General features: G+C 65.1%; 49 protein-coding genes (1 of these 49 running past the window's edge). 22 read left to right on the top strand and 27 right to left on the bottom strand.

Annotated features, from left to right (window positions below):
- The 3 genes in view from C404_RS33215 to C404_RS33205 are tightly spaced (at most 53 nt apart) and all read right to left on the bottom strand, a layout consistent with a single transcriptional unit that may run on beyond the window.
- A protein-coding gene (locus C404_RS33215) for an amino acid ABC transporter permease (RefSeq protein ID WP_031328771.1) crosses the window boundary here: on the bottom strand, positions 1-442 show its 5' portion. The gene continues 320 nt to the left of window position 1, outside the view; 442 of the gene's 762 nt are visible here — the first part of the coding sequence; its start codon is at positions 440-442; its stop codon lies off the left edge, out of view.
- Positions 439-1152 carry an amino acid ABC transporter permease gene (locus C404_RS33210; protein ID WP_080981235.1) on the bottom strand — a complete coding sequence of 238 codons (714 nt, stop codon included), beginning with the start codon at positions 1150-1152 and terminating at the stop codon, positions 439-441. The genes C404_RS33215 and C404_RS33210 overlap by 4 nt, the downstream gene beginning before the upstream one ends.
- Positions 1153-1205: 53 nt before the next feature.
- Entirely contained in the window at positions 1206-2093 is an 888-nt protein-coding gene (locus tag C404_RS33205; protein WP_031328770.1) for an ABC transporter substrate-binding protein, read from the bottom strand.
- A gap of 326 nt (positions 2094-2419) precedes the next feature.
- Between C404_RS33205 and C404_RS33200 the strand changes: the two genes are divergently transcribed.
- Together C404_RS33200 and C404_RS33195 are read left to right on the top strand one after the other, a co-directional pair.
- Positions 2420-4075 (top strand): GGDEF domain-containing protein, encoded by a 1656-nt coding sequence (locus C404_RS33200; protein ID WP_031328769.1) that lies wholly within the window; start codon positions 2420-2422, stop codon positions 4073-4075.
- 131 nt (positions 4076-4206) lie between these two features.
- A complete protein-coding gene (locus C404_RS33195) occupies positions 4207-4704 on the top strand; it encodes an acyl-CoA thioesterase (protein WP_021193000.1) in 498 nt (165 codons plus the stop codon).
- Positions 4705-4725: 21 nt separating this feature from the next.
- Here the strand turns inward: C404_RS33195 and C404_RS33190 are convergent, their stop codons facing one another.
- The 7 genes from C404_RS33190 to treS all read right to left on the bottom strand — a co-directional run bounded on the left by C404_RS33190 (position 4726) and on the right by treS (position 17296).
- A complete protein-coding gene (locus C404_RS33190; protein ID WP_021192999.1) occupies positions 4726-6117 on the bottom strand; it encodes a sensor histidine kinase in 1392 nt (463 codons plus the stop codon).
- Positions 6118-6307: 190 nt separating this feature from the next.
- The gene (locus C404_RS33185; RefSeq protein WP_021192998.1) at positions 6308-7060 is read right to left on the bottom strand and encodes a class I SAM-dependent methyltransferase; all 753 of its coding nucleotides are present in this window, start codon (positions 7058-7060) and stop codon (positions 6308-6310) included.
- 125 nt (positions 7061-7185) lie between these two features.
- Complete coding sequence (locus C404_RS33180; RefSeq protein ID WP_021192997.1) at positions 7186-8115, bottom strand: amidohydrolase family protein; 930 nt, start codon at positions 8113-8115, stop codon at positions 7186-7188.
- Between the two features lie 65 nt (positions 8116-8180).
- The gene (locus C404_RS33175; RefSeq protein ID WP_021192996.1) at positions 8181-9428 is read right to left on the bottom strand and encodes an MFS transporter; all 1248 of its coding nucleotides are present in this window, start codon (positions 9426-9428) and stop codon (positions 8181-8183) included.
- Positions 9429-9554: 126 nt separating this feature from the next.
- The gene (malQ, locus tag C404_RS33170; RefSeq protein WP_021192995.1) at positions 9555-11849 is read right to left on the bottom strand and encodes a 4-alpha-glucanotransferase; all 2295 of its coding nucleotides are present in this window, start codon (positions 11847-11849) and stop codon (positions 9555-9557) included.
- A gap of 9 nt (positions 11850-11858) precedes the next feature.
- Positions 11859-13808 (bottom strand): malto-oligosyltrehalose trehalohydrolase, encoded by a 1950-nt coding sequence (gene treZ, locus C404_RS33165; protein ID WP_021192994.1) that lies wholly within the window; start codon positions 13806-13808, stop codon positions 11859-11861.
- A complete protein-coding gene (gene treS / locus C404_RS33160) occupies positions 13805-17296 on the bottom strand; it encodes a maltose alpha-D-glucosyltransferase (protein ID WP_021192993.1) in 3492 nt (1163 codons plus the stop codon). Before treS ends, treZ begins: the two co-directional genes overlap by 4 nt.
- Before the next feature lie 390 nt (positions 17297-17686).
- On the opposite strand from treS, the gene ahpC reads away from it, so the two are divergent.
- Entirely contained in the window at positions 17687-18250 is a 564-nt protein-coding gene (gene ahpC / locus C404_RS33155) for an alkyl hydroperoxide reductase subunit C (RefSeq protein ID WP_021192992.1), read from the top strand.
- A 136-nt stretch (positions 18251-18386) separates the two neighbouring features.
- A complete protein-coding gene (ahpF, locus tag C404_RS33150; protein WP_021192991.1) occupies positions 18387-19961 on the top strand; it encodes an alkyl hydroperoxide reductase subunit F in 1575 nt (524 codons plus the stop codon).
- 63 nt (positions 19962-20024) lie between these two features.
- Here the strand turns inward: ahpF and C404_RS33145 are convergent, their stop codons facing one another.
- Positions 20025-20912, bottom strand: coding sequence for a LysR family transcriptional regulator (locus tag C404_RS33145; protein ID WP_021192990.1), 888 nt, complete (start codon positions 20910-20912; stop codon positions 20025-20027).
- A gap of 99 nt (positions 20913-21011) precedes the next feature.
- On the opposite strand from C404_RS33145, the gene C404_RS33140 reads away from it, so the two are divergent.
- The 7 genes from C404_RS33140 to C404_RS33120 all read left to right on the top strand — a co-directional run bounded on the left by C404_RS33140 (position 21012) and on the right by C404_RS33120 (position 25178).
- Positions 21012-21692: an ankyrin repeat domain-containing protein gene (locus tag C404_RS33140; protein ID WP_021192989.1), complete on the top strand. Its 681-nt coding sequence runs from the start codon at positions 21012-21014 to the stop codon at positions 21690-21692.
- Positions 21693-21724: 32 nt separating this feature from the next.
- Positions 21725-22180: a nucleoside deaminase gene (locus tag C404_RS33135; RefSeq protein WP_021192988.1), complete on the top strand. Its 456-nt coding sequence runs from the start codon at positions 21725-21727 to the stop codon at positions 22178-22180.
- Positions 22177-23091, top strand: coding sequence for an MFS transporter (locus tag C404_RS33130; protein ID WP_052027464.1), 915 nt, complete (start codon positions 22177-22179; stop codon positions 23089-23091). Before C404_RS33135 ends, C404_RS33130 begins: the two co-directional genes overlap by 4 nt.
- Entirely contained in the window at positions 23019-23279 is a 261-nt protein-coding gene (locus tag C404_RS59045) for a helix-turn-helix transcriptional regulator (protein WP_080981233.1), read from the top strand. Before C404_RS33130 ends, C404_RS59045 begins: the two co-directional genes overlap by 73 nt.
- A gap of 191 nt (positions 23280-23470) precedes the next feature.
- Positions 23471-23965: a hypothetical protein gene (locus tag C404_RS0129485; RefSeq protein WP_052027463.1), complete on the top strand. Its 495-nt coding sequence runs from the start codon at positions 23471-23473 to the stop codon at positions 23963-23965.
- 410 nt (positions 23966-24375) lie between these two features.
- The gene (gene fur, locus C404_RS33125) at positions 24376-24834 is read left to right on the top strand and encodes a ferric iron uptake transcriptional regulator (RefSeq protein WP_021192987.1); all 459 of its coding nucleotides are present in this window, start codon (positions 24376-24378) and stop codon (positions 24832-24834) included.
- 98 nt (positions 24835-24932) lie between these two features.
- Positions 24933-25178 (top strand): hypothetical protein, encoded by a 246-nt coding sequence (locus tag C404_RS33120; protein WP_021192986.1) that lies wholly within the window; start codon positions 24933-24935, stop codon positions 25176-25178.
- Between the two features lie 19 nt (positions 25179-25197).
- Here C404_RS33120 and C404_RS33115 read toward each other — a convergent pair whose 3' ends face one another.
- The 5 genes from C404_RS33115 to C404_RS33095 all read right to left on the bottom strand — a co-directional run bounded on the left by C404_RS33115 (position 25198) and on the right by C404_RS33095 (position 31254).
- Complete coding sequence (locus C404_RS33115) at positions 25198-25503, bottom strand: hypothetical protein (RefSeq protein ID WP_021192985.1); 306 nt, start codon at positions 25501-25503, stop codon at positions 25198-25200.
- A 387-nt stretch (positions 25504-25890) separates the two neighbouring features.
- Positions 25891-26211, bottom strand: a complete 321-nt coding sequence (locus C404_RS59040) for a DUF6587 family protein (RefSeq protein WP_064496328.1) — start codon at positions 26209-26211, stop codon at positions 25891-25893.
- Positions 26208-28073, bottom strand: a complete 1866-nt coding sequence (feoB, locus tag C404_RS33105; protein ID WP_037010939.1) for a ferrous iron transport protein B — start codon at positions 28071-28073, stop codon at positions 26208-26210. Before feoB ends, C404_RS59040 begins: the two co-directional genes overlap by 4 nt.
- Before the next feature lie 47 nt (positions 28074-28120).
- Positions 28121-28432, bottom strand: a complete 312-nt coding sequence (locus C404_RS33100; protein ID WP_031328763.1) for a FeoA family protein — start codon at positions 28430-28432, stop codon at positions 28121-28123.
- A 359-nt stretch (positions 28433-28791) separates the two neighbouring features.
- Positions 28792-31254 (bottom strand): sensor domain-containing diguanylate cyclase, encoded by a 2463-nt coding sequence (locus C404_RS33095; RefSeq protein WP_052027462.1) that lies wholly within the window; start codon positions 31252-31254, stop codon positions 28792-28794.
- A gap of 276 nt (positions 31255-31530) precedes the next feature.
- Between C404_RS33095 and C404_RS33090 the strand changes: the two genes are divergently transcribed.
- Complete coding sequence (locus tag C404_RS33090) at positions 31531-35082, top strand: EAL domain-containing protein (protein ID WP_031328761.1); 3552 nt, start codon at positions 31531-31533, stop codon at positions 35080-35082.
- Positions 35083-35122: 40 nt separating this feature from the next.
- Here C404_RS33090 and C404_RS33085 read toward each other — a convergent pair whose 3' ends face one another.
- Positions 35123-36712 (bottom strand): methyl-accepting chemotaxis protein, encoded by a 1590-nt coding sequence (locus C404_RS33085; protein WP_021192979.1) that lies wholly within the window; start codon positions 36710-36712, stop codon positions 35123-35125.
- Between the two features lie 240 nt (positions 36713-36952).
- Here C404_RS33085 and C404_RS33080 point away from each other — a divergent pair, with 240 nt between their 5' ends.
- A complete protein-coding gene (locus C404_RS33080; protein WP_021192978.1) occupies positions 36953-37183 on the top strand; it encodes a hypothetical protein in 231 nt (76 codons plus the stop codon).
- 30 nt (positions 37184-37213) lie between these two features.
- On the opposite strand, the gene C404_RS33075 is transcribed toward C404_RS33080, so the two are convergent.
- From C404_RS33075 to C404_RS33065, 3 genes are all read right to left on the bottom strand, one after another.
- A complete protein-coding gene (locus C404_RS33075) occupies positions 37214-38038 on the bottom strand; it encodes a siderophore-interacting protein (protein ID WP_021192977.1) in 825 nt (274 codons plus the stop codon).
- Positions 38039-38123: 85 nt separating this feature from the next.
- Positions 38124-38804 carry a PadR family transcriptional regulator gene (locus tag C404_RS33070; RefSeq protein ID WP_021192976.1) on the bottom strand — a complete coding sequence of 227 codons (681 nt, stop codon included), beginning with the start codon at positions 38802-38804 and terminating at the stop codon, positions 38124-38126.
- A gap of 110 nt (positions 38805-38914) precedes the next feature.
- A complete protein-coding gene (locus C404_RS33065; protein WP_021192975.1) occupies positions 38915-39427 on the bottom strand; it encodes a MarR family winged helix-turn-helix transcriptional regulator in 513 nt (170 codons plus the stop codon).
- 88 nt (positions 39428-39515) lie between these two features.
- On the opposite strand from C404_RS33065, the gene C404_RS33060 reads away from it, so the two are divergent.
- From C404_RS33060 to C404_RS33050, 3 genes are read left to right on the top strand one after another with little or no spacing between them, the layout of a single operon-like run.
- A complete protein-coding gene (locus C404_RS33060; RefSeq protein ID WP_021192974.1) occupies positions 39516-40019 on the top strand; it encodes a carboxymuconolactone decarboxylase family protein in 504 nt (167 codons plus the stop codon).
- On the top strand, positions 40016-40465 hold the full coding sequence (locus C404_RS33055) for a GNAT family N-acetyltransferase (RefSeq protein ID WP_021192973.1): 450 nt from the start codon (positions 40016-40018) through the stop codon (positions 40463-40465). The genes C404_RS33060 and C404_RS33055 overlap by 4 nt, the downstream gene beginning before the upstream one ends.
- On the top strand, positions 40462-41088 hold the full coding sequence (locus C404_RS33050) for an FMN-dependent NADH-azoreductase (protein WP_021192972.1): 627 nt from the start codon (positions 40462-40464) through the stop codon (positions 41086-41088). Before C404_RS33055 ends, C404_RS33050 begins: the two co-directional genes overlap by 4 nt.
- Before the next feature lie 54 nt (positions 41089-41142).
- Here the strand turns inward: C404_RS33050 and C404_RS59035 are convergent, their stop codons facing one another.
- The 4 genes from C404_RS59035 to C404_RS33035 all read right to left on the bottom strand — a co-directional run bounded on the left by C404_RS59035 (position 41143) and on the right by C404_RS33035 (position 44393).
- Complete coding sequence (locus C404_RS59035) at positions 41143-41493, bottom strand: YXWGXW repeat-containing protein (protein WP_235180612.1); 351 nt, start codon at positions 41491-41493, stop codon at positions 41143-41145.
- 78 nt (positions 41494-41571) lie between these two features.
- Positions 41572-42219 carry a pyroglutamyl-peptidase I gene (gene pcp, locus C404_RS33045; RefSeq protein WP_021192971.1) on the bottom strand — a complete coding sequence of 216 codons (648 nt, stop codon included), beginning with the start codon at positions 42217-42219 and terminating at the stop codon, positions 41572-41574.
- 78 nt (positions 42220-42297) lie between these two features.
- Positions 42298-42717, bottom strand: a complete 420-nt coding sequence (locus C404_RS33040; protein WP_021192970.1) for a MarR family winged helix-turn-helix transcriptional regulator — start codon at positions 42715-42717, stop codon at positions 42298-42300.
- Between the two features lie 68 nt (positions 42718-42785).
- Positions 42786-44393, bottom strand: coding sequence for a hypothetical protein (locus C404_RS33035; protein WP_021192969.1), 1608 nt, complete (start codon positions 44391-44393; stop codon positions 42786-42788).
- A 186-nt stretch (positions 44394-44579) separates the two neighbouring features.
- Between C404_RS33035 and blaOXA the strand changes: the two genes are divergently transcribed.
- Positions 44580-45395 carry an OXA-60 family carbapenem-hydrolyzing class D beta-lactamase gene (blaOXA, locus tag C404_RS33030; RefSeq protein ID WP_021192968.1) on the top strand — a complete coding sequence of 272 codons (816 nt, stop codon included), beginning with the start codon at positions 44580-44582 and terminating at the stop codon, positions 45393-45395.
- A gap of 244 nt (positions 45396-45639) precedes the next feature.
- Positions 45640-46059: a hypothetical protein gene (locus tag C404_RS33025; protein WP_232317446.1), complete on the top strand. Its 420-nt coding sequence runs from the start codon at positions 45640-45642 to the stop codon at positions 46057-46059.
- 41 nt (positions 46060-46100) lie between these two features.
- Here the strand turns inward: C404_RS33025 and C404_RS33020 are convergent, their stop codons facing one another.
- Positions 46101-47738 (bottom strand): glucan biosynthesis protein, encoded by a 1638-nt coding sequence (locus C404_RS33020; RefSeq protein WP_031328759.1) that lies wholly within the window; start codon positions 47736-47738, stop codon positions 46101-46103.
- Between the two features lie 148 nt (positions 47739-47886).
- On the opposite strand from C404_RS33020, the gene C404_RS33015 reads away from it, so the two are divergent.
- Both C404_RS33015 and C404_RS33010 read left to right on the top strand, forming a co-directional pair.
- Positions 47887-48222 carry a hypothetical protein gene (locus tag C404_RS33015; protein WP_021192965.1) on the top strand — a complete coding sequence of 112 codons (336 nt, stop codon included), beginning with the start codon at positions 47887-47889 and terminating at the stop codon, positions 48220-48222.
- A 117-nt stretch (positions 48223-48339) separates the two neighbouring features.
- Positions 48340-49518 (top strand): serine hydrolase domain-containing protein, encoded by a 1179-nt coding sequence (locus C404_RS33010; RefSeq protein ID WP_031328758.1) that lies wholly within the window; start codon positions 48340-48342, stop codon positions 49516-49518.
- Positions 49519-49530: 12 nt separating this feature from the next.
- Here C404_RS33010 and C404_RS33005 read toward each other — a convergent pair whose 3' ends face one another.
- Together C404_RS33005 and C404_RS33000 are read right to left on the bottom strand one after the other, a co-directional pair.
- Positions 49531-50001, bottom strand: a complete 471-nt coding sequence (locus tag C404_RS33005) for a cyanophycin metabolism-associated DUF1854 family protein (protein WP_021192963.1) — start codon at positions 49999-50001, stop codon at positions 49531-49533.
- Between the two features lie 33 nt (positions 50002-50034).
- Complete coding sequence (locus C404_RS33000; RefSeq protein ID WP_031328757.1) at positions 50035-52341, bottom strand: cyanophycin metabolism-associated ABC transporter; 2307 nt, start codon at positions 52339-52341, stop codon at positions 50035-50037.
- Between the two features lie 289 nt (positions 52342-52630).
- Here C404_RS33000 and cphA (C404_RS32995) point away from each other — a divergent pair, with 289 nt between their 5' ends.
- A complete protein-coding gene (cphA, locus tag C404_RS32995) occupies positions 52631-55291 on the top strand; it encodes a cyanophycin synthetase (RefSeq protein WP_021192961.1) in 2661 nt (886 codons plus the stop codon).
- Positions 55292-55328: 37 nt separating this feature from the next.
- A partial coding sequence (gene cphA, locus C404_RS32990) for a cyanophycin synthetase (RefSeq protein WP_021192960.1) occupies positions 55329-57671 on the top strand: 2343 nt, incomplete at its 3' end.

Raw genomic sequence — 57671 nt, 5'->3', positions numbered from 1 at the left:
TCAGCAGTGCTTGCGTGGGCCGCATGCCCAGCGCCAGCGCCGCATTGCGCTGTCCGGCGCCCACCGCGCGCAGGCCCGCCTCCATGCTTTGCGCGATGTAGGCAGCACCCACGGCAGCCAGCGCGGTGACCACGGTGGCCGTTTCCGGCACGGCCACGCCCAGCGCCATCGGGATCAGGAAGTACGCCCAGAACATCAGCATCAGCACGGGTATGGCACGCAGTGTTGCCAACATGCCGCGCAGGGCGCGCGCCAGCCAGCGCAGGTTCGGCATGGCTTCCAGGCGATCCAGTAACACTGCACAGCCAACGCCCACCACTGTTGCGGCCACGCAGGCCAGCAGCGCCATCCACACGGTGAGTGCGGCCCCCGACAGTGGCCCGTTCGGATACGGGCCGACCAGCAGATACCGCAGGTGCAGGAGGATGGCTTCCGCCGTCATGCCGCGGCTCCAATCGGCCCAGCCGCCGAAGCGGCCACCCACCCCAGTCGCCGCAGCACCAGCGGCGCTGCCCACTGCAGCAGCAGGATCACCACCGCATACAGCACGGTTGCCACAGCAAAGGCCTGGAAGGCGAGCAGCGTGTCGGTTTCGACCTGCCGCGCGCTGTAGGAGAGTTCTGCCAGCCCGATGCCCATGGCCAGCGAGGTGTTCTTGATGGTGTTGGCGCATTGCCCCAGCAACGGCAGCGCCGATACGCGCAGCGCCTGCGGCAGCACCACGCGCAAAAAGGCCGCACGCGGTGTGAAGCCGAGCGACAAGGCAGCCTCACGCTGGCCGCGCGGCACCGCCCGGATGCCGGCGCGCAGTTCTTCCGAGAAGAAGGCACCGGCATACAGCGCAATGCCAAATGCCGCCGCCAGGAATTCAAACGACGGTGCCGGCAGCCGCCAGCCACCCAGTGCGATGCCGTTCCAGCCCGTAATGGCGCCGACCACGTTCTCCCCCAGCAACTGCGCGGCCCCGAAATACCAGAAGAACAGCTGCACCAGCAGCGGCGTCTTGCGCAGAAAGCCAACCAGCCCGCGCGCCGGTACGGTCAGCCACGGTTGGCTGCTGGCGCGCAGTGCGGTCAGCAGCAGGCCAAGCGCCAGGCCACCGGCAATGGCGGCAGCCGACACCAGCAGCGTCATTCCAAAGCCCTCCAGCATCCAGCCGAGGTAACGCGGCGGCAGGGGCTGGAGGAATGCCGGCAGGCTCAAGCTCACTTGGTACTGCCAATCACGAAGTCACGCGGCAGCGGTGCGGTGCTCTTCGGGCCGAACCAGCGGTCATAGATGCGGGCGGCGGTGCCGTCTTTTTCCAGGCCCTGCAGGATCTGGTCGACCGTGGCGGTGAGTTGCGCCTCGCCCTTGGGCACGCCCACGCCCATGTATTCTCGCGTCAGCACGAACGGCGAGATCTCCAGTTCGCTGCGATTGGGCAGCGTGGCCAGCAGCGCGCCGAGCTTGGCGCCGTCCTGCGCGAACGCCTGGATGGCACCGCTGCGCAGCGCCGTCAGTGCCAGGGGGGAGTCGTCATAGGCAATCACGCGGGCGTTGGGGTAACCCTCGCGCAGCGTGGTTTCCTGCGTGGTGCCCTTGTCCACACCCAGGCGGATGCCATCCTTCTTCAGATCATCCGGCTGCTTGAGGAAGCCCTTCTTGGCAATGAACTGCAGGCCGCTCGCAAAGTACGGCGTGCTGAAGTCGATCTGCTTCTTGCGCTCGTCGGTAATCGTGAAGTTGGCGGCAATCAGGTCGACCTTGCCCGAGGTGAGCAGCGGCACGCGGTTGGCCGGGTTGGTGGCGCGCAGCTCCAGCTTCACGCCCAGCTTCTTGGCGATTTCCTGTGCGTAGTCGACATCCAGGCCGACCGGCTGGCCGGTCTTGGCATCGGCATAACCGAACGGCGGGTTGGCATCGAACACGCCCACGCGCAGCACGCCGGCCTTCTTGATGTCGTCCAGGCGATCAGCCCGGGCGGCCGGCGCGTGCAACACCGCCACCGCCAGCGCAGCCCCGATGACCACGCCTGCTGCCTGACGTGACGATTTGGCCAACCCCTGTGCCAACCCCTGCAACGAAAAACGCCCCGTAAATTCTGTTTGCATGACGACCCCTGAAGATTTTGAGGGGCCCAGCGTACGGTGGATGCTGCACCGCGCAAACGAATTCGTTGGCAGATCGATATGCGCGCTGCCCCGTTGTGGGGCAAGCGGCCCCATACGGTGCTTCAGTTTTCACATTTACCGCCGATAGCGCTTGACAGGTGATCGAGCGTGCACCAGGCGTTTACCCATCACAGCGGCGCAGCCGATACACTGGCAAAAAAGAAAAACAGGCACAAACAGACGGGGGAGTTCAACGTGGATCAACCGGCTGGCGACAACCTCCGCCAGCATTCTCTCGGGCATTGTGGATGCTGGGAGCGCGGATCATGCTGATCGCCGCGCTGGCCTGTGCCGCCCTTGTTTCCATAGCGTTGATCGGCCTGTCATGGCCACGCCGCGACGATGCGGAAGTCTCCGCCTTCATGCTGTTGGCGCTGGGCACGGCATTGTGGAGCGGTGCGCGGCTGATGGAGGTGGTCACCTTCGACATGCCCGTGCGCGTGGGCTGGGCCAAGGTGGCTTACCTCGGGATCATGATGGTGCCGGCCGCCTGGCTGCGCCTGGTGCTTGGCCTCACGCGGCCCGAGCTGAATGCGTTGCCCGTCGTGCGCGTGGGCTGGGTGGTCGCGCTGCTGGTGGCCGCGGCCTTCCTGGGGCTGGTTGCCACCAACGAACTGCATCACCTGGTCTGGCTTGATGCGCGCTTTGTCGTCATTGACGGCGTGCAGCGGGCGGTTTTCGCCCATGGGCCGGTGTTCTGGGTTGGCACGGCTTACAACTACGTGTTGTTGGCGATGAGCCTGGTGCTGCTGACGCTGCCAGCCAGCGAAACCGTCAACGCGCTGTATGCCCACGCCGCCACGCGTACGCAGGTGCGGCTGGCGCTTGTGGGCGGGCAATTGCTGCCGCTGGTGGCCCATCTGGCCTATCTGCAACGCTGGACCACGGCCCTGGGCGGTGACCTTACACCCGCCACCTTCGCCATCAGCACCGCGCTACTCGGCTGGATCGTCTTACGCCCGCGCTTGCGCGATACCGCCGCCTACGCGCGCGGCAAGATCATCGAGGCCATGCGCGATGGCTGTATCGTATTGGCGCGTGATGGAACCATCGCCAGCATCAACGCTGCAGCGCGCTACCTGCTGCCGACCGCGCGGCTGCACGCATTGCCACCCGATGTGCTGAACGTGCCCAGCATCCTGCGCGAGTTTGAGCGTACGCGGCTGCCCAATCGCCACCAGGTCTGGCTGCATGACACGGGCCGCACGCTGGAGATCACGCTCGAAGGATTGATTGACGCGCGTGGCAGGCATACCGGCGTGTTCCTGTTGTTGCGCGACGTGACCGTCGAGCAGTTGCAGCGTGCCGGCATGGCCAGTGCGCAAGATGCGCTGCGTGGCGAGTTGCAACGTACGCAGGCCAAGCTCAGCCTGCTCGAGAACGACGTCAACCGTGACTCGCTCACGCATCTGTTCAACCGTCGCTTTTTCGAGACGCAGGCGCCGCGCCTGCTTGACCACGCGCGCCGCGACAGTCGCCCTGTCACGCTTGCGCTGTTCGACATCGATTGCTTCAAGCAATACAACGACACCTACGGCCACCTGCAGGGCGACGACTGCCTGCGCATGGTGGCCGACACGCTGGGCATGGCCTGCCGCCACCCCGACGATTTCATCGCCCGCGTGGGCGGCGAGGAATTCATCGCCATGCTGTTCGACCTCAGCCTCGACGACGCGCGCAGTGCCGTGGCGCGCGTGGTGGCCACGGTGGCCGAGCGGGCGCGTCCACATGCGGCTTCCGTCGTGGCGCCGTATGTCACGCTGTCAGCCGGCGCGGTAACGGTAACGCCGGATGGTGAGCGCCTGGACGCGCTGTTCGAGCACGCGGATACGGCGCTCTATGAAGCCAAGCGCAACGGGCGGAATACGCTGCGCTTTCATCATGCTGCGCCGGGGTTGCGCAGTGTTGTGGGTGGGGAATGAGCAGGTCATTCGTAGGGCTACAACACGGGCCTGTTACCAACTGATACCGGCATCGGAAGAATGAACGCATGTGTGGGAATGCCGCACATGCGCGGCTGCCGCCAGCAGCCATTTCATTCTTGGAGTATGTAATGCCGACAGGCCAAACCATTGACGCAGTTGTCGATCACTACCTGCGCAGTGCCGACGCGCCCGAATCGACTGCTGCGCAGCAGACCTTCCAACACGCCTTCGATGTTTACTTGAAGGATTCCAACGCCTACGCCAACACGTATTTCGCACGCTACTTCGAGTGGCAAGGCGTGGTGCGCGAACGCTGGTTTCACGAATGCATCGACGCAGAGCTGCTCATGAGCGGCCGCGTCATCTTCGTGACCAAGCTGGCGCATCAGGAATTCGTTGAGGAGACATTCCCGTTCCAACGGGTGGAGTGCCACCTGAATACATTCCGCGTACAACCATGCTCGTTTTACATGGTGTTCCGGTTTGTTTCAGGCGGGCGGCTGGTCTCGCTGGGGTATCAGCAGGTGGTGTGCGCCAATGCCGAACGTGCGATCCAGCGTTTGCCGGAACACGTGCGCTTGCGCGTGAAGGCCTACGAGCTGGACGCGCTGCCGCAACTGGCATAGCAACGCAGACGTTCTTGAAGGCTAAATAGCAGGAGGTTGGGGAAACCGCATGGAGAACAGCGTGTATTCCCCAACCACGGATTCGCAATGAATGCGGCCACCAAAGGCCTGCATGACGCGGCGGCAGAAGGTCAAGCCCACGCCAGAGCCCTTGCCCACGTGCTTGGTGGAAAAGAAGGGATCGAAGATGCGGCGCTGTACGCTGGGCGGAATGCCTGTTGCGCTGTCGCGCACGGCGAGCACATAGCTGTCGCCTTCCTGGCGGGCGGTGATTTCGATCTGGCCCTTGCGGGCGATCTGAATGGCGTGCAGCGCGTTCTTCAGCAGGTTGAACAGCACATACATCAGCAACGTATCGGAACCCAGGAAGCGCCAGTCGGCGTTGAATTCCTGCACATGTACGCGTTCACGCTCGCCGGCTTGAAACGGGTATTGCGCGACAGCCATCTCCACGCATTCGCGCAGGGAGTGCGCGGCGAAGGTACGTCGGTCCAGCCGCTCCAGTGTGACGGAAGCCAGTGCCATTTCGATCACGCTGTGTGCGGACGCCACTTCGGAGCTGATGGCCCCGGCTAGTTTTGACACCCGCTCCAGCATGGCTGGGTGCGCTGGTGGTTGGCACAGGCCGTTGTCGATGGCGAGTTGATAGCCGCGATACAGGTCAGGCCAGGCACGAGCAATCTCGGCGGCCTGCAGGCGGATGGTGGTCAGTGGGGTGCGCACTTCATGCGCAACCGTGGCGGCCAGTGCGTAGGGTCGCATCAGATCAAACTTGACGACGCCCACCGCAATGATGCCCAGCGCCACCGCCACCGCCAGCGGCAGCACGCCCGGCGGGTAGAAGGCGGCGCCATAGTTGACCGCGTAGTCCACAGCCGAGAGCGAAATCAGGCCGACGCCAAACAGGCATGTCAGCAACCGTTTGCGCTTCTCGGCCGTGGCATGTTGCTGGCCGAGGTAGAGCAGCCACATGCCGCGACTGACGAGCACGGTGGTCTCCACAATGTGTACGACCTCCAGCGGCCCCGCTTTTGGATAGAAGCCGAAGTGGAAGTGCTGAACACCGTCGATTACCAGGTTGGTGGTCATCAGCAACGCAATCAACGCGGCATCCAGCGCATAGGCACCGATAAGCCAGCGCTGCTCGTTTGGGCTTTCCGCCACCTCTACCGCAAAGTGGTACAGCATGGTCGGCATGACGAGGATGGCGATCCAGCCGAGCTTGGCCAGTACTTGCGCTGTACCAATATCGTGGGTCTGGAAGAGAAATGCCCAGATGCCCTGCCAAAGGCAGGTGAGCACCGTCATACCGAAGAACGCGATGCTCGCGCGCGTGCGCCCGCGCGTGGTCAGCACGTAGGCGCCGTAAAACAAAAACAGCGACGAGACGAAGGCGGGGAAAAGGGCGTACATGTGGGTCGGAAGCCGGCGCAACGTGCCGGGTACCACTACCGACACGGGCTGTCGGCGACCCTCAAGAGTACTGTCTTTCTCTGCCTCCGCGTACGGGTTCCGATATCACATCTTTTTTATTCTGGCTTAAACGAAATCCTAAAAAGGGCGCCTTGCAAGGACCCCCCTCCAACGGATGGAACAAAAGGTACTAGACCGCTTCGATCATCATCGCGTCGATGGCAAACGAATGGTCAGGTGCCACGGCAAAGTACTGGCGGGCTTCGTCGGCGGCGTGGTCGAACAGGTCGCGGATGGCATCGGCGCGCACCTGCGGCGTGCGGATGCGGGCAATCCACGTATCAAAGGACATCGTCAGCTTCCAGGTGCGCGGCGTGCCCGGTTGGAAGCCGGCATCGGTCAGCATGGCCTGCCATTCGGAGACACGGTAGTCGCGCACGTGTGACGCATCGCGCAGTACCTCGGCGGTCTGCAGCAGTGTGTCGAGCAGCGGGGTTTCCGGCGCAACGATGTCGACGATGACGAGCTTGCCGCCGGGTTTGAGCACGCGGCGCGCCTCGGCCAACCCGGCGCGTACGTCGTACCAATGGTGAGCGGAGAAGCGTGTGGCGACGATGTCGAATGCGCCGTCGTCGAAAGGCAGGGTTTCTGCGCGGGCCGCTTGCGTATGCAGTTGCTTGAGACCACGCTTGGCCGCTTCAGCCGCCACCACGGCCAGCATGTCTTCCGACAGGTCGACGGCCACCAGGGCCGCCACATGCGGCGCCATGGCAAAGCTCACATGCCCGCCGCCGCAGCCCAGGTCGAGCACCTTGGCATGCGGCATCGACTGCGCCAGCGCGGCCAGCGCTTCCAGGTCCGCGCCCTGGGCATGTACGGCGCTGGTCAGATAGGCATGGGCCACCTGGCCGAACTGCTGGTCGACGAGTCGATGCTGCTGCATGGCTGCTCCTGTGTTCTTGTGAGGACGAGGAGCGGCCAGTGTAGGAGCGTGGCCCGTGCGGCGAAATTCGCGATTGGCGAAATGGGGTATCGCGCGAGCGCTCTGAGGGTATCGCGAGGGCCCTCTTAGACGAAGCGGAATAGCTTCGCGGGCGTGTCGACCAGGACCTGCTTGCGATCTGCCGCGTTGGGCAACAGCACGTCAACAAAGACCCACATCTTGTCGTAGGTGATGCGCGATTCGTATTGCGTGTGCGGCCAGTCGCTGCCCCAGACCAGACGGTCCAGGCCGAGCGAATCCTTCAGGCGCGGCATGGCGGCAACGGCGATGGCTTCACCGCGGCCATTGTCGCCATTACCGCCGTTACGGTAAGCCCCCGAAATCTTTACCCACACGCGGCGCGTGCGGCCGGCGGCGAGCAACGCGCCAAAGCCAGGGTCGTCCACGCCCAGGGTGGGTTCGGGGCGGCCGAAGTGGTCGACCACCACGTTCACCTGCGCCTCCAGCAACACCGGCAGCAGCGTGGGCAGACGGCGGGCTTCCACATGCAACTCGACATGCCAGTCGAGTGCATGCAGATGCGCCAACGCGGCTTGCCATGCGGGTGATGTCAACTGTGGGTCCGGTGCGCCGATCAGGTTCAGGCGGATGCCGACGATGCCCTCGGTGCTCATCTGCGCGAGCAGGGTTTCGGGCGCGGACGGGTCGATGACGGCCACGCCACGCAGGCGCTGTGGTGCCTGCTTGAGCGCGGCCAGCAGGTAGCTGTTGTCGGTGCCCAGAAAGCTCGGCTGGATCAGCACGCCGTTCGACAGGCCGTGCGCGTCGAGTTGCGCGAGGTAGGCCGACAGCGGCGCGTCATAGCCCGGCGCATAGCGGCGCGCATTGGCCAACGGCAGGCCGCGCTCGAACACGTGGGCGTGCGTATCGATGCCGGTGATGCGGGCGGCATTCGTTGTGGAGGCCGTACGCGTGCCGGTGGTGGCGCATCCGGCGAGGGCAGTGGAACCTAGCATGGCAAGCAACCCGGTGTTGAAGGCACGGCGAGTGGGCATGGGGTCTCCTGGTGGCGACGGATGAAGAGCGTCGGGCACATGGTGTTGTTCCGGAAGATCAGGGCTTAGGCTGTCACGGCGGCGAGATCGCGGCCGCGTGTTTCGGGCAGCATCAGCACGGCCACGGCGACGATGGCGTACGCGATGGCCGCATCTATGCCGATGGCCGTGCCGAGCGACATCGACGCACTCATCTTGCCCACCAGCACCGGGAAGGCGGCAGACACTACACGGCCAAAGTTGTAGCAAAAGCCCACGCCCGTGCCGCGCACGCCATGCGGATACAGCTCGTTGAACAGCGCCCCCATGCTGGCCGGAATGCCGGCGGCAAAGAAGCCCAGCGGAAAGCCCAGCACCAACATCGCGCCGTCAGACAGCGGCACCAGCAGGTACACCAGCACGGTGACCACGCAGCAGCACGAGAACAGCAGGATGTTGCCGCGCCGGCCGATCACGTCCAGCAGCCAGGCGCTGGCGACACAGCCGCACCAGAACGCGAAGATGATCACCGCCAGGTAGCCACCCGTGCCGAGCACAGACAGGTGGCGCTCCGTCTTCAGATACGTCGGCAGCCATGTCATCAGCGCGTAGTAGCCACCATGCGCACCCACGCCCAGCAGGCCGCCAATCAGCGTCATGCGCAGCACCTGTGGGCGGAAGATGTCGAGCAGCGGGAAGCGCGAGACCGGCATGGCATTGGCACTCGCTTCCGGCTTGGCCGCCGGCACGGGTTCCTGCACACCCCGGCGGATGTAGATGATGAGCAGCGCCGGCAACAGGCCTGCGGCAAACATCACGCGCCAGGCAAGGTCCGGTTCGATGAAGGAATACGTGAGCGCGTACAGCAGCACGGCCGCACCCCAACCCACGGCCCATGCGCTTTGCACGGTACCCATGGCCTTGCCGCGGTGGCTGGCGCGAATGCTCTCGGCCATCAGCACGGCGCCTGCTGCCCATTCCCCGCCAAAGCCGAAGCCCTGGATGGCCTTGAGCACCAGGAACTGCTCGAAGTTCTGCGCAAACGCCGAGACGAATGTTGCGATGGAAAACCACAACACCGTGATCTGCAGCGTGCGTACGCGGCCGAAGCGGTCGGTCAGCGCACCGGCAATCCAGCCGCCCAGCGCGGAGGCCACCAGCGTGACGCCCGACACCAGCCCGGCCTCGGTCTTGTCGATGTGCCACGCCGCGATGATGGTGGGAATGACGAGGCTGAACATCTGCACGTCGAGCGCATCGAGCGCCCAGCCGCCAAAGCACGCCCAGAAGGTGCGCTTCTCCCCTTTTGAAATCTCTTTGAACCAGCCGAACATGCGGTCTCCTCCGGGTGACGTGGGCGATGTACTGAAAAGCACATTGCTCTAGTCATCTATATGAATAGAGGAATTCTAGGGCCGGCAATGAGGCGACGCAGTTGGTGTTAACCCGTGCGGAAAGCGTTAGGCGATGTTGTTGCCGGCGCGAACCAGCGCCGTCAGGAGGGTTTGCACGGTGGGGCTATTCAGCACCGTATCTGCGTGCCCCGGCTGCCGGCGGCGCCAGTTGGGATGCGTATGGACGGTGCCGGGCAGGTTCGGTTGCTCCGCCAGGCCGAGCAGGTCTTCCATCGGCACGATGGTGAGCGGTAGCGGCGCGGCGGCGGTATAGGCCGTGGCGGCCGTCGCGAAATCGTCGGCGGTGGCGTCGAGTGCGATGTCGGCATCAGCATCTACATCGGCTGGACCCGCCGTGCTGGCGCGCTCCAGCGCCAACTTCAACGTGGTGATGTGCAAGGGCGGTGGATTGCCGGATTGTTCGAGCGCGTGGTTGTGGTGTGCGAAGGCTTCCACCAGGGCATGCCGATCGGCCATGCGCTGCGCGTGCGCCTGGGCTTCGTCCATGCCGGCAGGCAGCAGACCGAGCTTGCCTTGCCAGCGCAGATCGTTGCCGACCCACCAGCCGGCCAGCGTGGACAGATCGTGCGTGCTGGTCATCGCCACGGAGGTGCGCGCCCAGTCTTGCGGTGGCCGGAACGGTTGCCCGGGCACTTCCTCCTCGCGCTCGAACCAGAGGATGCGCATGCCGAGCAGGCCGCTCTCGGCCAGTTGCCCGCGCAGCCCGCCCGGCACGGTGCCGAGGTCTTCGCCGATAACGATGCAGCGGTTGCGCCACGATTCCAGCGCAATCAGCCGCAGCAGATCCTGCAACGGGTAGCGCAGGTACACACCGTCCAGCGCGGGAGCACCGTCCGGAATCACCCACAGCCGCACCAGCCCGAGCACGTGGTCGATGCGCACGCCGCCGGGTGTGGACATGACCGCGCGCAGCATTTCGATGAAGGCCCGCAATCCCTCCCGACCCTGCGAGCGCATGGCGCGTGGGCTGAAGGTCGTCAGGCCCCAGTTTTGCCCCTGCGTGTTGAAGAGATCGGGCGGCGCGCCTACCGTTACGCCAATCAGCACGTCCTGCTGCCGGCTCCAGACATGGCTGCCCGCGCTGTCGGTGCCGATGGCCAGATCGGCGATCAGGCCGATGGCCATGCCGGCGTCTTCTGCAGTGCGCTGCGCAGCGGCCAACTGGCGCGCGGCTGCCCATTGCAGAAACAGGTGGAAGCGCACGGCATCTGCATGGTCGCGGGCGAATGTGTGCACCGCCGGATTGGATGGCGACTGATACGCCGCGGGCCATTGCTTCCAATGCCAGGTCTGCGGATCGTGCTCGCGCATGTGGGCGTCGAGCGCTTCGCAATGTGCGTGGTCGAGCAGGCGCTGGCCGCGCGCGGTGCAAAAGGCTTGGAAGTCTTCGTGTAGGCGGCGGGCGGATGCATCGCCTGCGGCGACCTGTTGCTGCATCTGCTGGTGCAATGCGTGCAGCACTGTCAGCCGTGCTGTGGTACTCGCGGGCCAGTCGATCAGCGTGGCGGCTTCCGTGCGCGCATGGATGTCGGTCAGGCCGCAATCCGCCACCGCCTGTCGCACGGCGTGTTCACCAAACAACGCAGCGGGGTCGATCATCATTGCGTTGAGAAACAATCGGCTCGATGGCGAATACGGCGAGTAGCGATGTGGGTCTGCACTGAACATGGCGTGCACCGGGCTCAGGGCCAGTGCATCGGCACCGTGTTGTGCGAGGCTGCGCGCCAGCGTGCCCGCGTTTGCGTAGCTGCCCAGCCCGGCGGAAAGCGAGGCCAAAGCGCCGGGGGCCCGCAGGCCATAGAGCTGCGCCGAACTGCCCCACAGGCGTGCGTCGGGCGCTCGCTCACGCGCTGTCAGCGCATCGGCCACGGCATAGCAGCGCGGTGGCGCAATCGCGAGTGTGGCGTCGATGCTGCTGCCTGCCCCGGTGTCGATGCGCAATCGGTGATAACCGGCTGTAGGTATCGGCGCCAACTGCAGCGCGGCGTGGTCGGCGCCGACGGTACCTTCGACCGTGCCGCCGCCATTTTCGTAATCCACGCGATAGGGCCGCCCCGCCAACACGGCCAATTGGCGCGGCGCAGTCTCCAGCATGATGGGTTGGCCGACCACGCCGGTGATCAGCCCGGGCACGGTCAGGTTGTCGGCTTCGGCCTGCAGATGCGCGTGGCTGTCCGCAACCTCTGCCGCAGTGGAGGCCGGCAGGCCCAGGCAGCCCAGCACAGTGCGCAGTACGTCGTCGCTCACGTGCATGGCGCGGCCGGCAGCGTCGTTCCACGCGATCTGCAGGCCAGCCTGCTGGGCAAGCGCATGCAGGGTGTTGTCGGGCACGTGGTTCATCGTGACGGCTCAGTCAGCAGGTAACGTCAGCAGCGCGATACAGGCGTGCGCGGGCACGTGATGCGTGGCCAGCGTGGCGGCGGCACCATCGCGCGATTCATAGAGCAGGTCAGAGGGATTGCCCGCCAATGCAGTCGGCACGGATACCGGCTGCGCCCCCAGGTTGACGGCGAGTGTCAGTACGCTGCCGTCGCCCAGTCGCCAGCGCGCCAGTGCGCCCGTGGTGCCAAGCGGCACGGCATCCAGCGCGCGTGCGCCCACCAGGCGCGGCACGATCTGCGCCTGGCGCAGTGCCAGCAGCCGGTGGGTGCGGTTGAGCCAGGCGAGGTGCTCGGGGTTGGTGAGCTCGGCCTCGCCGGGCCAGGACGCCTGGTAGGTGCGCTCGTCGTTCGGGTCGGGAATGCGCTCGCGCTTGAGCGGATCGGCAAACGCCGAGAACCGGCCGAACTCGCGCCGCCGGCCCTCGCGCACTGCATCGGCCAGTGCACCGTGGTGACTGGTGAAGTAGTGGAACGGCCGCAGGCTGCCCCACTCCTCGCCCATGAACAGCAGGGGGATCTGCGGGCACAGCAGCAGCAGCGCTTGCGCGGCGTGCAGGGCTTCCGGGTGGGCGAGGCGCGTGAGGCGTTCACCGAGCGGCCGGTTGCCGACCTGATCGTGGTTCTGCAGATACAGCACGAAGGCCGTGGGCGGCAGGGTGCCGCTGGGCTCGCCGCGCGGTGCGCCGTTGTGCAGCGGAGAGGGCTCGCCCTGATAGCAGAAGCCTTCCTGCAGCACGCGCGCAAGGCGCTTGGCCGGCGCATCGGCGTAGGCCGCGTAATACGCTTCGTGCTCGCCCGTGAGCAAGGCGTGCAGCGCGTGGTGGCCGTCGTCGTTCCACTGGGCTTCGAACGCGCCCGCCGTGGCCGCTGCATGATCAGCCGGTCCGGCGGCCAACGTTGTGGCCCCCCGCAGCAGCGAGGCGGCGTTGTTCTCGTTCTCCAGCACAAGGTGCACATAGCGCCCCGGCTCGACCGCCTGGCGTACACGCGCTGCCAGCTCGCCCAGCCAGTCGCGCTCACCAATCGCTTGCACGGCGTCCAGGCGCAGGCCATCGAAGCGATATTCCATCAACCACATCAGCGCGTTCTGGATGAAGAACTCGCGCACGACCGGCTCGCGAAAATCGAACGCGGCGCCCCACGGCGTGTGCGTGCCTTCGTGGAAGAAGCGGCGCGCGTAGTGGGCCAGGTAGTTACCGTCGGGGCCGAAGTGGTTGTAGACCACATCCAGAAAGACCATCAGCCCGAGGCCATGCGCGGTGTCGATCAGCGCCTTGAGTTCGTCGGGCGAGCCGTAGCTGGCGTCTGGCGCAAACGGCAGCACGCCGTCGTACCCCCAGTTGCGCGCACCCGGAAACTCTGCCAGCGGCATCAGTTCAATGGCGGTGACGCCCAGGCGCGCCAGCTCGGGCAGCCGTGCACGTACGCCGCGAAATCCACCCATCGCACCTCCCATCGCGCCGACGTGCAGTTCGTACAGCACGGTCTCGTGCCACGGCCGGCCTTGCCAGTCGGCGTGGCGCCATAGGTAGCGTGCGGGGTCGACCACCAGGCTGGGGCCATAGAGGTCCTGCCACTGCGCACGTGCAGCCGGGTCAGGCACGGTGAGGGTCACACCGTTGCGGTCGGTTACGCGGTATCGGTAGCCCAAGCCGGCGCCGATGGGGGCGATGGCTGCGTACCAGCCGTCGGGCTCCGCGTCCATGCGGATGGTGTTGCCGCCGTTGCCGCCGTTGCGCTCGTGGCCAGCGTCGATTTCGACCCACGCTTCGGTGGCGTCCGGCGCCCACAGGCGGAAGCGCGTGCGCTCCGGCCCGAGGCACGTCGCGCCAAACGGCAGGTCATGCGTGAAGCACGCCGCATGCTGCGTGGCGTGCAGGGGATGTGACGTGGGGGTGGGTACAGCAGCTGCAGTCATAACGTGGATTCCGGGCTGTCGTCGACGGGGCTGACGGTGGAGAGCGCTGCGGGCTCGGGTTCTACGCCAAGCAGGCGCCGTGCCGCACGCACAAGGCCCGCCAGCGGAACCGGCAGCCAGGCCGGCCGGCTGGCGGTGTCCGCATCAAGGTGGCGGGCTGCGTCTTCCAGCAGGAACAGGTTGAGCAGTTCCGGGTGGATCGGGCAGCCGCCGGCATTGGCATAGGTCTGCAGGAAGTGCGCCGCAGCCGCCGCACGAAAGCGTTCGAGCAGTTGATCGCGACGCTCCTGCACCGGCCCCGTCACGTGCTCGGGGCCTTGCCGCATGGCCTCGGCCACATCGTCCAGCGAATGCAGCAGGCTGGCCACGTCGCGCAGCGGGCTGTCCTTGCGGCGTCGCACCTCGACTGGCAATGCCGGGTTGCCACCAAAGTTGATCAGGAATGCGTCGCCCTGTGAGACGAGTACCTCATCGAGGTGGAAATCTCCATGCAGGCGCGACAGCGTTGCGCCCAGCCCGGCCTGGGCCGATGCGCTGATGGCCGCGGGCAGGGCGTCACGTTGCAACAGCAGCCACTCGGCGGGTTCGTGCGGTGCGTGGGCGTCTTGCCATGCTTCCACGTGGTTCAGCGCTTGCGTGACTTGTTCGCGCACGCGTGCTGACCAGTTGCGCACATCGTCGGTGTCAGCCAGGCGCGTGCCGAAGCGTGGGTCATCGCTCGGTTGCGCCAGCAATGCATGCAGCTCGCCCAGGCGTGTGCCGATGGCGCCGATCTGTGCCAGATAACTCGCTAGCGCTTCGTTGGTATCGGTGCGCGATTCTGATGCGGCGATCGGCGCGACCTCGCCGTCGCCCGAGGCCACGGCTTCCGCCTGCACGGCCAACTCGTCGATGGTGCGGCGCAGATAGTCGAGCGCCCAGTTCCAGGCATTGCCCTGGTTGGGCACGTAGCGCTGCAGCACTGCCAGCGTGGCCGGTTCACCCACCGGGCCGGCATGCGTGATCTCGCCGATCAGTGCGGCGGTGTTGGCGTAGCCGGCGCGCGTGAGGTGGCGCGTCATTTCCGCTTCGGGGTGCATGCCCGAGTGGACGCGGCGCATCAGCTTGATCATCACCGCATCATCAATCACCAGTACGCTGTACGACTGCTCAGGCGCCAGCCACTGCACGGGTGCGTCGGGCGCCAATGGCAAGCGAGCTTCGGGCGCGGTGGATGTGGCGGCGTCGGCAACGCCGGGCTCCGGCAGGAAATGCACCGCGCCGTCACTGGCTTGCAGCGTGGCGCCGCGCACGAGATTGGCGAGCAGCGCACGGGCGAAGGTTTCCGTGGTGAAGGCGTCGGTCAGGTAGCCGACGTGGCGGCCGCGGCGCACGCGGGCGAGTGCCAGTTGCACCGGCAGCGCGGGCAGGGTGGTGGACTCCCACGCGATCGACAGCGGCAGCAGATAGCGCTCGATGCGTTCTACGCCATCTGCGTCGCACAGCGTGACAACCACTTCGTTGAAGAACACCTCCGGCCGTGTCGCGCCCTCCAGCGGCCGGTTGGTGGACGAAGCATCCACAGGTACCGCCGCACCCCAGGCGAAGCGGGCACTGCGGAGTACATCCTTGCTATGCAGCCCATCTCTCTCGTGCAGCGCGCTGTCGCGGTCGGCAAACCAGCGACGCATGGGCAGGTAGGTGGGCAGCACCTCACGTTCGATCGACTGGCGATGCGTTTCACGCTGACGCGTGTCGGACAGCGTATCCAGCCCCGAGCGCAAGACCAGTGTGATGAACTCCGGCAACTGCTCGGCAGCCGGTTGCGCCCAACTCGGGCCGGGTTCGTTCTCGCGCAGCTCCAGCCAGAAGAAGGCATAGGGCTGCAGCGTCAGCAGATACGGCAGTTGCCCCACAGGCGGGAACGCCGTGCCGCCAATCAGCTCGATCGGCACGCGCTGCGCGTAGTTCGACAGATCCAGCTCAACCGCCTGCGAAGCGCGGGAAAGATTCGCCACGCACAGCATGGGTGGTTCATCTTCCAGTGCACGGATGTAGGCCAGCACCTTGCGGTTGGACGGCTGCAGAAAGTGGATGCTGCCGCGCCCAAACACCCGATGCTGCTTGCGTGTGGCCAGCAGGCGCCGCGTCCAGTTGAGCAGCGAGTGCGCATCGCGGCTCTGCGCCTCCACGTTCACCGATTCATAGCCGTACAGCGAGCCCATGATGGCCGGCAGCACGAGCTGTTCAGGGTCGGCGCGCGAGAAGCCGCCGTTGCGGTCGGGCGACCACTGCATGGGCGTGCGCACGCCATCGCGGTCGCCCAGGTGGATGTTGTCGCCCATGCCGATCTCGTCGCCGTAGTACATGACGGGCGTGCCGGGCATCGAGAACAGCAGGCTGTTCATCAGCTCAACGCGGCGGCGGTCGCGCTCCAGCAGCGGCGCGAGGCGACGGCGGATGCCGAGGTTCAGGCGCGCGCGGCGGTCGCTGGCGTAGACCTCCCACAGGTAATCGCGCTCGGCGTCGGTCACCATCTCCAGCGTCAGCTCGTCGTGGTTGCGCAGGAAGATCGCCCATTGGCAGGTGTTGGGCACTTCCGGTGTCTGCCGCATGATGTCGGTGATCGGGAAGCGGTCTTCGCGCGCGATCGCCATGTACATGCGCGGCATCAGCGGAAAGTGGAAGGCCATGTGGCACTCGTCGCCGGCGCCGAAGTATTCCTGCGTGTCTTCGGGCCACTGGTTGGCCTCGGCCAGCAACAGGCGGTTCTTGAATTCGGCATCCATGGCCGCGCGCAGCTTGCGCAATACGGCGTGCGTTTCGGGCAGGTTTTCGTTGGAGGTGCCTTCGCGCTCCACCAGGTAGGGCACCGCGTCCAGCCGCAGGCCGTCCACGCCCAGATTCAGCCAGAACTTCATCACGCCGATCACGGCCTTGAGCACGCGCGGGTTGTCGAAGTTGAGATCGGGCTGGTGGGAATAGAAGCGATGCCAGTAGTAGGCGTTGGCCACCGGGTCCCACGTCCAGTTGGAGGGCTCGCTGTCGATGAAGATGATGCGCGTGCCAGCGTATTTCTTGTCGTGGTCTGACCACACGTAGAAGTCGCGCAGCGCCGAGCCCGGCTTGGCCCGCCGGGCGCGCTGGAACCACGGGTGCTGATCCGACGTGTGGTTGATGACCAGTTCGGTAATGACGCGCAGGCCACGCGCATGCGCCTCGGTAATGAAGCGGCGCACGTCGGCCATGGAGCCGTAGTCGGGGTGAACGCCGCGGTACTCGGCGATGTCGTAGCCGTCATCGCGCCGCGGTGAGGGATAGAACGGCAGCAGCCAGATGACGTCCACGCCCAGCTCGGCAATGTAGTCGAGCCTGGAAATCAGGCCGGGGAAGTCACCGATGCCGTCGTTGTCCGAATCGCAGAACGACTTGACGTGCAACTGGTAGATGACGGCGTCCTTGTACCAGAGCGGGTCATCCACCAGCAGCGCGGTCGGGTTGCGCGTCATGACAGGAGATCCTCCATGAGCCGGCGCTGCACCAGACGGTGAACGTGCATGAGCGAGCGTTCCACCGGAGGCGTGATGCGGTCGGCGCGCGGCGGGTTGGCGAATTCATGTCCTGCGCAAATGCCGTGCCTGCAGGGCTGCAGTCGCGCGTGGCTTGCAAGACCCGCAGATTCCGTTGAGCTGGCGTAGGTGGTGGCTCGCCCCCCAGGGGGTGCCGTGCGCAGCTTGCTCGCAGGTTTGTAATTTTGGGCGAAAGTGCGCCCAGCAAGCTGTCACCGCATCGGTGTATAATAGTATTTAGTAATCGAATTGATCGTATCAATCAATTTGTACAATATGACGGGTCACGATACGATCACTCCCGTCGTCAACCCAACCAACCCAACCACTATGTCGCTGATCAATACTCAAGTTCAACCGTTCAAGGCCGAAGCTTTCCACAACGGCAAGTTCATCACCGTTACGGAAGAGTCGCTCAAGGGCAAGTGGTCCGTGCTGATTTTCATGCCGGCCGCGTTCACGTTCAACTGCCCGACCGAAGTGGAAGACGCTGCTGACAACTACGCAGAATTCCAGAAGGCTGGCGCTGAGGTCTACATCGTCACGACCGACACGCACTTCTCGCACAAGGTGTGGCACGAAACGTCGCCGGCCGTGGGCAAGGCACAGTTCCCGCTGGTGGGCGACCCCACGCACGCACTGACCAACGCTTTCGGCGTGCACATCCCCGAAGAAGGCTTGGCTCTGCGCGGCACGTTCGTGATCGACCCGCAAGGCACGATCAAGACGCTGGAAGTGCACGACAACGCCATCGCCCGTGACGTGAAGGAAACCCTGCGCAAGCTCAAGGCTGCCCAGTTCGTCGCCAACAACCCGGGCAACGTGTGCCCGGCCAAGTGGAACGAAGGCGCCAAGACTATCAAGCCGTCGCTGGACCTGGTCGGCAAGATCTAAGTTGTAAAGGCTGTTGCTGCAGAAATGCAGCGAGAAAAACGGCCGGCACTGCCGGCCGTTTGCTTAAGGGCAGCGACGTGTGTCGCGCCCTCTGATTTGTCCCGTTGTGGACTCAAAACGAATAAAGGAAGTCGTCATGCTGGATGCTGATGTCAAGGCCCAACTGAAGGCCTACCTCGAACGCCTCGTGCAGCCCATTGAGCTGGTCGCCAACGTCGATGACAGCGAGGGCTCCCGCGACATGATGGACCTGCTGCGTGATGTGGCCGAGCAGTCCAGCATGATTGTGCTGACCGAACAACGTGACGCGGCTGAGCGTGCGCCGTCGTTCCTGATCCGCCGCACCGGCTCTGATGTGAGCGTGCGTTTTGCCGCGATCCCGACCGGCCACGAGTTCACCTCGCTGGTGCTGGCGCTGCTGCAAGTGGGTGGCTATGCCCCCAAGCTTGAAGCCGACGTCATCGAACAGATTCGCAATATCGAAGGGGATTTCCGCTTCGAGACCTACATGTCGCTCACGTGCCAGAACTGCCCGGACGTGGTCCAGGCGCTGAACGTGATGTCCGTGATCAACCCGCGCATCCAGCACGTCGCCATTGACGGCGGCATGTACCAGGACGAAATCGAGCAGCGCAAGATCATGGCGGTGCCGACGGTGTTCCTGAACGGTGAAACCTTCGGCACGGGCCGCATGGGCGTGGAAGAGATCCTCGCCAAGATCGACACCGGCGCCGCAGCGCGTGACGCTGAAAAGCTCGCCGCCAAGGAGCCGTATGAAGTGCTGATCGTGGGCGGTGGCCCTGCTGGCGCGGCTGCAGCCGTGTACGCAGCACGCAAGGGTGTGCGCACCGGCGTGGTGGCCGAGCGCTTTGGTGGTCAGGTGCTGGACACGTTGGCCATCGAGAACTTCATCTCCGTGTCTGAAACCGAAGGGCCGAAGTTTGCCGCCGCGCTGGAGCAGCACGTGCGCCAGTACGAGGTCGACATCATGAACGCGCAGCGCGCGGTCAAGCTCACGCCGGCTGATGCGCCGGGCGGCTTTGCCGAGGTGACGCTGGCCAACGGTGCGGTGCTCAAGAGCCGCTCGATCATCCTGTCGACTGGTGCACGCTGGCGCAATGTGAACGTGCCCGGCGAGCAGGAATACAAGAACAAGGGCGTGGCGTACTGCCCGCACTGCGATGGCCCGCTGTTCAAGGGCAAGCGCGTGGCCGTGATTGGCGGTGGTAATTCTGGTGTGGAAGCCGCCATCGACCTGGCGGGTCTGGTCAGCCACGTCACGCTGCTGGAGTTTGCTGAAGAACTGAAGGCAGACGCCGTGCTGGTGCGCAAGCTGAAGAGCCTGCCGAACGCGACCATCGTCACCAACGCGCAGACCAGCGAGATCACCGGCAACGGCGAGAAGGTGAACGGCCTGCGCTACAAGGATCGCGTGGGCGGCGTCGAGCACGAGATCGCGCTGGAAGGCGTGTTCGTGCAGATCGGCCTGGTGCCCAACACCGAGTGGCTGGATGGCGCGGTGGAGCGCAACCGCTTCGGCGAGATCGTTGTCGATGCGCGCGGCCAGACCAGCGCGGAAGGCGTGTTCGCTGCAGGCGATGCGACCACCACGCCGTACAAGCAGATCATCATCGCAACAGGTGATGGTGCCAAGGCTGCGCTGTCGGCGTTCGATCATCTGATCCGCGTGCCGTTGGCTGAAGCTGCCTGAAGCTGAACGGAGGCGTACCAAGCCGGACCTTGCGATGAGCGGGTCCGGCTTTTTCTTTGGTGTTCAGCCCGCGGCGGACTGCAGCGCTTGCGCGCGCTCGCTGCACATCTCCACCAGGCGATCACGCAACACGCGCCCCGCGCTGTCGAGGTCGGGCCGCGCAAAGAGCGCCAGTTCCAGCCCGCCGATCTCCGGAAAACCATCGGCAGCGCTAAGCACGCGATGCCCGGCCTGCATGCAACTGGCCGGCAGCAGGCTCACGCCCAACCCCGCGCTGACCGCCGCGCACAGGCTTGCCAGGCTCGGGCTCGAATACGTGATGCGCCACGCTTGGCCGAGCGATTCCAGCGCGTGCAGCATCTCCTGCCGATACAGCGCGCCCACCGGAAACACCACCAGCGGCAGCGCGGGCTGCGTTGGCCCGAGCGGCAGCGTGTGTGGCCGCTCGGCACTGTCGATCCAGCAAACCGGTTCCGCCCAGCGCGCATGGCAGTCGCTGTCGGTGCCCCATTGTTTGACCAGCAGCATGTCCAGATCGCCGTTGCGGTACAGCCGCAAGAGGTGGTGGGAGAGGCCGCTTTCGACTTCCAGCCGCAGCCGTGGGCGCTCGCGCGCAAAGCTGGCGATGAGCGGCATCAACGCGCCGCTGCCGAGATCTTCCGGCACGCCCAGGCGCAGCACGCCCTCGGTGTGTTCAGGGCTGAGCGCCTCGCTGGCCTCACCAGCCAGGCGTAGCAGCCGGCGCGCATAGCCGAGCAGGCGGTCGCCTTCTTCGGTGGGCAGCACCTGCCGCTGGCTGCGATCGAGCAGGCGGCAGTTCAGTTGCTGCTCCAGCCGCAGGATCTGTTGGCTCACCGTCGATTGCGTGAGGTGCAGGTGCTCCGCCGCCCGTGTGAAGTTGCCGGTGTCGACCACCGTGACGAAGCTGCGCAGCAAGATCAGATCAATCATTTGGTAATCCACTGATGTGCATTCAATCATTTAATTTGAACATACATCAGCGCGCAACCATAATCGGCCGGTTATTCCGATTGCCAGGAGGGAGCCGAGATGGCGTTGCGTGTCTGGAAGCGCTGGATGGTGACGATGTGTGCCGCTGGTGTTACAGCAGGTGCTACAACGGGGTGCGTTGCAGCCGGTGAGCCGGCGTGGCTGCTCAATGCTGCAGCCAAGGGCGAGACAGCAAAGGTGGCCGAGCAACTCAAGCAGGGCGTGCCCGTGGATGTGCGTGATGGCGGCGACAACACGCCGTTGCTGCTCGCCACGCAAGGCAATCACGTCGATACCGCCCGTGCACTGATTGATGCCGGCGCCGATGTCAACGCTCAGAACAAGCGCCTCGACAGCGCCTATCTGCTGGCCGGTGCAGAAGGGCGCTTGGACATCTTGCGCATGACGCTCAGCCATGGCGCCAACCTCAAGAGCACCAACCGCTACGGCGGCACAGCCTTGATCCCGGCCTGCGAGCGTGGCCACGTGGAAGTCGTCAAGACGCTGATCGACGCCGGTGTCGACGTGAACCACGTCAACAACCTCGGCTGGACAGGGCTGCTCGAAGCCATCCTGCTGAGCGACGGCGGGCCGCGTCACCAGCAGATCGTCCGCCTGCTGATCGACCACGGTGCTGACGTCAATCTTGCCGACAGCATGGGCGTGACGCCGCTGCAGCATGCGCGCGAGCGCGGCCAGAAGGCGATTGCCGACATGCTCGTCGCTGCCGGCGCCCGCTAACTCCCCTTTTCCAAGAGATTCAGGAGATCACGATGTCCGATGAACAGTACATGCGCGAGGCGGTTGAGCTGGCCCGTGCCAACATCAACGCCGGCGGCGCGCCGTTTGGTGCCGTGCTGGTGCGCGACGGCAAGATCGTCGCCCGTGCCGTCAACGAGGTGCATGCCACCAACGACCCCACCGCCCATGCCGAGATGCAGGCCATCCGCCAGGCCAGCCACGCGCTGGCCACACCGGACATGCGCGGCGCCGTCATGTACGCCAGCGGCCATCCGTGCCCGATGTGCTTTGCCGCCATGCATCGCTGTGGCATCCGCGCCGCGTACTTTGCGTATTCGAACGAAGACGGCGAGCCGTTCGGTATGTCCACCGCCGCCATCTACGAGGAGCTCAAGCGTGAGCCGCAAGCGCGCGCGCTGCAGATGCGTGCACTGCGGCCGACGGGCGAGCAGGGCTTGTACGAAGCGTGGCAGGCACACCAATCGTGACCGAGGCAACTGCTCAGCACGCTGCATCGGCTGCATCCACTGCAACGCCTGCGCGCGCCGATGCCGGCTGGATCGGCGTGCTGGTCGTGATTGCGCTCGGCCTGAACTTGCGCCCCATCCTCACGACGATCGGCCCGCTGCTGGCGGAGATTCGCGCAGGCACGGGCCTCGGCCTGCAGGGCGTGTCAATGCTGACCGTGATTCAGGTGCTGTGCATGGGCAGCATCGCGTTGTTCATCCCGTGGCTGGCGCGTTGGATGGCCGAGCACCGCGGCGTCGTGTGCAGCCTGTTGGCAATTGCAGGAGCGTGCTTGTGGCGGTTGTGGGCCGAGCACGGCGCCGCACTGATCGCCAGCGCCGCGCTGGCCGGCACGGGTGTTGCGATCATCCAGGGCTTGGCGCCAGGCATCATCAAGCGTTGGTTTCCGCAGCGTGTGCCGTTCACGCTGGGTTTGTATTCCGCGTCGCTCATGGCGGGCGGCGGCATGGCGGCCACGCTCAGCCCGCGCATTGCACACGCAGCCGACTGGCACGTGGGCCTTGGCATCTGGGTGTTGCCAGCGCTGGCCGCGCTGGTGTTGTGGGTGACTGCCCGCCCGCGCGAGGCACTGCCAACCACGCAGCACGGGCCCGTGCTCAACTTTTTCGGCAATCGGCGCGCGTGGCTGCTGGCGTTCTACTTTGGGGCAACCAACGCTGGCTACACCAGCATGATTGCGTGGCTGCGCCAGTACGGATTCCGGCTGCGAGATTTCACGGGAGCATCCAATGGCTTTAATGCTGCCATTGTGACTCAAAACCCACTGACATCAAAGAGCCTGCTCATCACTATGCGGGCATGTCAGCGGCCCGTAACCAACACAACCGACCGAATGCCCGCCAGCTTCTGGCGGACAGCATGCGTCGGTTGAGAGCGGAACACGGGTGGACACAAGAAGAACTCGCGCATCGATCGGGCCTGGATCGCTCTTTTCTGGCCCATGTAGAGCGGTGCGCACGCAATGTGTCGCTAGACGTTATCGAACGCATAGCCGCTGCATTCGAACGTCCCATTGCTGATCTCTTTCTTCGGGAAGACAACAGCGCAGACAGCCATTGAGCCTCTGGCCACTGGCGATACCAGACCTGCCACAAAGCCATGCTGGGCTACGAGGTGGATTGGCTTCGCACCGCCTGCTCGGCTTTACTAGGCCTCACTCTGGCCAGGAAAAACCTTTCAAAGCACCAATCAATGTCCATGGCTACGTCCATGTACTGTGCGCGTCCATACCCCCCAACTAATCCGTACCGATGTTCTATCGCCAACTCGGCTGGAGCGCGCAGGATGCCGGCGGCCTCATCGGCGTGATGACGATCTTCCAGGTGATCGGGGCGTTCGGGGCGCCGTTGCTCGCGCGGCGGCAACCGGATCGCCGCCCGTGGCTGGCGGCCATGTTGCTGGCGCAGTTGATGGGCATGACCGGTCTGCTGCTCGCTCCGCAAAGCGGGACGCTGCTCTGGGTCGCGCTGATCGGCTGCGGCCTGGGCTCCATGTTCTCGCTGTGCCTGACGCTTACGCTGGACCATCTGTCCGATGCACGCGCCGCAGGCTATCTGGCGGCATTCGTGCAGGGCATTGGTTTCATCATCACAGGGATCATTCCTTACGCAGTGGGCTTGCTGCGCGAAGCGACCGGCGGATTCCAGGTGCCATGGCTGATGCTGATCGCTATCGTGATCGTCTCCGTGGCCACGACGCTACGCTTTGCGCCAGCCGGCTACGCGCAGGCTATCGGGCGCCTCTAGCCCGTTTTTCAGCCCATCCTTCCCAAGGGTTTTCGGCGACTTTCAAAAAAGTCCTTGTAATGCGAATCATTCGCATTTATAGTTTGTCCATCGACAGCGCTGCAGCCGATGGACAAGCCACCAAGCGCAACCTGTCGAACCGAATTCCGCTGTGCGTGTGCCGGCCGTTGAATGCCGGCGCCCCAGCAACCGATCTTTTGTGGGGACCGCTCTGACACACAGAGCGTTTGGCAGTAGCAAGCCGCCCGACAGTCGGGAAAGCACTCAGACCCCGCTTTCCCGACTGCGACTTTCCCGGGCCGCCAGCCATGCCGTCTTTTTTCGGAACCCCCGTCTGCACGATTGCGACGCCGCTTCCGGCCCTGCTGCGCTGTCTACGCTGACCTCCTAGCCTTACGCCCCCGAACGCCATGCCAAACTCGACCGACCTGCGCCGTGCTGGGCTCAAAGCCACGTCACCGCGCGTCAAGATTCTGGAAATCCTTGCTGCCGGCACGGACCACGGCCGTCACCTGAGTGCGGAAGACGTCTATCGTCAGCTACTGACGTCGGACCTCGACGTCGGCATCTCGACGGTCTACCGCGTGCTCAACCAACTGGTGGATGCCAGTGTGCTGCTGCGTCATACGTTCGAGGCCGGCCATGCGGTGTATGAGATCAACGAGGGTGCACACCACGATCACCTGATCTGCATGTCGTGCGGCCGGGTGGAAGAGTTTCACGACGATGCCATCGAGGCCCGTCAGGAGCGTGTGGCAAGTGAGCGCGGCTTTGTGCTGCGCGATCACGCGCTGGCGCTGTATGGCGTGTGCCCTGCATGCCAGGCCAAAGCAGGTGCGCCGTTGGCTTCGGAGCGCGCTTCACATTGATGTGATCCCGTAACGCCTGGAAACATCATCGGCGGGATCGTGGCGAAACTCATCCGCTGCCGTGGGTTCCAACACATCGTGTTACCCAGGAGATGCCGATGCAACGCCGTCTGAAGTCCGAAGATGAACTCAAGACCCTGCTGGCCCGCTGTGTTCAGCAGCATCCGGAATGCGCCAATTGCGAACTGCGCACCATGTGCATTCACCGGCCCGATCACACCGGCTGCAACTGGAGCGCCGAATTCGATTTCCCAAGCGATGACGACGCGGCCGCCATTCGCGGCCTCTCGGTCGCCAAGCGTCTGCTGACGCGGGCGCGCACCCAGTACAACGTCGCGTCGTAACGCTCAGGTGTGGGCGTCGTCAGCCCTTCGCCTGTCGGGCGATGCGCTCGAGCAGTGCGCGGGCGCTTTCGCCGTGGCCCTGCTGCGCCAGCAGGCGCGCATTCAGCACGAGATTTTCCAGCACCAGTTTAGCAATGCTCGCCGTAAGCGAGACGATCACCTCGTCCTGGCTGAAGTGGGCATCTTCCATTTGCGTGAGTTGGCGCGAGACCAGCTTGCAGACCAGGTCGCGCAGCATCTGCTCGTCAAAGGGCAGGTTGGCGAAATCCACCGGGTCTTCCTTCTCGACTTCCGCAATCAACTGGACCAGCAGTTCTTCGGTCATGACGCGTCCCCCGTTCAGGTATAGGGCCTGTCATCCAATAAAACGTGCGCGCGCAAGGGGAATTTGGGTCGTAGGGCTAGGCGCGGACGGCGCTGCTTAGCCAGCTAAGCAAGCCGGCCGCAACAACGCCATGCGGCCCAAATCCCCCTTGCCCTTTGGGTTGACCCTGCATTTTCCAAAATTCGGGGGCCATCTACTTTGTCGGGCGCCTTGCAAAGGGAATGACCCTTTGCGGCGACGCCCTTCGCGTATCTGGCCCCGGCTCGGGTCAACGCGCGCACGTTTTATTGGATGACAGGCCCTAAACCAGTCTACGCCTGCATCCCGCAAAAATAAAACGGGCCCGCATGATGCGAGCCCGTTGGTGTTGTGACGTTGCGTCGGCGGTTATTTGCGGCGCATGAAGTGGATGGGTTGCTCAACCGCAGCAGCGGATGACGATTCGCTCGATGCACAGCCGCTGCAACCACTGCCGCATGCGCTGCCCGAGAGCGGATCGGAGTGGCATGACGGCGATGCTCCCGGCGTAAGCAAGCGTTGCCCGAAAGCACGCATCCAGTCCGGTCGCGAGGGCCGATCACACCAGCCGGCCACGCGCGCCACTGTGCGGGCACGCATGGTCGGTGCATAGCGACCGGTAATCGACAGCGCGCTCATCGCCACGACTGTGGCGACGACGCCGGTTTCGACAACGTGGTACAGGCTCATGTCAGCACCCGTGCGATCTGGTAGGTGGCGAAGGCGGCCAGGTAGGCCAGCGCGAAGAGGTAAGCGGCCGTACCAGCCATCACCTTCCACGAGTTGGTCTCGCGGCGGATGGTGGCCAGCGTCGAGATGCATTGCGGCGCGTACACGTACCACGCCAGGAAGGCCAGTGCCGTGGCCAGCGACCATTGCTGGGCGATGATCGGCGCCAGCTGCGCAGCCGCATCCTCATGCGTGGCCGACAGCGAGTACACCGTTGCCAGCGCACCCACGGCCACTTCGCGCGCGGCCATGCCAGGAATCAGCGCAACACACATCTGCCACGTGAAGCCGATCGGCGCGAACACAACTTCCAGCGCGCGGCCGATCATGCCGGCAAAGCTGTAATCGATGGCCGGCAGGGTGGCGTTGGCGGGCGGCGACGGGAACGTCGACAAGAACCACAGCACCACCATCATCTTCAGGATGACCGTGCCGATGCGGCGCAGGAAGATACGCGCGCGCTCGACCAGGCCAACGATGAGGTTACGCACGCTGGGCAGTCGATACGATGGCAGCTCGAGAATGAGCGGGTGCTCGTTGCGATCGCGCTTGAGGTACTTGAGCACGTAGGCCACGACCAGCGCCGACACGATGCCGGCCATGTACAGCCCGAACAGCACCAGCCCCTGCAGGTTGAACACGCCCCACACCTGCCGCACCGGAATGAACGCGCCAATCAGCAGCGCATACACCGGCAGCCGTGCCGAACACGTCATCAGCGGTGCCACAAGAATCGTCACCAGCCGGTCGCGCGGGTCCTGAATCGTGCGCGTGGCCATCACGCCGGGAATCGCGCAGGCAAAGCTGGAGAGCAGTGGGATGAACGAGCGCCCCGACAATCCGGCGCCCGCCATCAGCCGGTCAAGCAGGAAGGCCGCGCGCGGCAGGTAACCGGATTCTTCCAGCGAGAGGATGAAGAGGAAGAGGATCAGGATCTGCGGCAGGAACACCAGCACGCTGCCCGTGCCCGCGATGATGCCGTTGACCAGCAGACTCTTGAGCATGCCGTCGGGCATGACCGTGCCGACCCACACGCCCACGGCTTCCACGGCGCCCTGGATACCGTCCATGAGTGGCTGCGCCCAGGAGAACACGGCCTGGAACATGAAGAACATCAGCACGGCCAGCAGCAGCAGGCCCAGCACCGGATGCAGCACGATGCGGTCGAGCCGGTCATCCAGCTCGGCGGTGCTGCGCGGCATGGTGACGGCAGCGTCGAGCAGGCGTTTGACCTCTGTATGCGGGTCGGCGTCGGCAGGCAGGCCCACCGGCACGGCCGGCAGTTGCTCGTGATCGATATGGGCGACAAGGTCGGCCGCGCCATTGCGCTTGATGGCCACGGTCTGCACCACGGGCATGCCCAGTGCGGCTTCCAGCTTGGCGCGGTCGATGCGGATGCCGCGCCGTTCGGCAGCATCCACCATGTTCAATGCCAGCACCATCGGCAGGCCCAGTCGCTGCAGTTCGAGCACGAAGCGCAGGTGCAGGCGCAGGTTGGTGGCGTCCACCACGCAGATGAGCATGTCGGGGCGCGGTTCGCCACGGAACGTGCCCAGGCAGATATCGCGCGTGATGGCTTCGTCGGGGCTGGTGGCGACCAGGCTGTAGGCGCCGGGCAAGTCCAGGATCTGCACGTGCCGGCCTGACGGTGCGGTGAAGCGGCCTTCCTTGCGCTCGACCGTCACACCCGCATAGTTGGCCACCTTCTGGCGGCTGCCGGTCAGCAGGTTGAACAACGCGGTTTTGCCGCAATTGGGGTTGCCGACCAGGGCAACGCGCAATGCTGGCGAGGAAGAGGAGGCGGGAGAGGCGTGCATCTGCATGAAGACCGGATAAGCGGGGCCGGAAAGTGTCGGCAGCGGGCGACGGGCTACGCCGCCTCGCGTACCTGCGCGGGCGGGGCCGCCTCGGTGGCGGCAATCGCCTCAGCGGCGGGTTGCTTGGCCGCTTCAGCGCGCAGGCGAACGCGGGCAGCCTCCTGACGGCGCAGCGCAAAGCGCGTGAAACCAACCTGCACGACCAGCGGATCACCGCCGAACGGGCCTACGGCCACCACGCGCACCACTTCGCCCGTGACGAACCCGAGTTCGCGCAGGCGTTGGCTGATGGGATCGGCGGGCTCACGGTCTTCAACGTGATCCACCACCGCCGTCGCCCGGCGGGAAAGCTCGGAAAGCCGCATCGTGCCTAGTCGCTCACTTGCTGAGTGCGTTGATTACTACGTAAATGCGAATCGTTTTCATTATATCGCAACATCAAGCGTGAGGGGCTGCGGCACCGGGTCGCCGCGATGGTTATTTTGGACGAGGGATTCACGCGGGGGAGGGGCGTTGCGCCGAAGGCACAAAAAGGCAGGGTGCGCGTAAAACCGCTACTGGTGCTGGGTTTTTGCCAAATTACCCTATCCTGGGTATTGGCCGGGCGGGGGTCATTGCCTATCCTTCAAGTGCGCTGAACTTCCCCGTTCAAAGCGTATTCTTGAAGCCACCGGATACCGCTATCCGGTGGTTTTTTCTTTGGTGCCTGCCGAGTGTAGGGTATTCAGTCGCTGGCGATCGCGCCGCGGCCTTCGTTCTTGGCGCGGTAGCAAGCGGCGTCCGCACGTGCCAGGAAGGCGCTGACGTCGGCATCGTCTGCATGCAATTCAACCACCCCCTGTGAGAGCGCAATCTCTGCCCGTGCACCGGCGGCCAGCAGTGGCTGACGGGCCAGCGTCGCGCGGATGCGGTCGGCAAACGTAACGGCAGCCTGCATGTCGCAGTTGGGCAGGATGACCGCGAACTCGTCGCCGCCCAGGCGGGCCACGTAGTCTTGCGTGCGGGTGTTCTGCACGACCAGCTCGGCCACGCCGCGCAGCACGTCGTCGCCGGCGGCATGGCCATAGCGGTCGTTGATGGTCTTGAAGCCATCCAGGTCGATCATGATGAGGGCCAGCGGCGCACGCGTGACTGGGTTGCCGCCACGATGCGCTTCGACCTGCGCGCGCAAGGTCGCATCAAAGCCGCGGCGGTTCAGCAGCCCGGTCAGCACGTCGTGCGTGGCATCCCAGGCGATACGTTGCACGGTTTCTCGCGTGGCCGACACATCGCGCAGCACCAGGACACCGCTGCCCGATGTGCCTGGCAGCGGGCCCCATGACAACTCCACATCGTGCCGGCGCCCGTCGGCGCGTTCCAGCCGCAGGTTGCCCGAGAGCGTGCCGCCCGAGCGCAGCAGCTGCGTGGGGATGACACGCCTGCCGCTGTCGTGCTCCATCAGGTGCAGCAGGCGGTTGATCGATTGGCCGACCGCGCGCGCGGGGTGTGTGCCAACGAGCGTTTCAATGGCGCGGCTGGCGTGGGTGACGATGCCATCGCCGTCGATCGTGAGCAGCGGCTCCTGAATGGCATCGAGCACCAGCAGCGCGGCGCGGACCTCCTGTTCGAGCGCCTCCTTCGCGCGTTGCTCGCGCGTGCTGTCGACCACGGCGACGATCCACCCGGCCAGCGGCGCACCGGCGCCACCGATGGGCCGCGCCGTCAGCAGCACCGCGCCAATAGCGGCACCTTGCCCGGTGGCAATCACCACCGGCTGATCCGCCAGTGCCAGCGGTGCACGCGGCAGATGGGCAAGCGCGGTGGCCACGGCCCGCGCGGCAGGTGGAACCGGGTCGCCCTCCTTGGCCTGCAATGCCAGGCTGATGGCCTGCGCACTCGCGCCCAGCAGCCGTTCGAAACGCACGTTGGCAAACGGCACCGCCAGCGCGCGATCCAGAAACGCCAGCCCGACCGGGGCCTGCTCGGCTAGCGCACGGAAGAAGGCGACGTCCTGCTCGCTGATCTCCAGCGCCTGTTCCCAATACTTGGCAAGGTGGCCGACACGCACAGCCAGCGCACCTACCTCGGTGGTCGGGTCAAACGTGGAGACCTGCGGGTCTGCCAGCTCGCCCAGGCGCGTGAGCGGGCCGGGCGGGTGGGCATCGTGCAAGGGTGGGCGGCCGGAAGTGGGCGCGACCGGGTGGATCGGCAGGCCGCCTTCCACCTCGTGGCGCAGGCGCTCCAGCGGGCTGACCGCGCGCTCGATCCAGAACCAGGCAAACAGCAGGCAGACGGCGCCGAAGGCAATGCCGGCCGCGATGAGCGTGCGCGCCGTACGTGCCGCGCCCGCGTAGGCTTCCTGCACCGGCCACCAGACGCCCACGCTCCAGGGCACGGCGTTCAGCCGGCGATAGCCGACGATGACGGGAGCCTGCCCCGGCGGGGTGAATTCAGCGCCCTGGCTCCAGCCCTGCGCGAGCGCGCGCGCCGAAGTGGGCAGGGCGGCCAGATCCGGTGCTTGCTGCAACAGGCGCGAGCGATCCGGTGCGACGATGTATTTGCCCCCTTCCGACACCACCACCAGACGTCCGGTGCGCCCCATCCGGACGGCTTCCAGATCGGCGAGCATTGGATTGCGCGATAGCTCGATCGATCCGATCACCAGCCCCGCAAAGCTGCCGTCATTGCTGTGCAGCGGTGCCGCAAACGAGGCCACCGGGCGCTTGCCCGCCGGCGCCAGGAACGGCTCCGGTATGTAGAGCCGACGCGTGTCGCGCACGGTCTGGAAGATGGGGTGGTCGGCCATGTTGTCGCCGCGCCGTTCAGGCAGCGCCGGTGCGTCGGCCAGGAGGGTGCCGTCGGCACCGACCACCAGTACGTTGTCGAAAGCGCCGCGCAAGTCGGCATGCGTGTCGAGCCAGGTTTGGCCGTCGGCAGGCTTGTGCAGGTTGCTGGCGCCCTCGGTGGCGGCGGAGAGGCGGTCGATGATGCTGGCCAGCCGCGCGTCGATCGGGCGGGCCGCCTGCGATATTGCCTGGTCCAGGCGGCTGTCGATCTCCTGCCGGGTGTCGTCGTATACCGTGGAGACGGCCACCGCAATCAACCCCGCAAACGGTACCAGCGCGGCAAACACCACGCCCGGCAGTAGGCGGAACAACAGGCGGCGTGGGGCGGTGCCTACGGGGCGAAATTCGGGCGTATTTGGCATGTGGCCGGATTTTAGAGCGAGTCGGCCCCGTGGAAACCCCGAAACGTCAACAAAGCTACCTAGATTGCAACAGTTGCGTACACAGTTTCCACAAGTTGCGTGCGATAGGAATTGCAAGCAAAATGCTTGCGCACTGCGTCAGCCGTCAGCCGGCACGATGCCGCAACTGCATCGTGTGCCTTGGCGTACGGCCTCTGAGCCGCATGTCGTGCCGTCACTGAGGTGCAGCCGCAGAGTGCATCCGCTCTCCACACCAAGGCTCTACCGGTCATTCAAGTGCCGAAGCACGCTTTTTTTCCCACCACGCTGCGCGGCCGTTTGCTTGCACTGGCTGCGGTGGCCGCCTTGCCGGCCATTGTTGTGGCGATTGCCGGCGTGGCGCTCTACCGTGACCGGCTCAACGATCATCTTGCCCAGCGCCTGACCCACGAGACCGAGTCCGCCGCCGCGCGCGTCGGGATGGTGCTGTCCAATGCCAACGAGCTGCTCTCCGTGCTGGTGGCCGACGATTCGGCACTGCGCATGGACCAGCAGGAATGCAGCCGCTTCGTCAACCGCGTCTTCCACAACCAGAACGAGCTTTCCAACCTCGGCGTGATTGACGCGCACGGCAAGCTGGTGTGCACGCCCGATCCGGCCAGTCTCGGTATCGACGTGTCGGATCGTGAATATGTGCACGAGGTCCTGGCGACCGGTCAGCCGGCACTGTCGACCTTCGTCATTGGGAGGGCGTCCAACCAGGCCGTGATCGTTTCTGCGCGGCCGGTGGTGGCCGTCGACGGCGCCATCCGGGGCGTGGCCTATGCGGCCGTGCGGCAGAGTGCCCTGATTGCGGCAGCCTCCGGTGGTATGCCGGGTGCGCCGGTCTACCTGATCGACGCGTCCGGCAACGTGCTGTCGATCAACGCCACGATGACGCCCGGGCAGGCACCCACGATTGCAAAGGGAACGCTCGTGGCGATGGCTGGCCAGCAGCCGGGCGACCCCATATTGGTGGACGACACCGATGGCGTGAGGCGTGCCTATGCCGCCATGGTGGTGCCGCATGCTGCCGCCGGGCGCCTGCGCATCGTGCGAGGGGTGGACGCGACCGACATCATTCGCCAGCAGCGCGACATCGCGCTGGCCGGCGGCGGTGCCATCCTGTTGATGATCGTGCTGTTGCTGGCGCTGATTCAGATAGCGATGCGGCGGCTGGTGCTGCCGCGCGTCGATGCGCTGGTGGATGCGGCGCGCCACTACGCTGCGGGTGATTTCTCCGCGCGCGTGGTCGAGCAGGGCACCACGCGTGATGAGCTGTCGTTGCTCGAACGCACGTTCAACGAGATGCGCGCGGCTATCCAGCGGCACGACGCCACTGTCCATCGCCTGACCGAGCGTTTCCAACGTGTGGCACGTGCCACCAACGACTGGATTTTCGACTGGGATATCGCCACCGGAGAATCCTGGGCCAATGCCAGCCTGCACCGGCTGCTGGGCAGCGACGCGCTGCTGGGCCCCGGCGAGGACTACGGCATGGGTGGCGGCACCTCGCGCACGCTGACTTTCCACCAGTTCGTGCATCCCGACGATGTCGATGCGTTCGGCCAGCAGCTGCGTGCGGTGCTGCATTCAGACCGGGGTAGCTGGCACAGCGTGTGCCGTGTCATCGACGCCAACCGCGCCACGCGCACGGTAGAGATCCGCGCCAGCATCTATCGCGGCAATGATGGCCGGGCCGTGCGCATGGTCGGTGGCGTGAGCGATATCTCGCAGCGCTCGGCCATGGAGCAGGAACTCCGCGCGAGCGAAGCCAACCTGCGCGTGGCCGAACAGATTGCGCAACTCGGCAGCTGGCGCTGGGACGTGTTGCGAGACTCCACCACGTGGTCTTCTGGCATGTACGTGCTGACCGGTGTGCCGGCGGGGGCGCCGCCCACGTTTGCGCAGCAATCGCAGTTCTTCACGGCCGACAGCTTCAACCGCCTGCGCGAAGCCGCCAGCCATGCCGTGACCGAAGGCGAACCCTATTCGCTGGAACTGGAGATGATCCGACGCGACGGCGAGCATCGGTGGGTGCTCTCGCGCGGCAACATTGAACGCAACGAGCGTGACGAGGTCGTGGCGCTCTTCGGCACCATGCAGGACATCACCGAGCGCCGTGAATCCGACGAACAGTTGCGCCTGCTGCGCCGTGTGGTGGAGTCCGTGCCATCGGGCATTGCCGTGGCCGATGCGCAGCAGCCCGACATGCCGCTGGTCTACGTGAACCCCGGCTTCGAGCGCATGACCGGCTACCGCGCCGATGAGGTGCTGGGCCGCAACTGCCGCTTCCTGCATTCCTCCGAGCCGGGGCAGCCGGCGCTGAACGAAGTGCGTACCGCCCTGCGGGACGCCAGTGAGATTCGCGTACTGCTGCGCAATTTCCGCAAGGATGGCCACCCGTTCCTGAACAACTTCTTGCTTTCGCCCGTACGCGATGCCAAGGGCGCGGTCACGCACTACGTCGGCATCCAGGACGATGTGACCGAGCAGGAGATGACGCGCGCGCGCCTGGCGCAGCACGCCACGGTCGACCCGCTCACCGGTCTGCCCAATCGCACGCTGCTGGCCGACCGTGTGCAGCAGTCGGTGGAGATGGCCGCGCGCCAGCGCAGCCGCTTCTATGTGGCGCTGGTCAATATCGACCGCTTCAAGGTCATCAACGACAGCCTGGGGCATCTGCTGGGCGACGAGGTGCTGCGCCGTGTGGCCGAGCGCCTGCGTGACGCGGCCGACACGGTGGATACCGTGGCGCGCTTTGGCGGCGACGTGTTTGCGCTGGTGATCTCCCATGCGGGCTCGCACGGCGTCGATTTCGGCTTCGACCTCTTTGCCGAGGCCATCCGCGTGGAAGGACATGAAGTGTTCGTGACGGCGAGCATTGGCGTGGCGGAGTACCCCACACACGGCTCGGATGCCGACACCCTCATCCGTCATGCCGAGATGGCGATGTACTACGCCAAGCAGAACGGCCGCAACCGGCTGGAGTTCTTCGCGCCCGAGATGGATATCGGCGTGTCGTACCGGTTGAACCTGGAACACCAGATCCGGGCCGCGCTGGAGCAGGGCCAGTTCCGCCTGCTGTATCAACCGCAGATCGACACCCAGACCGGCCGCGTGTGCGGGCTGGAAGCACTGATCCGCTGGATTCACCCGACGCGCGGGCTGTTGCCGCCGGCAGCGTTCATTCCGGTGGCCGAAGAGAGTGGGCTGATTGTCGATATCGGCAACTGGGTGCTGGCCGAGGCTGCGCAGCAGCGCGCGGATTGGCATGCGCGCGGCTTGGCCGACGACCTGACGATTGCCGTGAACGTGTCGCCGCTGCAGTTCAAGCGCGGCACCGTGCTGCCGACGCTGCTCAAACTGCAGCGCCAATACGGCCTCGGCTCGGGCTTCCTGGAGCTGGAAGTGACCGAGTCGATGCTGATGGAAGGTACCGAGCGCACCATCGAAGACCTGACCGCCATCCGTCAGCTTGGCGTGCGTATCGCCATTGATGATTTCGGTACGGGGTATTCGAGCCTGGCGTATCTGAAGCGCCTGCCGATCGACCTCATCAAGATCGACCGCGCCTTCGTCAAGGACATTGACCGCGACTCCAATGACGCGGCCATCTGCACCACGGTGGTGGTGCTGGCCCACAACCTGGGCGTGAAGGTCTGCGCGGAAGGGGTGGAAGACGCCGCGCAGGCCGTATTCCTCACATCGCACCAGTGCGACGTGCTGCAGGGTTACTACTTCAGCGAGCCACTGCTGCCCGATGCCGTGGCCGCGCTGCTGGAACGCGACGGGCGCTTTACCATCTAGGGCCTGGGACAGGTGCACGCAAGGTGCGCCTGCCCTGCTGTCACGCGCGGAACACCGCCACCGCGTGCTTCAGATCTTCCGACTGCCGCGCCAGCACCGAGGCGGCTGCTGCGGCTTCTTCCACCAGCGTGGCGTTCTGCTGCGTCACCCCATCGAGCTGTGAGACCGAGGCGTTGATCTGCGCAATGCCGCTGCTTTGCTCGCGCGAGCTGGCCGAGATTTCCGACATGAGCTGCGTGACGGTCTGCACGGACTGCACGATCTGCGTCATGGTGGCGCCGGCCTGGTGCACCAGCGCCACGCCATCGCGCACGGATTGATCCGACGCGCGAATGATCTCCTTGCTCTGGGCAGCAGCCTGCGCGCTGCGTTGTGCGAGGCTGCGCACCTCACCGGCCACGACGGCAAAGCCGCGGCCTTCCTCGCCGGCACGGGCGGCTTCCACCGCGGCGTTGAGCGCGAGGATGTTGGTCTGGAAGGCGATGCTTTCGATGGTGGCGATGATCTCGGTCACGCGCTGGCTGTCGGCGCGGATGGCGTCCATGGTCTGCACGACGCGCTGCACGACTTGCCCGCCGTCGGCTGCGATGTGGGATGCCTGTTCGGCCAGTGTGCTGGCTTCGCGCGCGTGATCGGCATTCTGCGCAACCATGGACGTGAGCTCTTCCATGCTTGACGCAGTTTCTTCCAGCGCGGCGGCCTGCTGCTCGGTGCGGGCCGACAGGTCATGGTTGCCGGCGGAAATCTGCAGCGTGCTGTGCGCGACGTTGGTGGCGCCATCCTGGATGTCGCGCACGATGGACGACAGGCTCGCGCGCATGGTGCCCATGGCGCGCATCACTTCGCCCAGCTCATCGTTGGAGCGGACTTCCACGGCCGTGGTCAGGTCACCCGCGGCCAGGCGCGTGGCCAGCGTGGCCGCTTCTTCCAGCGGGCGGATCAGCGTGCGCGCCAGCAGCACGCCAGACATCGTCGCCAACCCCGCGCAGCCCACACCAGTGAGCCACAGCCAGTCTCGGCTGAGTACCAGCCACGTTTTGTCGTGCAGGTCCGCTGCTTCCAATGCGATGTGCGCCCACACCGTGCCGATCAGGATGGCCACGGCAATCAGGCTTTGCAGCCCGATGACCTTGACGCGCAGGCTGTCGTGCTGGAACAGATTGACGGCGCGCCGCCAGCCCGTGCGCAGGATGCGTCCCGCGCGCACGGTGTACGACGTGTCGCCTTCGTTGATGGCGGCGTAGGCGCGTTGCGCGCGTGCAATCTGCGAGGGCGTGGCCATCGAGCGCACGGACGTATAGCCGACGACGTTGCTGCCCTGGAACACGGGCGTGACGTTGGCGAGCACCCAGTAGAAGCCGCCGTCCTTGCGGCGGTTCTTGACGAAGCCGCGCCACGGCTTGCCGGCTTGCAGCGTGGCCCACAAGTCCGCAAAGGCGGCCTCGGGCATGTCGGGGTGGCGTACGAGGTTGTGCGGCGCGCCCATCAGCTCTTCGTGCGAGTAGCCGCTCACGCGCACGAATGCCGGGTTGGCGAAGACGATGCGGCCTTTGAGATCGGTGCGGGAGATGAGGTAATCGGTGGGGGCGAGTGCGGTTTCGGCTTGGGTGACCGGGAGGTTCGTGCGCATGATGTGCCGCGCCTTATGGGCGCGCAGGTAAGCGGAAATCAGCAGGAATGGGCGGGAGTCCTCCTTTGCAACGGCACGCCTGGCGCGGTGCTAAAGGCCGAAGAAGGCTGAAATGTGACGCGACTTGATCCAGATCAAATCGGCGAGTGGTTCCTCCAGCCGCCCAGAACGGGCATGCGTGGGCATAGCAATTGCTAAATCAAAGGCAACGGGCGCATTTGCCGGAGAGGGAGGAACACGGTGGTCAAGATCTGTGGAGACGTGGAGATCGTCCCTCGCGTGATCCCGGTGGGCGAGCGTGGCTGGGAGGCCCGTATCGACGTGGTTTTCCGTAGCGCGGAGGGGCAGTCGCTGAGGGGCTCGCAGCCCGTGCTGCCGAGTTGCACGTTCGGCTCACCGCGTGAAGCGATGGATGCCGCGCTGCTGTATGGGCAGCGCGTACTGAGTGACTGGGTGCGCGGCGCGGCGTGAACGCACCGGCCCCCGAAACGTCAGGTGGGTTTAGCGGCGCTCTTGCGCCTTGCGTTGCTCGCGCGTGAGTCCGGCTGTCCAGTAGCCTTTGGCATCGATGGCGTCACGCGGTACCGCCCAGGTGTCTTCGAGCAGCGTGCGCACCTGTTTGAGCAGTGAAGCTTCGCCCGCCAGAAAGACTTGCGGTGTGCCTGTCGGCGGCGTCTGCGCGCTCAGCGCACCCACCACCATGGCGCCTGCGTGTGCCGTGTCCGCTTCGATCCAGTGGATGTCGTGGCTGCGCGGGTGGCCTGCAAATGCACCTTCGAGTGGCAGTCGCGCACGGGCATCGCTGATGGCGATAAAGGCATGCACGGGCGTGCGCTCCGGCAGGCTCTCCAGAATGGCAAAGATGGCCGGCAGCGCGGTTTCATCCCCCACCAGCAACGTCCACGGTGCAGCGGGATCCGCCTGGAAGCCGCGTTTGGGGCCGGCGAATTCCACTTCGTCGCCCGGGGCGGCGTGCTCCAGCCAACGCGCGGCGGGGCCGTGTTGCGCGGCGGGTGTCTCGTCGTGCACGACAAAGTCAACCTCCAGCTCGGCACGCTCGGCGTGGTAGCGGCGGATGGTGTAGGCGCGGCCTAGTGTGCGATCGGCGGCGCCGTTTGCCTTGAGTGGGAACATCAGTTTGATTGCGGCGCCCGGCGACATGTCGGCCAGATCGGCAAGGTCGGTCGGCGAGACTCCGGTAAAAACCACACGGCGCATACGCGGCGACAGCGTGTGGATGGCGTGCACGCGCACACGGCGCGTGGCGGGTTTGAGAGGGCTAAGCAGCTGCGACATGAGACCTTGTGTGCGGTAGAAGGCGAACATAGTTGGGCTGCGGAAAGGCAGGGAGACATGGCTGCGCAGGTGTCATCCAGGTGGCAGTAGGCCACCCGGATCAAGGCTGCACGGTTCAACGTTCCCCGGTGATTTCCTTGAGGGCGCGCAGCAGGATGTCTGCCACGCGTTGTTGCTCTTCGCGCGAAGCGAAGCGTTTTTCCATGATGGCGAACTTCAGGCGCCAGCGTGCGGTGCGCAGCGGGTCGTTGCCGGTGTCGGCCCATTCAGCCGAGCCGTCGGTTTCGCGGTCGAAGGCCATGGCTTCGTTCATGCGTTTGACGCGTTCACCCATGGCGCGCAGTTGCGCGAGGATGGCGTCTGCGCTGTGCTGGCGTTCGGCCAGCCAAGCCTCGCCTTCGGGCGTGATGCCGTAGCGCTTTTTGTTGCCCTCGGCCGTGACGGAGGCGAAGCCGTGATCTTCCAGATACGACAGCGCCGGATAGACCATGCCGGGGCTCGGTGTGTAGAAACCCAGCGAGTGTTCTTCTACGGCCTTGATGAGCTCATAGCCGTGACGCGGGCTGCCTTTGAGCAGCGCAAGCAGCACGAGCTGCAGGTCGGCCGAGCTGAGTCGCCGGCCGCGCCAGGGGCTGCCGCCGTCGTCATCGCCCTCGCCGTAGCCGCCCGGGCCGCCAAAACCACCCACACCGCCCATCCCACGGCCAAAACCACCGCGGCCGTGGCCGTGCCGGCCCATCATCATGAAATGCTTTTCCATCCACATTTTGTGGTGGCGTCCAAACCATCCGTGCATCGTCACGCTCCTGCTGAACATCATTCGATATATCTTAAGATACATCGAATGATAGTGACGACCGTCCTGAAGTCAAGGACGAGGGCGAAAAAAGTTTGAGGAGCAGGGCGTTAGGTTGCCGCTTTGTCGCTGCCCACCATGGCCGCGTGCACCAGCCAGCGCCGCACGACCTGTTCTTCTTCGGGCGTGAAACCTTCGAGCAGTTCCTGTTCAATGCCGCCGGATCGCTTCCGGCAGGCGGCCAGCAGGGCTGCGCCTTCTGGCGTCACGTCGATGTGCTGGATGCGGCCGTGCACGGCATGCGGCCGGCGCGTGATGGCGCCGCTGCGCTCCAGGTTGGCGACGATCACGCTCACGGTTTGCGGAGTCAGCATGGCCAAGCGGGCGAGGTCGGCGTTCGAGACGCCGGGGTAGGCGCGGATCATGGTCAGCACCAGGAACTGCGGCAACGTGACACCCACGTCGGTCATGGCGCGTTCCATGCGCAGGCGGTGTGCCGCGCTGGCCTGGCGCAGCAGGTAGCCAAGATAGCCCTCTTCACCGCGTTTGCCCTGACCGGGCTCGGGAATGAAGGGTGTGTCCAACGTGTTGCCCGCGTTGGTGGTAGGGGCGCGCTTGCTCATAATGTAAGAGTTCGAATATGATGTTCGTGCACTGATATTACCACTTCGACAACTTCGTCACAGACAGTGCACAAAACAGGAGCCATACATGCACGATCTCTCGCCCCGCATGGACTACACAGAATTCGTCGCCACCGCCGTTGGTGTGCCGGCTGCATTGCAAGCATTGAGCAAGGCGGTGGACGCCTCCGGGCTGGAAAAGCCGCTGACCGAGCTCATCAAGGTGCGCGCTTCGCAAATCAACGGCTGCGCGTTCTGTGTGCAGTTCCACCTGAACCTGTCGCGCAAGCTTGGGGTGGCATCTTCCAAGCTGGACTTGGTGGCCGTGTGGCGCGACACGCCGGCGGTGTTCACCCCGCGCGAGCGCGCTGCGCTGGCCTGGACGGAAGCGTTGACGGCTTTGGCGCGCCCGGTCGATCACGGCGTGGAGGACCACGCGTACGATGCCGTGCGCGAGCATTTCTCCAAGACCGAAGTGGCATTCCTGACGGCCGCCATCGCCAATATCCAGGCGTGGAACCGCATTGCCGTGTCGTTGCGCTTTGCGCCGCCGGTGCCCGCAACTACCCCGGTTGCATCGCAGGAGGCATGACCATGGACACCATCCGCCCCGTTGAAGACGAAGCCGCGCTGCGTGCGTGCTTTCCCGTCATGCATCAGCTGCGGCCGCATCTGGCCGACGCCGATGAGCTGGTCGCGCGCTGGCGCCGGCAAGTCGAGGACGGCTATCGCCTCATCGCCGTCTGGCGTGACGGCACGCCTGTTGCCCTGGCGGGTTATCGCTTGCAGGAGAACCTCGTCTACGGCCCCTTCCTGTACGTCGACGATCTGGTGACCGACGCCAACCTGCGCAGCAGCGGTTTGGGCAACGTGTTGATGGATCATCTGAAGGACACGGCACAGCGCCTGGGATGCGCGCGGCTGGTGCTCGACACGCCCTTGTCCAACGTGCTTGGTCACCGCTTCTACTACCGCAATGGCCTGCTGGCTGGTGCACTGCGTTTTGGGTTCAACACGCCAGCAAGAGGCGCCGCATGACGACGTTGCTGCATGTGGCCGTGAGCCCGCGAGAGAGCCGATCGCACAGCCGGCGTGCTGCGCAGCTGGTGCTCGGTCAACTGGCGGAGGCCAACGCTGGCTTGCGCATCATCGAGCGCGATCTTGCGGCAACGCCGCTGCCGCATCCCGATGCCGCCTTCGTCGAGGCCAGCCTGATGCCCGACGCCGATCGCACCCATGCACACCATGCAGAACTGGCGCTGTCCGAGACGTTGATCGGTGAACTGGAGGCGGCGGATGCCGTGTTGATCTCCACGCCTGTGCACAACTACACCGTACCGTCGACACTGAAGGCGTGGATCGACCTGGTGGTGCGGCCCGAGCGCACGTTTCGCCGGACGCCGACAGGCAAGGTGGGCGTGCTGGCGGATCGCTCGGTGCAGGTGGTGTCGGCATCGGGCGGCAATTTTGACGGTGCCCACGCGCAGACGGATTTCCTGATGCCGTATTTGCGCTATGTGTTTGCTACCGTGGGCATCCAGCAGGTGGAGGGCATCCGCTTGCAGAACACGGCGCGCGGTGCGGATTCGGTGGTGCAGGCGTTTGAGGCTTTCCGCCAGGAGTTGGCGACACGCAGGTTGCTGATGCCGCTGGTGGCGTAAGTCGCCCGCGGCCAAAAAAATAGGCCAGCGCTTGGCTGGCCTGTCTTGACTACATCAGCACCTGCGGCCGGGAGGGCAGCCGTGGATGCGGTTCTTGGGGTGACCGTGGTTGCGGTCCCAGCCACCTTGACGCATTTCCCAGCCATGGCGACCGTGCACCCAATGTGGGGCCCGCCAATGTTGGCCGGGGCGCCCGCGCATCTGATGGCCAGGGCGCCAGACGTAACGGTTGCCGTGCAATTGCCAGTAGCCAGGTGCCCACACGTAGCCCGGTGGCAGTCTCGGAATCCGCTCGTGGCGTGGCGGCGGTGGTGGACCGATCCGTACGTGTACCGACACCTGCGCCTGTGCAGGTAACGTGTTAGAACCAAGCGCGCTTGCAACCGCCAGGCAGATGCCGAGCATCCATGCATTCTTCTTCATGTGAGGATCCTCGCGAAATGAAGTGTCGCCTGGATCGTAGCATCGGGCAGCACGTCCGCCCTAGTGCACCGCACCACCGCTCACCTTGAGATCGGTACGCGTGGCGAGCGCAACGCTAATCGCCGTGCGTATCCCCTTGACCTGCGTATCGAGCGACAGGCTTGGCCGGCCTGCATGCCGCGCCGCCAGTTCGGGCGTGGTCGGCACGTGGATGAAGCCACCGCGCACCTGCGGCGCGCGCGTGGCGATGTGGTGCATCAGGCCGTAGAACAGGTGGTTGCAGTTGTACGTGCCGGCACTTTGCGACACCGCCGCGGGCACGCCCGCCTCGCGCAGCGTCTGCACGATCGCCTTGATCGGCAGCGTGGAGAAGTACGCCGTCGGCCCGTCTGACACCACCGGCGTATCGACCGGCTGGTTGCCTGCGTTATCGGGAATGCGCGCGTCGATAACGTTGATTGCCACGCGTTCCACCGATATCTCTGCGCGCCCGCTCGCCAGCCCGAGCGCGAACACCAGCGTGGGCGACGTCTCTTCAATTGCCGCCACCAACTGTTCATTGGCCACGCCGAACACGCAGGGCAACTGCCGCGCCACAATGGTCGCGCCGTCGACTTGCGTGCCATCGAGCGCCTGCGCGATATCCCAGGAGGGGTTGGTCGGGTCGGATTCAAATGGCTCGATGCCGGTGACGAGGACTGTGGTCATGCATGGCTCCTTGCAAAATGCGTAGGTATGCAACTAAATGGTGATAAAAAAGGCGGCAGATGCCGCTTTGGCTTTTTGCTACGTGTTTAGCGCGCTGCGCACGTCACGGAGGGCCTGGACCGTGTCGTCAAATACGTTCGTGCCTACGTGTTCGCGCAAGCGCCGCGCCACCTTGGCGCTGGCCGCCTGCAACGCAGCTTCCATCGCACGTGCGGCATCGGTGGGGAACAGGTTCCACTCGCGGCCGTCTTCCGCTGAGGGCTGGCGTTCCACCAATCCTTTGGCGACCAGACCATCAACGAGCCGCGTGGCGGTCGGCCGCGCAATGCCCAGTACCTCGGCCAGCTCGCGGTTGAGCACGCCGGGCCGCTTGAGCACCAAACGCAGCACGAACCCCTGCGGCGGCGTCAGGCTGAACGGCGCGTATGCGGCGGTCCATTCGCGCTCGACGGTGCGGGCGAGGGCAGTCGTGTTGAAGTACAGGCAGTGATCGAACATGCGCGGCAGTCTAGCGACAGATCGTTAGGGATGCAACGAATATTTCCGCCGATCCATGGTCGACAGGTTCAGGGTGCAGCCTCGGTTGCCTGCGCAAGTTGCTTGAGTGCTTGCACGAAGTAGGCGCGGTCATGCGGCGCGAGGTCTTGTGTGGTTTCCGACAGCCGCTCCATGGCAGTACGGGTGGTGGCGTGATCGCCGTCGGCCTTGGCAAACCACGCCAACTCGAGCAGCAGGCCGCTGACTTGCACGTGGCCGTATCGATGGCGGCCGCTGTCGTGCTCACGCAGGCGCAGTGCCGCCACATCGGCCCAGCGTTGCGGCCAGTAGCGCGCATCGAAGGCTTCGGCAAACGGGCCAGCCTGAGCCCGGAGGTCTGCTAGCGTGAGCGAAGCGTGCGGCGCATCGGCACGCGCAATGCGCATCAGGGCGATGGCGTTCCAGGCCGACTGCAGCGGCCCGCCGTTACGCAGCGCTTGCCACTCGCTCATGGCCAGCCAGCGCACGGCATCGGTGGTGCCGTCGGCGGTTGCCGAGTTGCCCAGCGCATCCCGCAGCAGCCAGCACGTCATGCCGAGGTTGGCGGCAACCTGCTGCACGGCATCGGAGGCCTGGCTTTCCAGCGCGGCGGCCAGCGCGGTTTCGAACTGGGCGACGATGCGCTGCGCCGTTTGTCCGCGCACTTCCGGGGCAACGTCAGCCGTGTCGGCGTAGAGCAGCCGTGCGCGTTCGATCAGGGCGCTGAGGTTGTTCCACTCAAACCGGATCTGCGGGTGATAGCGCAGCAGGCTGCGGCCGGGTTCGGCGTCGGCCATGCGTGCGAGCAGGCCGGCGGCGAGGTCGAGATCGCGCCGGTCATACGCGCACCAGGCGGTGACGACACGCTCCATGGCGGCGAGGTAGTCATTGCCCAGCACGTGCCGCTGACGGCGATGTGCCCGCAGTTGCGAGAGCAGGGCACTGGCACGCGTAGAGTCCCCCAGCCGGCGGGCCGCCATCGCCTCGCCCAGGGTGACGAGGGCGCGCTGGAAATCGTTGTCGGCAGCATCCCCCGCGTGGCGCAGGGCGAGCAAGGCACCACCGCGCTCGGCATCAGACGCGCCACCGGTGTGGGTGCCGGCCCCCAGCGCGTGCAGCAGGCGTCCTTCGCGCATGGCATGGCGTGCCGTTAGGAAGGCATGCCAGAACGCGGGGTTGGGTGTACCGGGTGCGGGGCCGGACAGCGCGCTGGCGGTGGCCTCTGCAGCGTTGTCCGTCGGGCATTCTGTGGTGGCGATGCCGAGGAAGGCGCGTACGTCCGTATCGTCGGCAATGCGCCCTTCGACCAGGCAGACGACACGCGCGGCGTCTTCGGGTGTGAGCCAGAACGGGCCCTGGCTGCGTTTGTCAGCGTTGAGAAAGCGCGGCTCGCGGTCGCGCTGTTCGCCCCAGCCGGCTTGCACGCCCCAGTTTTGCCAATCGCGAAACGCGCGGCTGATCATCATGCGCTGTGTGCTGGCATCCGATACGGCCCCACGCAGATCGGCCAATCGTACAAAGGGCTGCTCGGGCGACAGGCGATGTGCATAGGCCAGCCGCACCAACAGCCACAGGCTCTGGAACGGCGCGCGTCGGCCATCGACGGTTTGCGGCGTGGTCAGTTCCAGGTGAAGGGCGGGCAAGGCGGGTGGCTGCATACGGAAACTGCGGCGGAGGCTGTAAGGCAAAAAGCGTTGCCGCCATTGTGCGCCAAGCCGTTTGTTACAGGCGTTACGCGTGTGACGTGCGGCATGCCTTGCGCGCTGGAAAGGGCACAGCGCGCTCCCTACGATGCGCAGCGCCGGTGCTTGCCGGCAGCTAACGACAACCTTCAAGGAGTTCCTATGTTCCCTCGCTGGTCAAAGACCTTTGCGCTGGCCCTCACAGCCTGTGCTTTCGTGATGGGCGCCAGTCAAGCGCACGCCGAGCTGGTCGTGCGCGACGACCTCAAGCGCGTGTTCGACGAAGCCGGTGTTGCCGGCACCTTCGTGCTGATGGACATCAGTGGCGATCGCACCTACGTGGTGGACCCGGCACGCGCCGCGCGGCGCATCCACCCTGCATCAACCTTCAAGATTCCCAACAGCCTGATCGCCTTCGATACGGGTGCCGTGCGTGACGATCACGAGGTGATCCCATACGGTGGCAAGCCACAGCCCTTCAAACAGTGGGAGAAGGACATGGCATTGCCCGAGGCGATCCGTGTATCCAACGTGCCGATCTACCAGGAGGTTGCGCGCCGTATCGGCCCCGCGCGCATGCAGGCCTATGTGGATGCCTTTGACTACGGCAACCGCCAGATCGGCAGCGTGATTGACCAGTTTTGGCTGCGCGGTCCGCTGGAAATTTCCGCATTTGAAGAAGCGCGCTTCACCAGCCGCCTCGCGCTCAAGCAACTGCCGGTGAAGCCACGCACGTGGGATCTGGTTCACCGCATGCTGCTGATCGAAAAACAGGGCGATGCCGCGCTGTACGCCAAGACGGGGGTCGCAACTGAGTATCAGCCCGAGATCGGCTGGTGGGTGGGCTGGGTCGAGCGTGAGGGGAAGGTGTACGCGTTCGCCCTGAACATCGACATGCCGCTTGAGGCCGACATGGCCAAGCGCATTCCGTTAGGAAAACGGCTGATGCAGGCATTGGAAGTGTGGCCAACACCCTAGATCTTGAATAACGCGGTATTTCCGATTCTGATGATCAATCGGGAATACCCGTGGTTAAGAATAAGAATCGGATTGTGAGACGATTTTGTATGTAAAAAATTGTTGAATCAGGCTGTTACAAAATGGCGGTTAAAAACATGTCAGGTCTGGTCGTCCGTAAACGACTGGATAAAGAACATCGCCCGAGGGTCGGGTACTGGGGGTTGTTATGCACAAGCGTTATACGAGAGGGGCCGTGGCACTGATGGCGGCGATTGGTTGGATGGGGGCGACCGGAGCACTGGCCGCTGGCGGTCAAAGCGGCGGCACGATCCGTTTCACGGGGGCGGTTGTTGCAACCGGGTACAGCGTGCAGGCTGGGCCGCGTGCTGCCGGCACGGCCGATGGGCTGCAGGCCCGTACGGCCGCAACCAGCAATCAAGTGGTGGTGGACTTCAACACACCCGCGGTCAAGCCAGTGCCAGCCGAGGTGTCGGTTATGGCGCGCGGCAAGTCGTCGGGGGTGTGGCACAGGGTTGGTGAAGTCGTGAGCGGGGCACTGATGCGTGCTCGGTATGACGGCTTCAAATCCAACGTGCTGGCGGGCAACCGCGGAAAACTCACGCTCTCACATTCACCTGGCGCCGAACCAGCACTGGCCATCGTGACGGTCGCATACAAGTAAGGCGGGAATTCTCCCGCCTTTTTTATTGATTGCGCCAACCCTTACGACGCCACCGGCCCCACTGGTGATTGAAACGGGTGGTATTGATACAGCCATGTTTCCGACAGCGGCTTGCCATCCACGCGCAGGAACAGGCGCATGTCCACCGGCTCCTTGCCGTCGACCGTCAGGTCGAACTGCGCGCGCCAGTGGCCCGGCACGCCGTTCGGCACCGCTTCGGTAAACACATACGAGAACGTGCCGCGCGAGGTGCTCAGCACGGCTTCGGGCTTCACACCAAACGGCAGCTTCTCCAGCGGCCCCCCCTTGAACTCCACCATGAACTTGCGCACACCGTGCGGACGCGGTTGGCCCGGCTGGCCGCCGTTGCCCAAGCGCGTGGCCACGCAGCGCGCCAGCGGCGTCGGATACGGCTCATCGGCCAGCCAGTGCAGGCGGTAGCGCAGGCGGTACTGGCTGCCGGCGCGCGCCGGTGCCTTCGGCACCCACATGGCGACGATGTTGTCGTGAATCTCGTCGTCGGTCGGGATCTCGATGAGTTGCACCGCGCCTTCGCCCCAACCCTCCAGCGGCTCGACCCACAGGCTCGGGCGGCGCTCGTAGTGCACGCCGTCCTGGTAGTTGTTGAAATCGCGATCGCGCTGCAGCAGGCCGAAGCCGCGTGGGTTGTTGTCGCCAAAGGCGGACGCCATCGTGCGCGGCGGATCGTTCAGCGGACGCCAGATGCGCTCGCCGCTGCCCGTCCACAGGGCCAGGCCATCGGAGTCGTGCACTTCGGGGCGCCAGTCGGTGGCGGTGCCCTTGGCGGTTTCCGAGAACCAGTACATCGACGTAGCGGGCGCGATGCCGAAGCGGTCGATGTCCTTACGCAGGAAGATGGCCGTGTCGATGTCCATCACCACGCCCTTCGTGCGATGCATGACGAAGCGGTAAGCGCCTGTGATGCTCGGGCCGTCGAGCAGCGTGTAGATCGTCACCGAATCGGCGCGGTTGTCTGCCGGCGTGTCGAACCACACGTGCGTGAAGTTGGGGAATTCTTCCGGCTTGCCAGCCTGTGCCACGTCCAGCGCAATGCCGCGTGCCGACAGGCCGTACTGATACAGCTCGCCGATGGCGCGGAAGTACGACGCACCGAGGAAGGCGACCCAGTCGTTCTTCTTCCAGTCGAGTTTCTTCTGGTCGCCCAGGCGGCTTTCCTGGAAGCGGAAGCCAGCGAAGCCGCTGCCGGGTTTGGTCCCATCGGGCAGCTTGCGTGCGGGGCTGTCGGCGGGCATGTCGAAGTACGACGCGTCGTAGATGACCTCGCGCGCGGCGCCTTTTTCCACGACGTGCATGCGCACGGGCGCACGGAAGAACGTGCCCAGGTGGAAGAACGTCACCGGAAACTGCCCCGGGCCATCGGCAAACAGCGCGTGTGCCGTGTCGAACTTGATCTTGCCGTGGGCTTCGTAGTCGATCTTGGCGAGGATGTCGGCCGGCGCCGTGGCGGGCGGCGTGTACGGCTGGCCGGCCATCGTGCGGGCGCGCTCGATCAGCGCATCGAAAGAAAACGGCGTGGCATCGCCCAGTTTGACGCCGAGTTTGACGCCATTTGCGGCCAGTGCTTCGGGCGTGATGCCGAGCGCCGCCAGCGTGGCGGTCACGGAGGCGGAGGCAAGAAGGGTTCGACGTGTGACCATAGGTGCCTGTAACGTAACTTGAGAATCAGAACAGTCCGACATGGTAACGCGGGCAGGGGTTCCGGACGGGGACTTGGCGTCGCACTTGGTGAGGCCGGTTGGCATGCGACTTATACTTCGCCCATTGTGTTTTCAGAACAAGAACAATATGCCGGTTGATTGGAAAGCCCGCCCCGCGCGCGGTCGTTTTGTCCTCGGCTGCATCGCCCTCGTCGTGATCGGGGCGGGCAGCAGCTATCTCGGTTACCGGGATGGTGAACATCTGACAGCCGCGTGGTCGCGCCTGAGCGTCGGCGCAGCCGTTGCGGCCATTGGCCTGCTCGGCGTTCTGCTGCTTGCCTTCGGTACCGCAGCACGCCGTGAACGCATGCTGTTTTCGAGCGTGGCGGTGCGTTCGCGCCGCATGCGACTCTCCGGCTGGGTGGCCTCGCTGGTGATCGGGGCGTTCGTCTTTGCTTACGTCTACGCATCAACGGGCGTGTAACCGTCAGACCACTTCCGCTGATATTCACGCCGCTGGATCCACCGTTCGTCGCACGCCGCTTGGTTGACGCCAAACGGTTGGTGATACTGCCTGCCACGGATCCAATGTGGGGGCTTCATGGCGCAACGACATCGCAGTCTTGGCTGGTTAGCCCATGCGGGTGTCGCGCTCGGCCTCGCCGTGTGCACGCATGCGGCGATCGCTGCGCCACCGTGCGATGCGCCTGCCCAGTTGAACGACGGCTGGCAGATTGACGCGAGCCCTGCCGCCGCCGGCTTCGATACCGACCGCCTCTGCACCGTCCTGCACAACTTTGCAGACGGCGATATCAACTTCCACAGCCTGCTCGTCGTACGCAACGGCCATCTAGTCGCCGAGGTCTATCGGCCCGGCAAGGACGAGCGCATCAAAGACCTGTTCCGCACCACGCGAACATTCGGCCCAACGACCGTGCACGACGTCCGGTCGATCAGCAAATCGGTGACGAGCCTGCTATGGGGGATTGCGCAGGCGCAAGGCAAGATGCCGGCGCTGGATATGCCCGCGTTGTCACTGTTTCCCGAACTGGCTGCCTTGAGCCGTGATGGCCGCGAGGCGATTACGTTGTCGCAGATGTTCTCCATGTCCAGCGGGCTGGCCTGGAACGAATGGCACGCCACGAGCCCGTTCAATAACGACGAATTCGGGCTGTTCTGGCATACCTCACAAACGCGCTACGTGTTCAACCGGCCAATGGCTGTGCCGGCCGGCACGCAGTTCAACTACAGCGGCGGCAATACTGCGGTGCTGGCCCAATTGCTGGCCGATCGCGTTGGCATGTCATTGCCCGAGTACGCACGCCAACAGCTTTTCGAGCCGCTGGGCATCACCGACTGGGAATGGGTGGACGATTACCGTGGTCGCCCGCTGGCATTTGCGGGGGTGCGCTTGCGCCCGCGGGACTTGGCGCGCATCGGGCAGCTTGTCTTGCAGCACGGCCAATGGAACGGCCGGCAAGTGGTGCCTACTGCATGGATTGCCGAATCGACCCGCCCGCACATCGATACGGGTATCGAGCCGGATTTGCGGTACGGCTACCAATGGTGGCTGGGCAAGGTGGAGGCGGGCGGTGCGCAGCAGGATTGGATGGGTGGCATCGGCAACGGTGGCCAGCGCCTGTGGATCATCCCCGCGCTCGATATGGTGGTCGTGACAACGGCAGGCGATTACAACCAGCGCGGGAGCTGGAAGCGGACGGCAACCCTGTTCAGCGAGGTGATGGCAACAGTGCAACCGGTACCGCCAGCCCTGAGGTAACCACTGCGCGGTTCAGAGGAATCGATCGAGGATCTTCCGGCTGGGTTTGTCCAGCGCAACGTGATCGCGAATCAGGTAGTGGATGCCGTGGCTGTCCGAGATCAGCAGCGTGCTGCCGGTCAGGCGGCGAATGTCTTCTTCGCCGCGCAGCACGAGATCGGTCTGGCCGCGATCGGTCTGCACCGTCCACTTGCTGGGCGTGGCATAGGTCGATACGCCGATGATCTTGCGGATCTCGGGCATGAACTCGCGTGTGGCCAGTTCATCGGCGATCAGCACGCGCGTGGGCTCGGGCAGTGCATCCAGCCGCGTGATCCAGGCCAGCTCGCGGCCGTCGGTGCTCATCAGGCTGAAGCCATCGGCCGCTGCGGAAATCGGAAACGCGCGCACGGGCACCACGCCTTCGTGCGAGGTGCCGTCGGCCAGGGTCATGACCAGCTTGCCGAGGCGGTTGCGGCTCAGGGTGAAATCGGGCGTTTGCATTGCCGTGCTCTTCCAGAAACGTGATGGCTGCGCTTATTGCGCGTAAGCCGGTTCGGCAGCGTCCACGCGCTCGCCGTCGCTCGTCATGTCGGTGTCTGCGTCGACATTGCGGGCCTGTGCCTGATAGAGCTTGTAGTACGCCCCTTCGCGTGCCAGCAGTTCATCGTGGTTGCCCACCTCGACGATCTGGCCGCGGTCCATGACGACCAGGCGATCGGCCTTGCGCAGCGTCGACAGGCGGTGCGCGATGGCGATGGTCGTCCGGCCCTGCACGAGGTTGTCGAGCGCCTTCTGGATTTCCTTCTCGGTGGTCGTATCCACGGACGACGTGGCCTCGTCCATGATCAGGATGCGCGGGTTGATGAGCAGCGCGCGCGCAATCGAAATGCGCTGGCGCTCACCGCCCGACAGCGCCTGGCCGCGCTCACCCACCAGCGAGTCGTAGCCGTGCGGTAGACGCAGGATGAACTCGTGTGCGTGCGCGGCACGTGCGGCGGCAACGATTTCCTCGCGCGTGGCGTCGGGTTTGCCGTAGGCGATGTTGTCGGCAATCGTGCCGAAGAACAGGAACGGCTCCTGTAGCACCAGGCCGATGTTGCGGCGGAATTCCGAAATGGGCAGCGAGCGGATGTCGACGCCATCCAAGCGGATCGCCCCTTCCGACACATCGTAGAAGCGGCAGATCAGGTTCACGAGCGTGCTTTTGCCCGAGCCGCTATGCCCCACCAGGCCGATCATCTCGCCCGGCTGGATCGACAGGTTCAGGCCGCGGATCACCGCCCGGTTGCCATAGCGGAAGCCCAGGTCGCGCAGTTCGATCGCACCTTCAACGTTGTCGAGGTGCACCGGCTTTTGCGGCTCCGGCACGCTCGACACGTGGTCGAGGATGTCGAAGATCCGCTTGGCGCCAGCGGCCGCCTTCTGCGTGACGGACACGATGCGGCTCATCGAATCCAGGCGCGTGTAGAAGCGGCTGATGTAGGTCAGGAACGCCACGAGCACGCCTACGCTGATGGCGTCGTGGCTGATCTGCCAGATCCCGAAAATCCAGACCACCAGCAAGCCCACCTCGGTGAGCAGCGTCACGGTGGGCGTGAACAGCGACCACACCGCGTTGACGCGGTCGTTGATGGCCAGGTTGTGCTTGTTGGCCTCGGCAAAGCGCGTGACTTCGCGCTTTTCCTGGGCGAAGGCCTTGACCACGCGGATACCCGGGATCGTGTCGGCCAGCACGTTGGTGATTTCCGACCAGATCCGGTCGATCTTCTCGAAGCCGTGCCGCAGGCGGTCGCGCACCAGGTGGATCATCCACGCAATGAACGGCAGCGGCACCAGTGTGACCAGTGCCAGCCACGGGTTGATCGAGATCAGGATCACCGCCGTCATCACGATCATCAGCACGTCGGTGGCGAAATCAAGCAGGTGCAGCGACAGGAACACGCTGATCCGGTCGCTTTCCGAACCGATCCGGGCCATCAGGTCACCCGTGCGCTTGCCGCCGAAATACTCCAGCGACAGCTTGAGCAGGTGCTCGTAGGTGGTGGTGCGCAGGTCGGCGCTGATGCGCTCGGACACGCGCGCCAGCAGGTAGGTGCGCGCCCACCCCAGCGACCATGCCACCAGCGCGGCGCCAAAGAGGCCGGACAGGTAGAGGGTGACCAGACTGTAGTCGATCGGGGTGCCGTTCTGGTACGGGATCAGCACCTTGTCCATCAAGGGCATCGTCAGGTACGGCGGCACCAGGGTGGCGGCCGTGCCCAGCAGCAGCAGGGCGAACCCGGCCAGCAATTGCCAGCGATACGGCCGGGCAAAGCGCCACAGGCGCAGCAGCGCCCAGGTGGAGGGCGGTTGCTCCAGCTCGCGGCTGCACTGGGGGCAGGTGTCTTCATCGGGCGGAAGCGGCGCCTTGCAGGTCGGGCAGACGTCTGTGTCGGCTGGTGCGGGCTCGGCGCCTGCCGTGAGTGCGTTGCGGCGCGCGTCGAACACGTCGGTCAGCCGCAGGGCGTCGGCGTTGTGGCCCAGCGTGTACCGCCAGCTCGCCAGGCGGCGCTGGCCGTCGGACAGCTCCAGCGTGCCTACGCCGGCGTGGTCGGTGTGCGAAAGCGTCATGCCGGGCGCGATGTCCCAGCTTTGCAAGTCCTTTCCGCCGGGGGGCCGCCCGATCAGGCGGCGATGCGTAACAACCAGCCACCCTTGGGTAAAATGCAGCCTTGGGTCCAAATCCAGCTGCAGTCCGGCCAGGACGGTTTCCTCTGGAGCGAGGCTTGAGCCGAGCTCGACACTCCAGGGGTCCTGAGTGCCGGCAAGGTTGGGGGCGGATGTTGGGGAGGACTGGGTCATGAGCGGCGCAAAGAATTCAAAAAGCGCGTCCCAATGGCCCAAAAAACAGCCCAAAACGGGTAAAGGACGAACATAAATCGGAGCAATGGTGCGGCCATCGCGCGCGTTGAGCGTCCGGTGGCCGGCAAATTTTGCTCGCAAGTATACATAGGGGAGCGAGCCAGGAAATTGGTGCGATGCACAACGCACTCCTGGTTCAAGCGGTCAACGCCAAAGCCGTTGTAACGTTATTGAAAGGTAACGCTTCATTTTCTCGGGCATTTCGCCCACTGCTTTCCAAGCTAATTCGATGAAGAAGAAGGACATTGAGATTCTCGATGTCATGTCGCTGCGCGGCCCGAATATGTGGACATATCGGCCAGTGCTGGAGGCATGGGTCGACATTGGTGAATTGGAGGATTTCCCCTCCAACACGATTCCGGGGTTCTATGAGCGCCTGTCGACGTGGCTGCCAACGCTGATCGAGCACCGCTGCAGCCCCGGCGTGCGCGGCGGCTTCCTGATGCGCTTGAAGGAAGGCACCTGGCCGGGTCACATCCTGGAGCACGTCACGCTCGAGCTGCAGAATCTGGCCGGCATGCCGGGCGGCTTTGGCAAGGCCCGCGAGACCCCGATCCGCGGCGTCTACAAGGTGATCGTGCGTGCCTGGCACGAAGACGTGACCCGCGCAGCACTGTTTGCGGCGCGGGACCTCGTCATGGCCGCCATTGAAGATCGTCCGTTCGACGTGGATGCGGCGGTCGAAACGCTGCGCGATATGGTGGATGACCAATGCCTTGGTCCGAGCACGGCCTGCATTGTGGATGCCGCTGACGACCGGGGCATTCCGTCGATCCGCCTGTCGGACGGCAACCTCGTGCAACTGGGCTACGGTGCACGCCAGCGCCGCATCTGGACGGCCGAGACAGACCGCACCAGCGCCATTGCCGAATCGATCTCGCGCGACAAGGACCTTACGAAAAGCTTATTGCAGTCGTGCGGCGTGCCCGTGCCGGAAGGCCGCATGGTCGACAGCGCCGAAGACGCCTGGGAGGCCGCCGAAGACATCGGCGTGCCGGTGGTGGTCAAGCCATACGACGGCAACCACGGCCGCGGCGTGTTCACCAACCTGATGACGCGCGAAGAGGTGGAAACCGCCTACGCGGTGGCCATCGAAGAGGGCAACGGCGTGATCGTCGAGCGCTTCGTCTCCGGCAACGAACACCGCCTGCTGGTGGTGGGCGGCCGTGTGGCGGCGGCGGCCATGGGCGAGACCGCATCGGTTGTCGGCGATGGCACCTCCACCATCGAGGAGTTGATCGAATCGCAGATCAACGCCGACCCGCGCCGTGGCCCGACCGAAGAGCACCCGCTGAACCCCGTGCGACTGGATTCCGCCGCGCGCCTGGAGCTCAAGCGCCAGGGCTATGCCGATGGCACCGCTGTGCCGCCCGCAGGCCGCACCGTGCTGATCCAGCGCAACGGCAACGTCGCATTTGATGTGACCGACCGTGTACACCCGAGCGTGGCGGCCCACGTGTCGCTGGCGGCACGGGTGGTCGGGCTGGACATTGCCGGCGTGGATCTGGTGGCCGAAGACATTTCGCGCCCGCTGGACGAACAGCGCGGCGCCGTTGTTGAGGTGAACGCCGGGCCGGGTTTGCTGATGCATATCCGCCCCGCCCAGGGTGAACCGCGCCCGGTGGGCCGTGCGATTGTCGACCACCTGTTCTCTGGCAAGGACGGCGTGCAGGACGACGGCCGCATTCCCATCGTGGGCATCACGGGCACCAACGGCAAAACTGTCGTCGCCAAGCTGGTGGCGCAATTGCTGCAGCTGTCGGGCAAGCATACGGGCCTGGGCTGCAGCGACGGCCTGTACCTGGACCACCGCCAAGTGGAAGGCACGGCCCGCAGCGACCGCGCTGCCTGGGACGCGTGCCATCGCATCCTGATGAACCGCGCGGTGGAAGCCGCCGTGTTCGAGAACGACAGCGGCATGATCTTGTCGCAAGGGCTGCCGTATGACCGCTGCCAGGTCGGCGTGGTCACCAACTTCGACAAGCCCGATCACCTGGGCGACTTCTACGTCGAAGACGAAGACCGCATGTACAGCGTCCTGCGCACGCAGATTGACGTGGTGTTGAAGACCGGCGTGGGCGTGCTCAATGCCGCCGACGCACGCCTGGTCGAGATGGCCGAGTTGTGTGATGGCGAGGTGATCTTCTTTGCCCTCTCGGGCGACCTGCCGGCCATTGCCGCGCACCGTGCTGCGGGCAAGCGGGCGGTGTTTGTGCGTGACGGCAAGGTGGTGCTTGCTACCGGCCAAACGGAAGTGGCACTGGCCGATGTGTCGGCCATTCCGCTCGCTTACGCGGGCCGGGTGCCGTTCCAGATCGAGAACGTGCTGGCCGCCGTGGCGACCGGCTGGGCGCTGGGCATCTCGCATGAACTGATCCGTGCTGGCATCGTCACGTTTGACGTTGGCCAGGTGGATGTACCGGGGCGCTTTACGCTGTTCCAGCACAACGGCGCCACCATCGTGGTGGATGACGCGCACAACGCGTCAGCGCTGCAAGCGCTGGCCGGTGCGCTGGACAACTTCCCGGCAGAACGCCGGACATTGGTGTTTGGCGCTGGTCTGCAACGTCGCGACGAAGACCTCGTGGCACAGGGCACGGTGATCGGTCAAACGTTCGACCGCGTGCTGCTGTGCGAAGACGCCAGCGTCAAGCGCGCCGATGCCCAGTTCGAGCCCCAGGCGCGTGCGCTGCTCAAGCAGGGGATGCAGCAAGGCGGCCGTGTGGCCGAGGTCGTCGTCGACGGGGGCAAACGCCAGGATGCTGTGGAAGCGGCACTGTCACAGCTCGCACCTGGCGATCTGCTGGTCCTGCAATGCGACGAATGCGCGATCGATGCCACTGTCGAGCAAGTCCATCAGTGGATGGGCCGCACGGAACACCGGGCCTGACCAAAAGCAGCCCACAGCACAACGGAAAGCCGACTGTATGGAAGTCTCTCGTATCCGGGCCCTGCGTGGTCCGAATCTCTGGTGTCGTCACACGGCCATCGAGGCCATCGTGGCCTGCTCGGACCAATCGCTCCTGTTGACCGAGCTGCCGGGTTTTGAAGACCGCCTGCGTGCGCGTTTTCCGGCCATCGGCCCGCTGCGGCCGGATGACGAAGCCGATGCGCCGTCGATGGCGCACGCGCTGGAAGCTGCCGCGCTGGGCCTGCAGGCTGCTGCGGGCTGCCCGGTCACGTTCAGCCACACCGAGCCGACGCTCGAACCCGGTACGTACCAGGTCGTTGTCGAATACACCGAAGAGGAAGTGGGCCGACTGGCGTTCGAGCTGGCTGGCCAACTTTGCCTGGCGGCGCGTGATGACCAGCCGTTCGATCTGGACGACGCGCTGCACCGCCTGCGCGACCTGGATGAAGACGTGCGCCTGGGACCGAGCACCGGGTCCATCGTCTACGCCGCCGTGGCGCGCGGCATTCCGTACCGCCGCCTCACGCAAGGCTCGATGGTCCAGTTTGGCTGGGGCAGCAAGCAGCGCCGCATCCAGGCGGCCGAGACCGACATGACCAGCGCCGTGGCCGAATCCATTGCGCAGGACAAGGACCTGACGAAGACGTTGCTGCATGCCGCCGGTGTGCCGGTGCCGCTTGGCCGTTCGGTGCGCAGCGCCGAAGAGGCTTGGGAAGCCGCGCAGGAAATCAACGGCCCGGTGGTGGTCAAGCCGCGTGATGGCAACCAGGGCAAGGGCGTGGCCGTGCGCATCCGCACGCAGGAAGAAGTGAAGACGGCCTACGAAGTGGCGGCCGACATCTCGTCGGACGTGATCGTCGAGCGCTACATCCCCGGCCACGATTTCCGTCTGCTGGTGGTGGGCAAGCACTTGGTGGCGGCCGCGCGCCGCGACCCGCCGCAAGTCATTGGCGACGGCAAGCACACGGTGCGCGAGCTGGTCGACGAGGTGAACCGCGACCCGCGCCGTGGTGAAGGGCATGCCACGTCGCTCACGAAGATCCGCTTTGACGACATTGCACTGGCCACGCTTGCCAAGCAGGGCCTGAGCGCCGACGCCGTGCCGCCCAAGGGCACGCGCGTGGTGTTGCGCAACAACGCGAACCTCTCCACGGGTGGCGCGGCAACCGACGTGACCGACGACGTCCATCCGGCCATCGCGGCGCGTGCCGTGGCTGCTGCGCAGATGGTTGGGCTCGACATCTGCGGTGTGGATGCCGTTTGCGAAACGATGCTCAAGCCGTTTGAAGACCAAGCCGGCGGCATTGTAGAAGTCAACGCCGCACCGGGTTTGCGCATGCACTTGCAGCCCTCATACGGCAAGGGCCGCGCGGTGGGCGAAGCCATCATCTCGACGATGTTTGCCGATGGCGACGATGGCCGTATCCCTCTGGTGGCTGTCTCCGGCACCAACGGCAAGACGACGACCGTGCGCCTGATCACCCACCTGCTGGCCTCCAGCGGCCTGCGCATGGGCATGACCGGCACCGATGGCGTGTACATCCAGGGCCAGCGTATCGACACCGGTGACTGCAGCGGCCCGCGCAGCGCCCGCAACGTGCTGCTGCACCCCGACGTGGATGCCGCCGTGTTCGAAACCGCGCGCGGCGGCCTGTTGCGCGAAGGCCTGGCCTTCGACCGCTGCGATGTCGCCGTGGTGACCAACGTGGGTGAAGGCGACCACCTGGGCCTGAATTACATCAGCACGGTAGAAGACCTGGCTGTGCTCAAGAGCGTGATCGTGCAGAACGTGGCGCCCAAGGGCATGGCTGTGCTCAACGCCGCCGACCCGATGGTCGCGCGCATGGCCGATGCCTGCCCAGGTTCGATCACGTTCTTTGCGCAGGACATTGGCCTGCCGACCATGGCACTGCATCGTGCGCAGGGCAAGCGCGTGGTGTTTGTCGATGGCGCAGAGATTGTGGCCACCGAAGGCGCCAAGGAAACGCGCATCGCGCTGGCCGACATTCCACTCACGCGCAACGGCACGATTGGCTTCCAGGTTGAGAACGCCATGTCGTCGATTGCTGCCGCTTGGGCGCTTGGCATCGACTGGGCGGTCATCCGCCGCGGGCTAGCCACATTTGTGAACGACGCCGCCACGGCGCCGGGGCGCTTCAACCTGTTCGATTACAAGGGCGCTACGCTCATTGCTGACTACGGCCACAACCCGGATGCCATTCAGGCGCTGTGCAACGCCGTGGCAACGATGCCGGCCAAGCGGCGCTCGGTGGTGATCAGCGGTGCGGGTGACCGTCGTGATGAAGACATCCGCAAGCAGACGCAGATTCTTGGTGGCGTGTTTGATGATGTGCTGCTG

This window comes from Ralstonia sp. AU12-08 (genome assembly GCF_000442475.1).
In the GTDB taxonomy this organism is placed as follows: domain Bacteria; phylum Pseudomonadota; class Gammaproteobacteria; order Burkholderiales; family Burkholderiaceae; genus Ralstonia; species Ralstonia insidiosa.
This window is presented reverse-complemented; position numbering and strand designations above follow the sequence as displayed.

Excerpts from the sequence above, each read along its gene's own strand:
- C404_RS33140 (WP_021192989.1), top strand. The coding sequence starts at position 21,012 with ATGGCGTTGCGTGTCTGGAAGCGCTGGATGGTGACGATGTGTGCCGCT.
- C404_RS33035 (WP_021192969.1), bottom strand. The coding sequence starts at position 44,393 with ATGCAGCCACCCGCCTTGCCCGCCCTTCACCTGGAACTGACCACGCCG.
- C404_RS33175 (WP_021192996.1), bottom strand. The coding sequence starts at position 9,428 with ATGTTCGGCTGGTTCAAAGAGATTTCAAAAGGGGAGAAGCGCACCTTC.
- C404_RS33020 (WP_031328759.1), bottom strand. The coding sequence starts at position 47,738 with ATGGTCACACGTCGAACCCTTCTTGCCTCCGCCTCCGTGACCGCCACG.
- cphA (WP_021192961.1), top strand. The coding sequence starts at position 52,631 with ATGAAGAAGAAGGACATTGAGATTCTCGATGTCATGTCGCTGCGCGGC.
- C404_RS59040 (WP_064496328.1), bottom strand. The coding sequence starts at position 26,211 with ATGAGCCTGTACCACGTTGTCGAAACCGGCGTCGTCGCCACAGTCGTG.
- C404_RS33205 (WP_031328770.1), bottom strand. The coding sequence starts at position 2,093 with ATGCAAACAGAATTTACGGGGCGTTTTTCGTTGCAGGGGTTGGCACAG.
- C404_RS33180 (WP_021192997.1), bottom strand. The coding sequence starts at position 8,115 with ATGCCCACTCGCCGTGCCTTCAACACCGGGTTGCTTGCCATGCTAGGT.
- blaOXA (WP_021192968.1), top strand. The coding sequence starts at position 44,580 with ATGTTCCCTCGCTGGTCAAAGACCTTTGCGCTGGCCCTCACAGCCTGT.
- malQ (WP_021192995.1), bottom strand. The coding sequence starts at position 11,849 with ATGAACCACGTGCCCGACAACACCCTGCATGCGCTTGCCCAGCAGGCT.
- C404_RS33000 (WP_031328757.1), bottom strand. The coding sequence starts at position 52,341 with ATGACCCAGTCCTCCCCAACATCCGCCCCCAACCTTGCCGGCACTCAG.
- C404_RS33190 (WP_021192999.1), bottom strand. The coding sequence starts at position 6,117 with ATGTACGCCCTTTTCCCCGCCTTCGTCTCGTCGCTGTTTTTGTTTTAC.
- C404_RS33070 (WP_021192976.1), bottom strand. The coding sequence starts at position 38,804 with ATGCACGGATGGTTTGGACGCCACCACAAAATGTGGATGGAAAAGCAT.
- C404_RS33145 (WP_021192990.1), bottom strand. The coding sequence starts at position 20,912 with ATGATTGATCTGATCTTGCTGCGCAGCTTCGTCACGGTGGTCGACACC.
- C404_RS33210 (WP_080981235.1), bottom strand. The coding sequence starts at position 1,152 with ATGCTGGAGGGCTTTGGAATGACGCTGCTGGTGTCGGCTGCCGCCATT.
- ahpC (WP_021192992.1), top strand. The coding sequence starts at position 17,687 with ATGTCGCTGATCAATACTCAAGTTCAACCGTTCAAGGCCGAAGCTTTC.
- C404_RS33200 (WP_031328769.1), top strand. The coding sequence starts at position 2,420 with ATGCTGATCGCCGCGCTGGCCTGTGCCGCCCTTGTTTCCATAGCGTTG.
- C404_RS33100 (WP_031328763.1), bottom strand. The coding sequence starts at position 28,432 with ATGCGGCTTTCCGAGCTTTCCCGCCGGGCGACGGCGGTGGTGGATCAC.
- feoB (WP_037010939.1), bottom strand. The coding sequence starts at position 28,073 with ATGCAGATGCACGCCTCTCCCGCCTCCTCTTCCTCGCCAGCATTGCGC.
- C404_RS33005 (WP_021192963.1), bottom strand. The coding sequence starts at position 50,001 with ATGCAAACGCCCGATTTCACCCTGAGCCGCAACCGCCTCGGCAAGCTG.
- C404_RS33015 (WP_021192965.1), top strand. The coding sequence starts at position 47,887 with ATGCCGGTTGATTGGAAAGCCCGCCCCGCGCGCGGTCGTTTTGTCCTC.
- C404_RS33025 (WP_232317446.1), top strand. The coding sequence starts at position 45,640 with ATGGCGGCGATTGGTTGGATGGGGGCGACCGGAGCACTGGCCGCTGGC.
- C404_RS33185 (WP_021192998.1), bottom strand. The coding sequence starts at position 7,060 with ATGCAGCAGCATCGACTCGTCGACCAGCAGTTCGGCCAGGTGGCCCAT.
- C404_RS33135 (WP_021192988.1), top strand. The coding sequence starts at position 21,725 with ATGTCCGATGAACAGTACATGCGCGAGGCGGTTGAGCTGGCCCGTGCC.
- fur (WP_021192987.1), top strand. The coding sequence starts at position 24,376 with ATGCCAAACTCGACCGACCTGCGCCGTGCTGGGCTCAAAGCCACGTCA.
- C404_RS33065 (WP_021192975.1), bottom strand. The coding sequence starts at position 39,427 with ATGAGCAAGCGCGCCCCTACCACCAACGCGGGCAACACGTTGGACACA.
- C404_RS33120 (WP_021192986.1), top strand. The coding sequence starts at position 24,933 with ATGCAACGCCGTCTGAAGTCCGAAGATGAACTCAAGACCCTGCTGGCC.
- C404_RS33040 (WP_021192970.1), bottom strand. The coding sequence starts at position 42,717 with ATGTTCGATCACTGCCTGTACTTCAACACGACTGCCCTCGCCCGCACC.
- C404_RS33195 (WP_021193000.1), top strand. The coding sequence starts at position 4,207 with ATGCCGACAGGCCAAACCATTGACGCAGTTGTCGATCACTACCTGCGC.
- C404_RS33060 (WP_021192974.1), top strand. The coding sequence starts at position 39,516 with ATGCACGATCTCTCGCCCCGCATGGACTACACAGAATTCGTCGCCACC.
- C404_RS59035 (WP_235180612.1), bottom strand. The coding sequence starts at position 41,493 with ATGCTCGGCATCTGCCTGGCGGTTGCAAGCGCGCTTGGTTCTAACACG.
- C404_RS33115 (WP_021192985.1), bottom strand. The coding sequence starts at position 25,503 with ATGACCGAAGAACTGCTGGTCCAGTTGATTGCGGAAGTCGAGAAGGAA.
- C404_RS33055 (WP_021192973.1), top strand. The coding sequence starts at position 40,016 with ATGACCATGGACACCATCCGCCCCGTTGAAGACGAAGCCGCGCTGCGT.
- C404_RS0129485 (WP_052027463.1), top strand. The coding sequence starts at position 23,471 with ATGTTCTATCGCCAACTCGGCTGGAGCGCGCAGGATGCCGGCGGCCTC.
- treS (WP_021192993.1), bottom strand. The coding sequence starts at position 17,296 with ATGACGCGCAACCCGACCGCGCTGCTGGTGGATGACCCGCTCTGGTAC.
- pcp (WP_021192971.1), bottom strand. The coding sequence starts at position 42,219 with ATGACCACAGTCCTCGTCACCGGCATCGAGCCATTTGAATCCGACCCG.
- C404_RS33085 (WP_021192979.1), bottom strand. The coding sequence starts at position 36,712 with ATGCGCACGAACCTCCCGGTCACCCAAGCCGAAACCGCACTCGCCCCC.
- C404_RS59045 (WP_080981233.1), top strand. The coding sequence starts at position 23,019 with ATGTCAGCGGCCCGTAACCAACACAACCGACCGAATGCCCGCCAGCTT.
- C404_RS33075 (WP_021192977.1), bottom strand. The coding sequence starts at position 38,038 with ATGTTCGCCTTCTACCGCACACAAGGTCTCATGTCGCAGCTGCTTAGC.
- C404_RS33095 (WP_052027462.1), bottom strand. The coding sequence starts at position 31,254 with ATGCCAAATACGCCCGAATTTCGCCCCGTAGGCACCGCCCCACGCCGC.
- treZ (WP_021192994.1), bottom strand. The coding sequence starts at position 13,808 with ATGACTGCAGCTGCTGTACCCACCCCCACGTCACATCCCCTGCACGCC.
- C404_RS33050 (WP_021192972.1), top strand. The coding sequence starts at position 40,462 with ATGACGACGTTGCTGCATGTGGCCGTGAGCCCGCGAGAGAGCCGATCG.
- C404_RS33010 (WP_031328758.1), top strand. The coding sequence starts at position 48,340 with ATGGCGCAACGACATCGCAGTCTTGGCTGGTTAGCCCATGCGGGTGTC.
- ahpF (WP_021192991.1), top strand. The coding sequence starts at position 18,387 with ATGCTGGATGCTGATGTCAAGGCCCAACTGAAGGCCTACCTCGAACGC.